The sequence below is a fragment of the Natronococcus sp. JC468 genome (assembly GCF_012163165.1).
Taxonomy (GTDB): Archaea; Halobacteriota; Halobacteria; order Halobacteriales; family Natrialbaceae; genus Natronococcus; species Natronococcus jeotgali.
This window is the reverse complement of the sequence record NZ_JAAVUO010000026.1, coordinates 1-52,860: the sequence shown is the minus strand read 5'-3', so window position 1 is coordinate 52,860 and position 52,860 is coordinate 1. Positions and strand designations below refer to the sequence as shown.

At 68.5% G+C, this 52,860-nt stretch carries 49 protein-coding genes, 1 tRNA gene and 1 pseudogene; 34 read left to right on the top strand and 17 right to left on the bottom strand.

The features are described from left to right. Window positions 1-235 precede the first annotated feature (235 nt). On the top strand, window positions 236-2,032 hold the full coding sequence (gene glmS, locus GWG54_RS14610) for a glutamine--fructose-6-phosphate transaminase (isomerizing) (protein WP_167938471.1): 1,797 nt from the start codon (window positions 236-238) through the stop codon (window positions 2,030-2,032). A 5-nt stretch (window positions 2,033-2,037) separates the two neighbouring features. On the opposite strand, the gene GWG54_RS20905 is transcribed toward glmS, so the two are convergent. The 7 genes from GWG54_RS20905 to GWG54_RS14580 all read right to left on the bottom strand — a co-directional run bounded on the left by GWG54_RS20905 (window position 2,038) and on the right by GWG54_RS14580 (window position 9,540). Then, entirely contained in the window at window positions 2,038-3,147 is a 1,110-nt protein-coding gene (locus GWG54_RS20905) for a hypothetical protein (RefSeq protein ID WP_245242817.1), read from the bottom strand. After that, entirely contained in the window at window positions 3,144-4,052 is a 909-nt protein-coding gene (locus GWG54_RS20900; protein ID WP_245242816.1) for a PQQ-binding-like beta-propeller repeat protein, read from the bottom strand. The genes GWG54_RS20905 and GWG54_RS20900 overlap by 4 nt, the downstream gene beginning before the upstream one ends. A 264-nt stretch (window positions 4,053-4,316) precedes the next feature. Further along, on the bottom strand, window positions 4,317-5,066 hold the full coding sequence (locus tag GWG54_RS14600; RefSeq protein ID WP_167938470.1) for a tRNA-dihydrouridine synthase: 750 nt from the start codon (window positions 5,064-5,066) through the stop codon (window positions 4,317-4,319). A 1-nt stretch (window position 5,067) separates the two neighbouring features. After that, window positions 5,068-6,060, bottom strand: coding sequence for a 2-phospho-L-lactate transferase (cofD, locus tag GWG54_RS14595; RefSeq protein ID WP_167938469.1), 993 nt, complete (start codon window positions 6,058-6,060; stop codon window positions 5,068-5,070). Between the two features lie 418 nt (window positions 6,061-6,478). Then, entirely contained in the window at window positions 6,479-7,279 is an 801-nt protein-coding gene (locus tag GWG54_RS14590; protein WP_167938468.1) for an aldo/keto reductase, read from the bottom strand. 95 nt (window positions 7,280-7,374) lie between these two features. Continuing rightward, window positions 7,375-7,899 carry a DsrE family protein gene (locus GWG54_RS14585; RefSeq protein ID WP_209438459.1) on the bottom strand — a complete coding sequence of 175 codons (525 nt, stop codon included), beginning with the start codon at window positions 7,897-7,899 and terminating at the stop codon, window positions 7,375-7,377. Between the two features lie 78 nt (window positions 7,900-7,977). Continuing rightward, on the bottom strand, window positions 7,978-9,540 hold the full coding sequence (locus tag GWG54_RS14580; RefSeq protein WP_167938467.1) for a hypothetical protein: 1,563 nt from the start codon (window positions 9,538-9,540) through the stop codon (window positions 7,978-7,980). A 108-nt stretch (window positions 9,541-9,648) separates the two neighbouring features. Here GWG54_RS14580 and ligA point away from each other — a divergent pair, with 108 nt between their 5' ends. Beyond that, complete coding sequence (gene ligA / locus GWG54_RS14575; protein ID WP_167938466.1) at window positions 9,649-11,403, top strand: ATP-dependent DNA ligase LigA; 1,755 nt, start codon at window positions 9,649-9,651, stop codon at window positions 11,401-11,403. A gap of 63 nt (window positions 11,404-11,466) precedes the next feature. Here ligA and GWG54_RS14570 read toward each other — a convergent pair whose 3' ends face one another. Together GWG54_RS14570 and GWG54_RS14565 are read right to left on the bottom strand one after the other, a co-directional pair. Then, the gene (locus GWG54_RS14570) at window positions 11,467-12,003 is read right to left on the bottom strand and encodes a DoxX family membrane protein (RefSeq protein WP_167938465.1); all 537 of its coding nucleotides are present in this window, start codon (window positions 12,001-12,003) and stop codon (window positions 11,467-11,469) included. A 347-nt stretch (window positions 12,004-12,350) separates the two neighbouring features. Next, window positions 12,351-13,016, bottom strand: a complete 666-nt coding sequence (locus GWG54_RS14565; RefSeq protein WP_167938464.1) for an FAD-dependent oxidoreductase — start codon at window positions 13,014-13,016, stop codon at window positions 12,351-12,353. 134 nt (window positions 13,017-13,150) lie between these two features. On the opposite strand from GWG54_RS14565, the gene GWG54_RS14560 reads away from it, so the two are divergent. The 5 genes from GWG54_RS14560 to GWG54_RS14540 all read left to right on the top strand — a co-directional run bounded on the left by GWG54_RS14560 (window position 13,151) and on the right by GWG54_RS14540 (window position 20,611). Continuing rightward, window positions 13,151-14,908: a 2-oxoacid:acceptor oxidoreductase subunit alpha gene (locus GWG54_RS14560; RefSeq protein WP_167938463.1), complete on the top strand. Its 1,758-nt coding sequence runs from the start codon at window positions 13,151-13,153 to the stop codon at window positions 14,906-14,908. After that, entirely contained in the window at window positions 14,905-15,771 is an 867-nt protein-coding gene (locus tag GWG54_RS14555) for a 2-oxoacid:ferredoxin oxidoreductase subunit beta (RefSeq protein ID WP_167938462.1), read from the top strand. Before GWG54_RS14560 ends, GWG54_RS14555 begins: the two co-directional genes overlap by 4 nt. 473 nt (window positions 15,772-16,244) lie before the next feature. After that, entirely contained in the window at window positions 16,245-18,032 is a 1,788-nt protein-coding gene (locus tag GWG54_RS14550) for a hypothetical protein (RefSeq protein ID WP_167938461.1), read from the top strand. 95 nt (window positions 18,033-18,127) lie between these two features. Next, window positions 18,128-18,826, top strand: a complete 699-nt coding sequence (locus GWG54_RS14545) for a hypothetical protein (RefSeq protein ID WP_167938460.1) — start codon at window positions 18,128-18,130, stop codon at window positions 18,824-18,826. 102 nt (window positions 18,827-18,928) lie between these two features. Continuing rightward, window positions 18,929-20,611 (top strand): methylmalonyl-CoA mutase, encoded by a 1,683-nt coding sequence (locus GWG54_RS14540; protein ID WP_167938459.1) that lies wholly within the window; start codon window positions 18,929-18,931, stop codon window positions 20,609-20,611. 15 nt (window positions 20,612-20,626) lie between these two features. Here GWG54_RS14540 and GWG54_RS14535 read toward each other — a convergent pair whose 3' ends face one another. Then, complete coding sequence (locus tag GWG54_RS14535) at window positions 20,627-21,070, bottom strand: NUDIX domain-containing protein (protein WP_167938458.1); 444 nt, start codon at window positions 21,068-21,070, stop codon at window positions 20,627-20,629. A gap of 218 nt (window positions 21,071-21,288) precedes the next feature. Here GWG54_RS14535 and GWG54_RS14530 point away from each other — a divergent pair. From GWG54_RS14530 to mce, 3 genes and pseudogenes are all read left to right on the top strand, one after another. Further along, window positions 21,289-22,100, top strand: a pseudogene (locus tag GWG54_RS14530) (aldo/keto reductase). 44 nt (window positions 22,101-22,144) lie between these two features. Continuing rightward, the gene (locus GWG54_RS14525) at window positions 22,145-24,835 is read left to right on the top strand and encodes a PAS domain S-box protein (RefSeq protein ID WP_167938457.1); all 2,691 of its coding nucleotides are present in this window, start codon (window positions 22,145-22,147) and stop codon (window positions 24,833-24,835) included. Window positions 24,836-24,869: 34 nt separating this feature from the next. Further along, window positions 24,870-25,253 carry a methylmalonyl-CoA epimerase gene (mce, locus tag GWG54_RS14520; protein WP_167938456.1) on the top strand — a complete coding sequence of 128 codons (384 nt, stop codon included), beginning with the start codon at window positions 24,870-24,872 and terminating at the stop codon, window positions 25,251-25,253. Window positions 25,254-25,294: 41 nt separating this feature from the next. Here the strand turns inward: mce and GWG54_RS14515 are convergent, their stop codons facing one another. Next, on the bottom strand, window positions 25,295-25,501 hold the full coding sequence (locus tag GWG54_RS14515) for a hypothetical protein (protein ID WP_008419841.1): 207 nt from the start codon (window positions 25,499-25,501) through the stop codon (window positions 25,295-25,297). A gap of 155 nt (window positions 25,502-25,656) precedes the next feature. Here GWG54_RS14515 and GWG54_RS14510 point away from each other — a divergent pair, with 155 nt between their 5' ends. Continuing rightward, the gene (locus tag GWG54_RS14510; protein WP_167938455.1) at window positions 25,657-27,879 is read left to right on the top strand and encodes a glycoside hydrolase family 32 protein; all 2,223 of its coding nucleotides are present in this window, start codon (window positions 25,657-25,659) and stop codon (window positions 27,877-27,879) included. Window positions 27,880-27,909: 30 nt separating this feature from the next. Here GWG54_RS14510 and GWG54_RS14505 read toward each other — a convergent pair whose 3' ends face one another. Then, window positions 27,910-29,244: a glycoside hydrolase family 68 protein gene (locus GWG54_RS14505; protein ID WP_167938454.1), complete on the bottom strand. Its 1,335-nt coding sequence runs from the start codon at window positions 29,242-29,244 to the stop codon at window positions 27,910-27,912. Between the two features lie 57 nt (window positions 29,245-29,301). Beyond that, a complete protein-coding gene (locus GWG54_RS14500) occupies window positions 29,302-30,453 on the bottom strand; it encodes an SPFH domain-containing protein (RefSeq protein WP_167938453.1) in 1,152 nt (383 codons plus the stop codon). 161 nt (window positions 30,454-30,614) lie between these two features. Here GWG54_RS14500 and hisC point away from each other — a divergent pair, with 161 nt between their 5' ends. The 10 genes from hisC to GWG54_RS14445 all read left to right on the top strand — a co-directional run bounded on the left by hisC (window position 30,615) and on the right by GWG54_RS14445 (window position 37,943). After that, the gene (hisC, locus tag GWG54_RS14495) at window positions 30,615-31,742 is read left to right on the top strand and encodes a histidinol-phosphate transaminase (protein ID WP_167938452.1); all 1,128 of its coding nucleotides are present in this window, start codon (window positions 30,615-30,617) and stop codon (window positions 31,740-31,742) included. Continuing rightward, window positions 31,739-32,284 (top strand): adenylate kinase family protein, encoded by a 546-nt coding sequence (locus GWG54_RS14490; protein WP_167938451.1) that lies wholly within the window; start codon window positions 31,739-31,741, stop codon window positions 32,282-32,284. Before hisC ends, GWG54_RS14490 begins: the two co-directional genes overlap by 4 nt. Beyond that, complete coding sequence (locus GWG54_RS14485) at window positions 32,281-32,892, top strand: CDP-alcohol phosphatidyltransferase family protein (protein WP_167938450.1); 612 nt, start codon at window positions 32,281-32,283, stop codon at window positions 32,890-32,892. The genes GWG54_RS14490 and GWG54_RS14485 overlap by 4 nt, the downstream gene beginning before the upstream one ends. A 96-nt stretch (window positions 32,893-32,988) precedes the next feature. Further along, the gene (locus GWG54_RS14480) at window positions 32,989-33,528 is read left to right on the top strand and encodes a multiprotein bridging factor aMBF1 (protein WP_167938449.1); all 540 of its coding nucleotides are present in this window, start codon (window positions 32,989-32,991) and stop codon (window positions 33,526-33,528) included. Between the two features lie 57 nt (window positions 33,529-33,585). Then, on the top strand, window positions 33,586-34,230 hold the full coding sequence (gene tpiA / locus GWG54_RS14475) for a triose-phosphate isomerase (protein WP_167938448.1): 645 nt from the start codon (window positions 33,586-33,588) through the stop codon (window positions 34,228-34,230). A 37-nt stretch (window positions 34,231-34,267) separates the two neighbouring features. Then, entirely contained in the window at window positions 34,268-34,654 is a 387-nt protein-coding gene (locus GWG54_RS14470) for a hypothetical protein (protein WP_167938447.1), read from the top strand. 63 nt (window positions 34,655-34,717) lie between these two features. Further along, window positions 34,718-35,146: a DUF3054 domain-containing protein gene (locus GWG54_RS14465; RefSeq protein WP_167938446.1), complete on the top strand. Its 429-nt coding sequence runs from the start codon at window positions 34,718-34,720 to the stop codon at window positions 35,144-35,146. 354 nt (window positions 35,147-35,500) lie between these two features. Then, window positions 35,501-35,716: a hypothetical protein gene (locus GWG54_RS14455; RefSeq protein WP_167938445.1), complete on the top strand. Its 216-nt coding sequence runs from the start codon at window positions 35,501-35,503 to the stop codon at window positions 35,714-35,716. Window positions 35,717-35,766: 50 nt separating this feature from the next. After that, window positions 35,767-36,765, top strand: coding sequence for an ornithine cyclodeaminase family protein (locus GWG54_RS14450; protein WP_167938444.1), 999 nt, complete (start codon window positions 35,767-35,769; stop codon window positions 36,763-36,765). A gap of 170 nt (window positions 36,766-36,935) precedes the next feature. Beyond that, complete coding sequence (locus GWG54_RS14445) at window positions 36,936-37,943, top strand: bifunctional oligoribonuclease/PAP phosphatase NrnA (protein WP_167938443.1); 1,008 nt, start codon at window positions 36,936-36,938, stop codon at window positions 37,941-37,943. 3 nt (window positions 37,944-37,946) lie between these two features. On the opposite strand, the gene GWG54_RS14440 is transcribed toward GWG54_RS14445, so the two are convergent. Continuing rightward, a complete protein-coding gene (locus GWG54_RS14440) occupies window positions 37,947-38,399 on the bottom strand; it encodes an Hsp20/alpha crystallin family protein (protein ID WP_167938442.1) in 453 nt (150 codons plus the stop codon). Window positions 38,400-38,537: 138 nt separating this feature from the next. Here GWG54_RS14440 and GWG54_RS14435 point away from each other — a divergent pair, with 138 nt between their 5' ends. The 6 genes from GWG54_RS14435 to GWG54_RS14410 all read left to right on the top strand — a co-directional run bounded on the left by GWG54_RS14435 (window position 38,538) and on the right by GWG54_RS14410 (window position 43,105). Continuing rightward, the gene (locus GWG54_RS14435; RefSeq protein ID WP_167938441.1) at window positions 38,538-39,218 is read left to right on the top strand and encodes a type 1 glutamine amidotransferase domain-containing protein; all 681 of its coding nucleotides are present in this window, start codon (window positions 38,538-38,540) and stop codon (window positions 39,216-39,218) included. A gap of 44 nt (window positions 39,219-39,262) precedes the next feature. Beyond that, a complete protein-coding gene (locus tag GWG54_RS14430) occupies window positions 39,263-39,436 on the top strand; it encodes a hypothetical protein (RefSeq protein ID WP_167938440.1) in 174 nt (57 codons plus the stop codon). Between the two features lie 87 nt (window positions 39,437-39,523). Further along, window positions 39,524-39,724, top strand: a complete 201-nt coding sequence (locus GWG54_RS14425) for a hypothetical protein (protein ID WP_008419811.1) — start codon at window positions 39,524-39,526, stop codon at window positions 39,722-39,724. Between the two features lie 55 nt (window positions 39,725-39,779). Further along, window positions 39,780-40,217: an RNA-binding protein gene (locus GWG54_RS14420; RefSeq protein WP_167938439.1), complete on the top strand. Its 438-nt coding sequence runs from the start codon at window positions 39,780-39,782 to the stop codon at window positions 40,215-40,217. A 92-nt stretch (window positions 40,218-40,309) separates the two neighbouring features. Continuing rightward, window positions 40,310-41,155 (top strand): bile acid:sodium symporter family protein, encoded by an 846-nt coding sequence (locus GWG54_RS14415; RefSeq protein WP_167938438.1) that lies wholly within the window; start codon window positions 40,310-40,312, stop codon window positions 41,153-41,155. 216 nt (window positions 41,156-41,371) lie between these two features. Then, on the top strand, window positions 41,372-43,105 hold the full coding sequence (locus GWG54_RS14410; RefSeq protein WP_167938437.1) for a YcaO-like family protein: 1,734 nt from the start codon (window positions 41,372-41,374) through the stop codon (window positions 43,103-43,105). Here the strand turns inward: GWG54_RS14410 and GWG54_RS14405 are convergent. Next, complete coding sequence (locus tag GWG54_RS14405) at window positions 43,096-43,581, bottom strand: hypothetical protein (protein ID WP_312854292.1); 486 nt, start codon at window positions 43,579-43,581, stop codon at window positions 43,096-43,098. The genes GWG54_RS14410 and GWG54_RS14405 overlap by 10 nt on opposite strands. A gap of 336 nt (window positions 43,582-43,917) precedes the next feature. Between GWG54_RS14405 and GWG54_RS14400 the strand changes: the two genes are divergently transcribed. From GWG54_RS14400 to cmk, 4 genes are read left to right on the top strand one after another with little or no spacing between them, the layout of a single operon-like run. Next, window positions 43,918-44,418, top strand: a complete 501-nt coding sequence (locus GWG54_RS14400; RefSeq protein ID WP_167938435.1) for a hypothetical protein — start codon at window positions 43,918-43,920, stop codon at window positions 44,416-44,418. Continuing rightward, window positions 44,411-45,997, top strand: coding sequence for a sodium/proline symporter (locus tag GWG54_RS14395; RefSeq protein WP_167938434.1), 1,587 nt, complete (start codon window positions 44,411-44,413; stop codon window positions 45,995-45,997). Before GWG54_RS14400 ends, GWG54_RS14395 begins: the two co-directional genes overlap by 8 nt. After that, entirely contained in the window at window positions 45,994-46,467 is a 474-nt protein-coding gene (locus tag GWG54_RS14390; protein ID WP_167938433.1) for a hypothetical protein, read from the top strand. The genes GWG54_RS14395 and GWG54_RS14390 overlap by 4 nt, the downstream gene beginning before the upstream one ends. A 59-nt stretch (window positions 46,468-46,526) precedes the next feature. Beyond that, a complete protein-coding gene (gene cmk, locus GWG54_RS14385; RefSeq protein ID WP_167938432.1) occupies window positions 46,527-47,138 on the top strand; it encodes a (d)CMP kinase in 612 nt (203 codons plus the stop codon). 222 nt (window positions 47,139-47,360) lie between these two features. Here cmk and GWG54_RS21190 read toward each other — a convergent pair whose 3' ends face one another. Continuing rightward, entirely contained in the window at window positions 47,361-47,486 is a 126-nt protein-coding gene (locus GWG54_RS21190) for a hypothetical protein (protein WP_280842105.1), read from the bottom strand. 302 nt (window positions 47,487-47,788) lie between these two features. Between GWG54_RS21190 and GWG54_RS14380 the strand changes: the two genes are divergently transcribed. Then, window positions 47,789-49,492, top strand: a complete 1,704-nt coding sequence (locus GWG54_RS14380) for an acyl-CoA synthetase (protein ID WP_167938431.1) — start codon at window positions 47,789-47,791, stop codon at window positions 49,490-49,492. 28 nt (window positions 49,493-49,520) lie between these two features. Here the strand turns inward: GWG54_RS14380 and guaB are convergent, their stop codons facing one another. After that, a complete protein-coding gene (gene guaB, locus GWG54_RS14375; RefSeq protein WP_167938430.1) occupies window positions 49,521-51,020 on the bottom strand; it encodes an IMP dehydrogenase in 1,500 nt (499 codons plus the stop codon). Window positions 51,021-51,466: 446 nt separating this feature from the next. On the opposite strand from guaB, the gene GWG54_RS14370 reads away from it, so the two are divergent. Then, complete coding sequence (locus tag GWG54_RS14370; RefSeq protein WP_167938429.1) at window positions 51,467-52,465, top strand: DUF5794 domain-containing protein; 999 nt, start codon at window positions 51,467-51,469, stop codon at window positions 52,463-52,465. Between the two features lie 62 nt (window positions 52,466-52,527). Then, window positions 52,528-52,702: transfer RNA gene (locus GWG54_RS14365), tRNA-Trp, on the top strand. The last annotated feature ends 158 nt before the right edge of the window (window positions 52,703-52,860 follow it).

Below are 52,860 nucleotides of genomic sequence, written 5' to 3'. Positions count from 1 at the left end.
GATGACCTCATGACCGAGATCGACCATCTCTTCGTTCACTCAACAACCGAGGCTAGCGTGCAAAGCTGAGTCCTCAGTTGGAGTGACGGGAGGGTCGACGGCAACCAAGGTGGTCGTTCTCGAGGGGCCTGGCGATGTCCGAACCCGTCGCGACCCCCGGCGAGGAGACACATCCGCCCGCCCCCGAGCGACGCGGCCGCGGGACGACCCACAAGCGGGCGGAGGCGCGGTCGTAATGTGCGGTATCATCGGATACGCGAGCGCCCGGGACGACCGCCCCGTCCTCGAGGTCCTCTCGAACGGGCTCTCGCGGCTCGAGTACCGCGGCTACGACTCGGCGGGGGTCGCCCTCGCCGCGCCCGAGGTGTCGGTCTACAAGCGCGAGGGCGAAGTCGCAGCCCTCGAGGAACTGCTTCCCGACGCGCCCGTCGACGCGCTGGCGGGGATCGGCCACACCCGCTGGAGCACCCACGGCCCCCCGACCGACGAGAACGCCCACCCCCACACCGACTGCCGCGACCGCGTCGCCGTCGTCCACAACGGGATCGTCGAGAACTACCGGGAACTGCGCGCGGAACTCGAGGCGGCGGGCCACGCCTTCGACAGCGAGACCGACACCGAGGTCATCCCGCACCTGATCGGGGCGGCCCTCGCGGGCGGCGCCGACGCCGACGCCGCGTTCCGCCGGGCGATCGACCGCCTCGAGGGGAGCTACGCCGTGGCCGCGGTGTTTCGGGACCGCGAGGAGGTGTACGCGACGCGACACCGATCCCCGCTCGTGCTCGGCGTCGACGACCGCTGCGCGCTGCTGGCCAGCGACGTCCCCGCGTTCCTCGAGTACACCGACGAGGTCGTCTACCTCGAGGACGGCCAGTTCGCGACGATCGGACCGACCGGGGTCGAGGTGCGGGACCGACGGGGCGCGCCCGTCGACGTCTCGGTCGAGACCGTCGACTGGAACCTCGAGGACGCGGGCAAGAGCGGCTACGAGCACTACACGCTCAAGGAGATCCACGAACAGCCCCGCGCGGTGCGCCAGTGTCTCCGCGGCCGCCCGCAACCGTTCGAGGGGTCGATCTCGATCGAGGACCTCGAGGACGTCCCCCGGCCGACCGAGGTGCAGTTCGCGGCCTGCGGAACGTCGTACCACGCGTCGCTGTACGCCGCCCGGCTGTTCCGCGAGCGCGGCGTTCGCGCGACGGCCTTCCTCGCGAGCGAGTACGACGCCGCGGCGGTGCCGACCGACGAGGGGACGCTCGTCGTCGGCGTCACCCAGAGCGGCGAGACCGCCGACACCCTGCGCGCGCTCCGGACCGCGAACGCGGTCGGCGCGCGGACCCTCGCCGTGACCAACGTCGTCGGAAGTTCGGCGGCCCGCGAGACCGACCGCGTGATGTACGTCCGCGCGGGGCCGGAGATCGGCGTCGCCGCGACGAAGACGTTCACCTCCCAGCAGGTCGCCCTGGCAATGCTCTCGAGCGCGCTCACCGGCGACCGCTCCGGGGAGTTCGTCGCAGCGCTTCGGGCGCTGCCAGACCGGATCCAGTCAATCCTCGACGACTCCCGCGCGAGGGAGATCGCCGCAGAGTACGTCGGCTCGGACGCGTACTTCTTCGTCGGCCGCGGGCTGGCGCACCCGGTGGCGCTCGAGGGCGCGCTGAAGACGAAAGAGCTCACCTACGAGCACGCCGAGGGGTTCGCCGCGGGCGAGCTCAAACACGGGCCGCTGGCGCTCGTGACCCCGGAGACGCCGGTGATCGCGCTGGTGAGCGGGCGGGCGAACACCGAGCGGATGCTCGGAACGATCACGGAGGTCCGAGCTCGCGGGGCGCCGGTCGTCGCCGTCACCGACGACCCCGAGTCGGTCGAACGCCGCGTCGATCGCGTCCTCCGGGTGCCCGAGACCCACTGGCGGTTCTTCCCGATCCTGGCGAACGTCCAGCTCCAGCTGCTCGCCTACTGGGTCGCCAACGGCCTCGGGCGGTCGATCGACAAGCCGCGCAACCTCGCGAAGAGCGTCACCGTCGAGTGATCGGACTACTCCGCGGCGTCCTCGTCGACGCTCGCGTACCGGCGGAGCCACTCGAGGCCCAGCGCGCCGCCGACGACGCCGACGCCCGCCGTGAAGCCGGGCATCCCGTCGGCGTCGGCAGCGGCGGTCTCGGCGTCCTCGCCGCCCTGACCGGTCGCGGAGCTGTTCTCGTCGACGCCCCGCGGGTCGTCGCTCGAGCCGTCGGCCGTCGATCCGTCGCTTCCGTCGTCGGTCCCGCCGGCGCCGTCGTCGGTCGCGTTCGCGTCGTCCCCCGCCTCCTCGCCGGCGTAGCCGTCGTCCGCGCCGTCGACGGTCCCGTCGGTTCCGGGGTTATCGCCGTCGTCCGGTTCGTCCTCGCTCGACCCCTCGGCGTCGGATTCGCCCGTCGCCTCGTCGGCGGCACCGTCGCTCGAGGCGTCGTCGGACGAGTCGGTCCCGTCGGATTCGTTTCCGTCCTCGAGGTCCCCGTCCCCAGCGTCGCCGCTCGCGTTTTCGTCGTCGGTCTCGGCCGCCGTCTCGTCGGGTTCGGAATCGACCTCGTCGCTCCCGATGTCGCTCTCCTCCGGCTCATCCCCGGAGTCGCCGGCATCGTCAGCCTCGGCGTCCGATTCGTTCCCCGCGTCGCCGCTCGACCGCTCCTCGGCGCCGTCGTCGGGATCGTCCTCGGCGTCGTCGGTCGACGTCTCGTCCGCTCCGGACTCGTCGCCGTCCGCGCCCTCCTCGGACTCGTCTCCATCCGCGCCCTCCTCGGACTCGTCTCCGTCGTTCGCGGCGCCGTCGCCCGTCCGAATCGCCATCAGCCGCTCGCTTCCCTCCTCGTCGCTCGCCGAGACGTAGATCGTCTCCTCGCTCGCGGCGTACCGCTCCGACAGGTCGGCGACGTCGACGTCGGCGTGGGTGAACGTCCACCGTTCGGACCCGTCCTCGAGGTCGAACCCGTACAGCGCGTTCACGGTCTCGTCGCCCGGGTAGTAGGGGACGACGACCGTCTCGCCGACGATCACGGGTCGGCGCCAGGCGTCGGTGCCGCCGCGCTCGCGCCACCGCTCGGGCTCCCCGTGGTCGGCGCTCGAGATCCCGTGGCAGTCGGTCGCGACCCGCGTCTCGTCGGTCATCGCCGGGGGGGGAACCTGACCGTGAGCCGCTCGAGTTCCGCGCCCGTCTCGGCGTCGAGCACGGGGTGGGTCTCCCCGTCGCCGATCGAACCCGTGTAGACTCGATCCCCGACCGCCATCACGTAGCCGTGGGGGGCCCACCGCCAGGGCTCCCAGTAGGTCCACCGCGTCTCGCCGGTGGTCGCCTCGAGCGCGGCGAAACCCGCGGTGCCGTCGTACCCGGTTCCCTCGCCGACGGCCGCGTAGACGGCTCCGTTCGCGACCGCGACGGGCAGGGACGCGAACCCGACGTCGGCGTCGTCGACGTCGACGTTCGCGGCCGACCGTTCGAGGGCGACCCGCTCCCGGCGCCAGGCCGTCGAGCCGTCGGCGGCGTCGACCGCGAGCAACTCGCCGTCCGCGACGACGTAGACCACGCCGTCGACGACCGTCGGCGCCGTCGCCGTCCCCTCGAGGGGGATCGTCCATCGCGAGTCGCCGCTGGCGGCCTCGAGCGCCGTGAGCTGCCCGCCGCCGACGTAGACGGTGTCGCCGGCGACGGCCGGGGTTCCGGCGGCGTCGATCCCGTCGACCGTCCACCGCACCGAACCGTCCGCGGCGTCGACGGCGTGGACCTCGTTTCCGGTCCGGAGGTAGACCGCGCCGTCGACGACAGCGAGGTCACCCGTCCGGTCGTAGGTCCAGGCGATCCCCTCTGGTTCCGGGAACGGTCCCTCCGCGGGGACGAACGCGGTGTTGCCCGCGTTTCCGCGGGCGGACGACCACCCGCGTTCCTCCCCCGCGGTCGCTGCCTCGACGTTCGCTGTCGTCGCGTCCGCCCCTGCGGTTCCGACGGAGGCCAGCGTTGCCCCCGTCGCGAGCGCTACACCGGTCGACAGAACGGATCGACGGCGCCAGTGTGCCATGTTCCCTCGTTCCTCGAGAGGGGCATTGCTATCCGGTTGCTATCGGCGAATTTGTTCTATACACAACTGTTATAAACAATTGTATCGTCCAGTATTGACTCAATATATTCTCGACCGTACCGAACCCGGGACTCGGCACCTGCAGCGCCGTCGGTTGGCTTCGGAGATAGTAACCGACGACTAACTGGCCGAAAAAATCGGGGTCCGAGCGCCGATCGGAGTCGCTCGTCGACGCCGGGCTCGCACGGCTCCCGTCGCGAGCGGCTACGCCGTTCGGTTCGGGTCGAGTCGGCGCTCGACCGCCTCGCTGACGCGCTCGAGCACCGCGGGGTCGTCGCTGGGGCGGCCGACGCTGACCGCGTCGGCGCCGTGGGCGGCGTACTCCCGGACCGTCTCGTCGCCGCGGACGCCGTTGTTCGCGATCACGTACAGGTCGGTCGCCGCGGCGACCTCGGCGATCACCGACTCGGTGTCCATCGCGTCGACGTGGACGAACGAGGCGCCCGCGCCCTCGAGGGCGGCCGCGAGGGCGGGCAGGTCGACCCCCTGGACCTCGGCGCGAACCTTGACTCCGACGACGGCGCCCGTCTCAGCCGCGCGGGCGACGTACTCCGCGAGTCGATCGGCGTCGCACAACAGGGTCTCGCCACAGCCGACGGCGCAGAGCTCGTCCTGGCGACAGTGGGCGTTGATCTCGAGGACGGCGCCCCGATCCCGACAGACCCGCGCCGCCTCGACGGCCGGTTCGGGGGTCGCGCTGCGGACGTTGAAGCCCGGGCGGATCGGGACGTCCTCGAGGGCGGCCAGCTGCGCGTCAATGAACGCGAACGGGTCTGCGGGGAGGAACTCGTTGCGATCCCGGTCGCGGACCATCTCCCGGGCGGCGGCCCTCGACTCCGAGTCGAGGGCGATCCCGCCGAGGACGGCGGCGCCCGCGTAGTCGGCGCCGGCGCGGGCCCAGTCGGCGTCGGCCTCGCCGCTGAGACTCGCCAGCGCGAGCGGCGGTTCGAACATCTCAGCGCACCCGCTCGAGGGCGTCCCCGACCGCGCCGAGGACGCGCTCGGCGTCGCTCGGGTCGTCGATTCGGATGTCGGTCCGGATCGTCGGCGCCTCGAGGCTCGTCCCGTCGTCCTCGTCGAGCACGAACGCGTCGGCGAAGGGGTAGGCTTCGGCCAGGCCCGCGGTGCCGGGCTCGTAGCCGACGGCGTCCATCAGCTCCGCGGCGGGCCCCGAGAACGCCTCGTTCCCGAGGAACGGCGAGACGGCGACGACGGTCGTCTCCGCGAGCGCGTCGGCGATTCCCGGGACGGCCAGCATCGGCCCGACGCTGGTGACGGGGTTCGAGGGCCCGACGACGACGGGCTCGGACAGCGCCTCGAGCACGCCGGGGGCGGGGTCGGCGTCCTCGGCGCCGCGGAACTCGACGGTCTCGACGGTCGGCTCGCCGCGCTCGGCGACCCAGTACTCCTGGAAGTGCATCGGCCCGTCGGGGGTGTGGACGACGCTCGCGACGGGATCGTCGCTCATCGGCAGGAGCTCGAACTCGAGGTCGAACGCGTCGGCGAGGGTTTCGGTCGCCTCGCTCAAGCTGTGGCCCCGATCGAGGAGGCTCGTCCGGGTGATATGGACCGCGCGGTCGCGGTCGCCGATCGTCATGAACTCCGCGATCCCCGAAAAGCGCCGCCAGTTCGCGAGCTCTCGGCCCGCGGTCTGTCTCTCGTCGGCGAGGTACTGCGGGCCTGTCGGCAGCGCCGCGGCGTCGGCCAGCGCGAACAGCTCGGCGTTGGTCTCGTGGGTGTCGCCCTCGATTCCCCACCACGTCTTGCGGTCGAGGACGTCCCCGCCCTGGAAGAGGACGGTGTCGACGTCCGGCGAGACGAACAATCCCCCGAGTTCGATGTCGTCGCCCGTGTTAGCGACGACGGTCGTCTCGGCCGGCGTGAACGCGGTCCCGAGGCCGTCGAGCAGCTTCGGCGTCCCGGTGCCGCCGGAGAGAAACGTGACCATACGCGGGAGTCTCGAGCGAGGGCGCCTAATGCGTTGCGACCCCGCGTGGCCAGGGAGATGAGGGTAGCGTCGATCAGCTCACAGACCCTCGCTGCGAGAATGGTACGTACAGGCTATCCACTGACCGCGACGACTACGCCAACAATCATACATAATGCACCCAACCCCCGAAAGAAAATCCGCCCAGCACCGAGCAAAGAATCGTCTTTGAGCATCCCGAGGAACCAAAAACGGAGTGTTTTCTCAGGCCAAAGGAAGCCTGCGAAGCCAACAATAAATAATAGCATCCCAGCGATAGTATTCATGTATAATTTATATTTATATAGATATATAAATCTGTCTTCACTCTATTCGCACTGCAGACTTATCGGCGGCTGTTCCTTACTGACCAACTGAGTCATCGAACTCGAGCGCGTCGCTACCGGTTCCAGGCCGCCTCGTCGGGGTCGACCAGCCGCTCGCCGCGGTCGAGGTCGGCGATGCGCTCGAGCTCGTCGTCGGTCAGCTCGAGCTCGAGGGCCGAATAGTTCTCGCGGATGTGCTCGTCGGTCCCCTTCGGGATCGGGACGACGCCCTCCCGCCCGTAGTGCCAGGCCAGCGCGACCTGTACGGGAGTCGCGTCGTGGGCGTCGGCGATCTCCCGTAGCTCGTCGATCTCGTTGACCTCGGCCTTCGCGATGGGGCAGTACGCGACGGTCGTCATGTTCCGCTCGCGCGCGAACGAAACGAGGTCGTCCTGCTGGAGCCGCGGATGGAGCTCGACCTGGTTGGCCAGCAGGGGCGCCTCGAGGATCCCGATCACCTCCTCGAGCAGGTCGTGCGTGAAATTGCTGACGCCGACGTGGTCGGTCCAGCCGCGGTCGCGAACCTCGTCGAACGCCGGCAGGGTGTCCTCGGGGTCGTAGGCATCGGTCGACCAGTGGACGTACAGCAGGTCGACCGACTCGACGCCCAGGCGCTCGAGGCTCTCCGCGGTCGTCTCGATCACGTCCTCGCGCGCGAGGTTCTTGGGGTGGACCTTCGTCGCGAGAAAGACGTCCTCGCGTGGCACGTCGCTCTCCTCGAGCGCGCGGCCCACGGCTCGCTCGTTGTCGTACATCTGTGCCGTGTCGAGATGGCGGTAGCCGGCCTCGAGTGCGGTCAGGACGGCGTCGGTACAGGCTTCGCCCTCGTGACCCGAGGTACCGAGTCCGGGCTGTGGGATCTCCGTCGGTGGCATGGGGAGTGTTACATCGACCCGCCACTCGGGGATGCGGAAAGCGGCAAGGGGGACTGCCCGATCGTGGCGTCGCGTTCGGGCTACAGAACCGCGGCTCAGGGCACCTTGATGTAGCCGTACCCCTCTGCCTGGCGCTTGGCGATCTCGCCGACCCCGGAGGGGACGACGGTCACCGGCTCGAGGAGTTCGGACTCGTCGATCCCGTACCCCTCGAGGGAGTTCTCGCAGCCGTTGAACTCGACGCCGTCCTCGGCGAGAGCGCGGATGCGATCGGCGTACTCCGTCTCGCCCTCGACGTAGACCCAGATCGCGGCGCTGTTGACGACGAACTGAACCGCGTCGTTGTCGGTCGTCTCGTCGGCCAGCAGGTTCTCCAGGTTGCTCAGCGCCCGGTCGTGATCGGCCTCGTCGCCGCTGGTCAGGTGCAGGATCGTTCGGATCGGCGTCTCCTCGTCACCGTCGGCCGTCTCCTCGCCATCGGTCGTCTCCTGGTCGCTCTCTTCGGCGGTCGATTCGGCGTCGTCCTCGTCGTCGCCGCTCGCGCGCCCGACCGCGTAGCCGCCGGCGGTTCCGACCGCGACCACCGACCCGGTTCCCGCGAGGTAGCGTCGTCGGTTCATACGCGAGAGTACACGTGCGGTGATAAAAGCGTTTCAGGTGAGAGTCATCGAATCGTATAAGTCCGGAGAGGTAACGCCCTACTGATCGACGATCCAGTCGGCGAAACTCCCCTCGAGTAAGGTCTCGGACTGGTTGGCGACGTAGGTCTGCTGCATCGACTCGATCGCCTCGGCGAGGTCGGCGCCGTCCTCGAGTTCGGCGCGAACCCGTTCGCGCTTCCAGCTGGCCGGCGTGGTGTTCTGACGGACGCGCCGACGGAGCGGGTAGAGGTACTTCGCTGCCTCCTCCTCGGTGAGCCCGCGGTTCGTGAGCCCGTCCTCGGCGTGGGCCAGCAGGTCCTCATAGAGTTCGAGGCGGTCGGTCGTCTCCTTGCCGTCGTTGGTGATCCAGGTCAGCTCGGCGTCGAACCCCTCGCGCATCGCGGCGTAGAAGTTCTCGCGGGCGACCTCCCAGTCGAGTTCGACGACCGGGTGCTCGAGTCGGGTCAGGCTCTCGAGCAGGCCGGCGAAGGCCGCGAGGAAGGCGATCGAATCTCTGACCGTGGGCTGGGCGGCGACGGGACGGAACTCGATTCGGGCGTTGGCGGCCGAACGGGTCGGCCCGCCGAAGACGGGGCGGACCCACCGCCAGTAGGTGCCGTGCTTGCGCCGGAAGTGTGAGAAGCCGTCGTCGAAGCGCTCACCGGCCTTGACGGGCATCGGGACGATGGTGTCGTCGGCGGCGACGCGGTCGATCGCCTCGTCGACGCTCGCTAAGTCCTTCGGGAACCGGACCTTCCCCTCTCCCGTCGAGGGATCGTTGAGCACCGTCTCGAAGACGCTGATCCGGTGTTCCATCCAGCCGTCGGCGAGGACCTCCTCGGCCGTCGCCGACTCGTCGTACAGATCCGGCGGGAAAAACGGCGAGTTGACCCCCAGCGCGAGCAGCGGGCCGGCGACGCGCAGCGCGTAGTTGAAGTAGATCGGCAGGTCGGAGGCGTGGGCCACCTGGTAGTGGGGCTGGATCGAGGTGATCAGGCTCTCGGGCATGACGGTGTCCGCCTGCAGGGAGACGTGGGGGGCCTCGATGCGCATCCCCGCGGTGTCGGCCCCGCTGGTGTTGGCCATCGCGTGGTAGCGACCCGAATCGCTCATGTTCGTCGCGACGCGGATCGTTCGCTCGGTGCCGTCGGGATCCGTGATCGTCTGCTCGATGCTGTCGGTGAGGTAGGTCGCCGCGTTCTCGCCTTCCGGCGGTATCGTCCACAGCGAGTCGCTCACCAGTCGCATTCCCTCGGACCGAGTAACCCGCAGCGCGGTCTGCAGCCGCGCCTTGATCTCGGCTTCCTGGGCGACCAGCCCGTACGCGCTCAGGGGCTGGGGGCTGGTCGTCATCTCGGCGTTGTGCAGCCCCAGTTCCTTCTCGAAGCCGATCAGCTCGAGCAGCCGTCGGGGGACCCGCCGCAGCGTGCAGTCGTCGGCCTTGACCGCGTAGAACTCGTACTCGAAGCCGACGATCGCCTGCGGGTTGTCGAACGCGCCCTCCTCGACGGCCTCCTTGATCACCTCGGCGTCGGCCTCGGCTCGGTCGCGAAACTCGTCGGCGTCGACGGACAGCACGTCCGCGACCCGCGCCGCGAGCTCCGCCTCTCCTGATGACATACACCCGTGTCCGCGCCCGACTGTCTTGAAAGCACGCCCTCGAGTCGTGCCGGCGACGCCACGCGGTCTCCGAACCGTTTTACACCCGCCGACGGCTACACTCCCCCGATGGAGTTCGCCACGTTCGCCGACCGCGCCGCCGCGATCGAAGCCGAGCCCGCGGACCTCGAGATCGTCGCCCGCGTCGCGACCCTGCTCGAGGACGCGGCCGACGGGGACGGGGGCCGGACCGTCGCGGTCGTCGCCCGCTACGTCCAGGGGCGGGTCTTCCCCGCCTGGACCTCGAGAACGCTCGATATCGGACCCAGCGCCTGCTACGAGGCGATCGCCCGCGCGGCGGGAACGAACGTCTCTCCCGACGACGTCGAGGACCGCCTCGCCGAGGTCGGCGAGATCGGCGACGTGGCCGCGAGCTACGACTTCGGCGGTCAGCGGGGGCTGGGCGCGTTCGCGGGCGGCGGTAGCGGCGACGCGAACGGGGACGATCTCACGGTCCTGGAGATCGACGACACCTTGCGCGAGCTCGCGGCCGCCGAGGGATCGGGCAGCCAGGACCGCAAAGTCGACCTGCTCTTTGGCCTGTTCAATCGGTGTTCGAGCGACGAGGCGCGGTATCTCGCCCGCCTCGTCCTCTCGGAGATGCGCATCGGCGTCGGCGAGGGGACAGTGCGGGACGCGATCGGCGAGGCGTTCGCGGTCCCCATCGAGGACGTCGAGCGCGCGTTGCAGGTCTCGAACGACTACGGCGAGGTCGCCCGCGTCGCCCTCGAGGACGGAAGCGAGGGCCTCGAGGCGATGACCCTCGAGGTCGGCCGCCCCGTTCAGGCGATGCTCGCCCAGGCCGGCACCGTCGCGGACGCGCTCGAGGACTGGGAGGAGGCCGGCGTCGAATGGAAGTACGACGGTGCCAGGGTGCAACTGCACCACGATCCGGGCGGCGTAGCGGTCGACGACGCAAACGCGACCGTCGCCGACGAGTCCGCGGGCGAAACGCGGGTCTTCTCGAGAAACATGGAGGACGTCACCGACGCGCTCCCGGAGGTCGTCGAGTTCGCCGACGACCACCTCGCCGAACCCGTCATCCTCGACGGCGAGGTCGTCGCGATCGACGACGGCGGCGCCCCGCTGCCGTTCCAGGAGGCGCTCAAGCGCTTCCGGCGCAAACACGACGTCGCGAGGGCCCGCGAGGACGTCGCGGTGCGGCCCGTCTTCTTCGACAGTCTCCACGTCGACGGCGAGGACCTGCTCGAGGAGCCGCTGTCGACCCGCCACGAGCGCCTCGAGGCCGTCCTCCGCGAGGATTCCGAGCGGGAGCCCGACGAGGTCGAGGGGCTGTCCCTGCTGTGGCGCACCGACGATCCCGACGAGATCGAACGGATCGACGCCGAGGCCCTCGAGGCGGGCCACGAGGGGATCATGCTCAAAGACCCCGACTCGACGTACTCGCCGGGCCGTCGCGGGAAACACTGGCGCAAACGCAAGCCGGACGTCGAGACGCTCGATTGCGTCGTGACGGGCGCCGAGTGGGGCGAAGGGCGTCGCGCGACGTTCCTGGGGACGTTCGAACTCTCGGTGCGGGACGGGGACGCGCTCGAGACGGTCGGCAAGGTCGCGACCGGGATCACGGACGAGACGCTCGCGGAGCTGACCGAGCTGCTCGAGCCCCACGTCGCGAGCGAGGACGGAACGTGCGTCGAGCTCGAGCCCGCGGTCGTCTTCGAGGTCGGCTACGAGGAGATCCAGACCTCGCCGACGTACTCGTCGGGCTACGCCCTGCGATTCCCGCGGTTCGTCGGCGTGCGCTCGGACAAGGATCCCGCCGACGCCGACACCGTGGAGCGACTCGAGCGGCTCCAGGAGTGACCTCGGTCCGCGCGCCGGGAGGGCCGCGGACCGCGGCGGGTTCCGGACGGGGCGGCTCCGAGATCACCCGAGAACGGACCGCAGCCAGGGATGGCGCTGGACGACGTCGAGTCGCTCGAGGTACGCGTCCGCTCCGAACACTCGCCCGGCGCTGAACGCGGCGACGCTGAGGACGACGATCAGGTACTCGAACTCTCGAGTGACGACCACGCCGCTGGAGACGGTCCAGTTGCCGAGGTACACCATTCCCATCATGAAGGCACCCCACGCCGCCGCGAGTCGAGTGAACGCGCCGACGAGCAGCCCCAGACCGACGAGCAGTTCCCCCCACGGGATGGCGACGTTCACAAACTCGACCGCCAGCGGCGTCGCGCTCATCCAGTCGAACACACCCGCGGCCGGACTTCCCGCCGATGCAGCCCCCGAGAGGTACCCCCCGGCGTCGAACGGGTCGGCGGCGGTGAGCTTCTCCCAGCCGGCGATGAAGAACACGTATCCAATCAACAACCTGAGAATAACGGCGAACAGCGACCTTATCGTATCTGTACGCAAGTTGATCTCAGAGTCGTCGATCCTACTCCCGAATCGAATTTGGCTCATCGAAGCGCCGTATCCGCCGGATAAACATAAATTCGGCCATTTCGATTCGAGCCGTACGGGAGGGGATATGACTCATTCTATACGGTTTTATTATAGTAATCTATCTAGATATGATATCTAATTTTTGTAAGCCGAGATAACCATTGAATCAGTCGATCGAGGAAAAGATATTCCGCGCTACCGGCGAGCAGGTCGGTGCGCTCGAGCGCCACCGTCGGCGCGCGGACCGCGAATTCGCGGGGCGATCGTCGGCCTCTCGGGGACGTGATCGTCGCTCGAGGCGCCGCGGGGACGCGGCGCTATCGCTCTCGAAGTCGAAGGACGGAAGACGTACGGCGGAAACGCGCTTACCCGAAGTTCTCGATCAGCGCCTCGTCGGAATCCCCGCCCGCGTCGTCGATCGTCTCGGCGACGACCGTGACGAAGTCGTGGAAGCCGAAGGCGTAGAGCTGGCCGTCCTCGAGGTGATCCTCGATCGCCTCGCGCAGCCGTTCGTCGTCGTCCCCGTCGACGAGGACGACGGTCGCGCCCTCGTCCTCGAGGCGCTCGAGGCGGTCGACGTGGGCGGGCTCGTCGTCCTGATAGACGACGACCGCGTCGTGGCCCGCGTCGCGGGCCGCCTCGGCGATCGAGACTGCGGGGCCGACGCCGGGGCCGCCCGCGACGGCGACGATATCGCGGTCGCGCCCGTAGGTGATCTCGCCGAACGGTCCCTCGACGTGGACGGTCGCGCCCGGCTCGAGGTCGGCGAGCCACGGCGAGAGGTCGCCGTCGGGATCGACCCCGACGGTGAGTTCGAAGGTCTCGCCGACCGACGGCGAGGAGAGCGTGTAGTGGCGCGCGACGGCGTCGTCCTCGTCGGCGCCGCGCTGGTCGTCGGTCCCCGGAACCGCCCGGAGCAACACGAACTGTCCCGGTAACGGGTCGAAGTCCTCGGGAGTCTCGAGCTCGAGGGCGACGGTCTCGGGGCCGGCGTCGCGTACCGCGTCGACGGCAACTGGCGTCCCTTCCATGTGCCATCACTCCCGGGGCAGGGTCAAAAGCCGTTCCGTTCGCCCTGATTCCGAGGAGGTACTCGGGCTCGAGTAAGGCTTTAGGGGGGCTTTCAGAAGCCTTTTCATTTACTGGGGGCAAGGGTCTGCACAACATGGCAGAGGACCTCAACTGGGCGATCGGAGGCGAGGCCGGCGACGGCATCGACTCCACGGGTAAGATCTTCGCTCAGGCGCTCTCGCGTGCCGGGCGACACGTATTCACCTCGAAAGACTTCGCGTCTCGGATCCGCGGCGGATACACGGCCTACAAGATCCGAACGTCCGTCGACGAGGTCCAGAGCGTCGTCGACCGCCTCGACATCCTCGTCGCGCTGACCCAGCGCACGATCGACGAGAACCTGGACGAACTCCACGAGGGAAGCGCCATCATCTACGACGGCGAACGCTCCTGGGATGCGGACATCCCCGAGGAGATCAAGGGGATCGACGTCCCGCTGAAGTCGCTGGCCGAGGACGCCGGCGGCGCGATCATGCGCAACATCGTCGCGCTGGGTGCGGCCTGCGAGATCACCGGGTTCGACGTCGAGTTCCTCGACGAGTCCCTCGAGAAGCGCTTCGGCGGCAAGGGGACCCAGATCGTCGAGAACAACAAGGAGGCCGCCCGTCTGGGCCAGGAGTACGTCCAGGAGAACTACGACGTCGCGGACCTCGGCTACGACCTCGAGACCACCGACAACGACTACGTCCTGCTCAACGGCAACGAGGCGATCGGCATGGGTGCGATCGCCGCCGGCTGTCGGTTCTACGCGGGGTATCCGATCACGCCCGCGACCTCGATCATGGAGTATCTGACGGGCCGAATCGAGGACTACGGCGGCCACGTCGTCCAGGCCGAGGACGAGCTCTCGGCGATCAACATGGCGCTCGGCGCGGCCCGGGGCGGCGCGCGGTCGATGACCGCGACCTCCGGCGCCGGGGTCGACCTGATGACCGAGACGTTCGGCCTGATCGCGACCAGCGAGACGCCGCTGGTCATCACCGACGTGATGCGCTCCGGTCCCTCGACGGGGATGCCGACCAAACAGGAGCAGGGCGACCTCAACATGGCCCTCTACGGCGGCCACGGCGAGGTGCCACGCTTCGTCGTCGCCCCGACCTCGATCACCGAGTGTTTCTGGAAGACCATCGAGGCGTTCAACTTAGCCGAGAAGTACAACACGCCGGTCTTCCTCGTCTCCGACCTGGCGATGTCGGTCACCGAGCAGACGTTCCCGCCGGAAGCGTTCGACATGGACGCCGTCGAGATCGACCGCGGCAAGCTCGTCGACGACGAGGAGGTCCAGGAGTGGCTCGACGCCCAGGGTCGCTTCCGCGCCCACGCTGCGACCGAGGACGGGGTCAGCCCGCGATCGATCCCCGGGACGACCGACGGCGCACACATGAGCACGGGCCTCGAGCACGACGAACTCGGTCGCCGGACTGAGGAACAGGAGATCCGCGTCCAGCAGGTCGACAAGCGAAACCGCAAGGTCGAAACCGCGAAAGACGAGGAGACGTGGGACTACCGCGAGTTCGGTGACCCCGATGCTGAGAACCTCGTCATCTCCTGGGGCTCGAACGAGGGTGCGCTCGTCGAAGCCCTCGAGTACCTCGAGGACGAAGGCGTCGACGTCCGCGTCATCTCGGTCCCCTACATCTTCCCGCGGCCCGACCTCACAGACGAGATCGAGGCCGCCGAGGAGACGATCGTTGTCGAGTGTAACGCGACCGGACAGTTCGCGGACGTGCTCGAACACGACGTGCTTACCCGGGTGAAACGCATCAACAAGTACACCGGCGTCCGCTTCAAGGCGGACGAACTCGCCGAAGAGATTACGACCAAACTCGCCGAGGAGGTTCCCGCACAATGAGCTCCGACGTCAGATTCACCGACTTCAAGTCCGACAAGCAGCCCACCTGGTGTCCCGGATGCGGCGACTTCGGGACGATGAACGGCATGATGAAAGCGCTGGCCGAAACCGGCAACGACCCCGACAACACGTTCGTCGTCGCCGGAATCGGCTGTTCCGGCAAGATCGGGACCTACATGCACAGCTACGCCCTTCACGGCGTCCACGGCCGTGCACTCCCCGTCGGACAGGGGGTCAAGATGTCCCGACCCGACATCGAGGTGATGGTCGCCGGCGGGGACGGCGACGGCTACTCGATCGGCGCCGGCCACTTCGTCCACGCCGTCCGCCGGAACGTCGACATGTCCTACGTCGTCATGGACAACCGCATCTACGGCCTGACGAAGGGGCAGGCCTCGCCGACCTCGCGGTCGGACTTCGAGACCTCGACGACCCCCGAAGGACCCAAGCAGCCCCCGGTCAACCCGCTCGCGCTCGCGCTGGCCTCCGGCGCCTCGTTTATCGCCCAGTCCTTTGCCTCCGATGCCCTGCGCCATCAGGAGATCGTCCAGAAGGCGATCGAGCACGACGGGTTTGGCTTCGTCAACGTCTTCAGTCCCTGCGTCACGTTCAACGACGTCGACACCTACGACTACTTCCGGGACTCGCTGGTCGACCTCCAGGAGGACGAGGACCACGATCCCAACGACTACGAGGCCGCGAAGGAAGTCATCCTCGACGGCGAGAAGGAGTACCAGGGCGTGATGTACCAGGACGAAAACTCCGTTCCGTACCACGAACAGCACGGCGTCACCGAGAACATGTCTGAGATTCCCGACGGCGCCCCCGAGGACGCGATGGATCTCGTCCGCGAGTTCTACTGACGCGTCGCCGTCGACCCGTCTTTTCCCCGCCGCGATCGTTTCGAACGTATCGAGAAGCTGTCGCTCCGTGAGCGGCGCCGAATTCGTCCCGTCGATCGACGATCCCCTCGCCGTCGGTCTCGAGTCGGAGTTTCTCGTCGTCGATCGGTTCGTCGACGGCCGTCTGCACGGGTCGTTCTCGAGGCACCCTCCCGTCGAGAGATCGTCGACCACCCCAACGAGCGCGGTATCGGCTCGTCGGGCTGACACATCCGTCTTCCCGTCCCCAGAGCGACGCCGAGACCGCGGCTATCGGCGACGAACTCCCGATCCCGCCCAGATTGTTATGATATCCTGAATATTTATGTTGCTGGAGTAATATTTATCTAAAAAGACTAATTGGCGTCTGAAACCAGAAAATACAGAATAAGATCAAGGGAAGGATAGAAATAAAAATTGCTGAGAGCAGTCAACGGAAGCGAAACAGCGAAACGATGACACAACAAGTATACAACCGAATTACCGGGGACGGGATCGACGGTTCGCGTGAGGGAACGCTCGATCTCGACGACGACGACGAAGCGCAGCACAACCAGCGTAACCGATCGGGGTTCGCGTTCGTCCCGAAGCAAACGCTCGAGGGCGTCGCGTGTCGGATCTCGTCGGAGACCGCGGATCTCACGAGGGCGCAACTCACTGACGACGACGAGGCCGTTCTCGAGGAGGTGTCGATCGCCGACCTCGAGGCCGGCGACGCGTTCACCTTCGAGGCCGACCTCGAGGCCGGCGAGGCCTACCGCGTGCTCGTCGACGCCGACGGCAAGCCCTTCGTTCGCGGGCGGACCGCGGCCGAGTTCCCGTTCGAGGACGACCTGCTCGCGGTCACCAACGGGATCTACGGCGGCTACCTCGAGTCCGACGGCTACCGCTACTGCGTCGATCGGATCACCGCCGAGAGCGCCGGCGTCGGATCGAGCAGCACCGAAATCGAACGCGAGGAGAGCGAGCTGGACCTCGGGAGCGACGAGGAGGCCCAGTCCTGGAGTTCGCTCGAGCGCCCCTCCGGGCTTCGACTCCGAGCCGAGGCGGACGTCGACGCCCTCGAGTGTCGGATCTCGGTGGAGACCGAGGGCCTCACGGCGGCTCGACTCGTCGACGACGGCGGCGAGGTCCTCGAGGCCGGCGAGGCCTACCGCGTGCTCGTCGACGCGGGCGGCGAGAGCTACGTTCGCGGTCGAGCCGCGGCCGAGTTCCCGTTCGAGGACGACCTGCTCGCGGTCACCGACGGCATCTACGGCGGCAGCTACCGCTCCGAGAGCTACCGCTACTGCCTCGACCGGGTCGTCGCCGAACGCGAGTACGAAGTCTCCGTCTACGACGGCGAGAGCGAGGCCGACGGGGGGTCCGACCACGAGGTCGCGACCCTCGAGCTCGGGGCCGACGAGGAGGGCCAGTCCTGGAGCTCGCTGGACGACCCCTCCGGCGTTCGGTTCCGGGCGGAGGCGCCCATTCACACGCTCGAGTGTCGCCTCTCCGCCGAAAGCGGGGGACTCACGAGGGCGCGGCTCACCGACGACGGCGGCGAGGTCCTCGCGGAGCGTTCGATCGCCGACCTCGAGGCCGGCGAGACGGTTACCTTCGAGGCCGACCTCGAGGCCGGCGACACGTTCGTTCTCGCCGGTGATCTATCGGCCGAGACGGCCTATCGTGTCGTCTGCGACGCCAACGGCGAGCCCTTCGTTCGCGGGCGGACCGAGATCGAGTACCCGATCGAAAGCGACGCGCTCGAGGCGACCCACGGCATCTACGGCGGCGATCTCGAGTCCAAGAGCTACCGGTACTGTCTCGACCGGATCGAGCCGACCGAACCGGTAGAGAGCGAGTCCACGACCGAGCCCGTTCCGACGTCGTCCGCGTCGACCCACGGGCTCATGGCCGAGCTAACGACCCGACGACGTGACGACGGTCGACGTGACCGCAGAGCCGTCGATCGACGAGAACGGCAATCTATCGGCCGAGATCCTCGCCTTCCTCGATTCGCGGGACCGTGTCAATCACGAGTTCGTCCTGCCGATGGGGAGCTACACGTGGAACACCGAGTTCGTCGTCTTCGACCCGATCGAGTACCTCGAGATCAGGGGCGAACCTCGAGATCCGCGATCACGGCGTCAGTATCGCGTTCCTGTTCGGTCGGTGGGCGACCGACGACCCGCCGAAACACGTCTCCCTCCGGAACCTCGACGTCGACATCGACGACCGGAGCGAGCGCGACGCCGGGCTGATCAGCGCCCACGTCGGCCGCTGTCTGCTCGACAACGTCGAACTCGTCGGCGAACGCTGGCGACACGGACCGCAGGGCGGCGACCGATACACCTGCATGATCAACACCCGCGATCCGAGTGCGCTCTCACTGATCCGCAACCTGGGGCTGCCCGACGGCGAGGTCGCCGACTCGAGCCAGCCGTCGGTCGGTCACTCGATCGGCTGCAGCGCCGACCCGCCCCATCAAGGGATCAATATCTGGGACCGGTGTTACGTCGAGGACTACGTGGACAACGGCATCTACGTGCGAAACAGCGACGGCGAGAACGTCGTCGAACACAGCATCACGGTCAACTGTGGCAACGGGAACATCCGGCTCGGTGCGGCCGATCAGGCCCGTGACTGCAAGATCCTCCTCGACCGGGGCTCCGACCGGACCTACCCCGGCGCAGGACTCTGGTTCAACGGCGGGAAAGCGATCGCCGAGCGGATCGAGATCGACGGCAGCGACGCCCAGAACGACATCGTCCGAATCAACAGCGACGCCGACGGCGGACACATCAAGGGACTCGACCTGTTCTGCGGTCCGGACGTTCAGGCGCCCGCGATCCGCTGTACGGAGACGAGCACGACGACGAACCTCGGGCTGCTCATCGAGGACTTCGAGGTCGAAGACCTCTCCACCGCCGCCGGCGGGAGCGTTCGAGTCCAGCGGTCCGACGTCACGCTCAAGGACGGCGTCGTCGACGCGTCCTACCGTCCGGCGCTGACCGGCTACGGCAACCCGGACCTCGAGGACGTCGACCTGTCCTGAACCGAGAACGCGTTCCGTACCGCTTCGTTCTCCGCCGCTCCGGCGGCCGTTTCGGGCGCGACTCGAAAAGGTTGAAGCCACCGCCGCCCGACGGTAACGATAATGTTCGATCCCGAGGAACTCGAGGAGATCCGCGAGAGCCGCGAGGAGTGGCACGAGGAGGAGGTCGAGCCGGTGCTCGAGCGCTTCGGCGAGCGCAAGGATCGGTTCACGACCGACACGGGCGGCCAGGAGGTCGACCGACTCTACACGCCCGCGGACGTCGACGACCTCGACTACCAGGACGATCTGGGCAACCCCGGCCAGCCGCCGTACACCCGCGGGGTGTACTCGACGGGCTACCGCGGTCGGCTGTGGACGATGCGCCAGTACGCCGGGTTCTCGACGCCGGAGGACACCAACGAGCGCTACCACTACCTGCTCGATCAGGGGCAGACGGGCCTCTCGATGGCGTTCGACCTGCCGACCCAGATGGGCTACGACTCCGACGACGCGATGGCCGCCGGCGAGGTCGGGAAAGCGGGCGTCGCGATCGACTCGCTGGCCGACATGGAGACCGTCTTCGACGGCATCCCGTTAGACGAGGTCTCGACCTCGATGACGATCAACGCACCCGCGTCCGTCCTGTTGGCGATGTACATCGCGGTCGGCGACCAGCAGGGCGTCGACCGCGGGGAACTGCGGGGGACGATCCAGAACGACCTCCTGAAGGAGTACATCGCACGAAACACCTACATCTACCCGCCCGAGCCGTCGATGCGGATCATCACGGACATCTTCGACTTTTGTGCCTCCGAGACCCCGAAGTTCAACACGATCTCGATCTCGGGGTATCACATCCGCGAGGCCGGCTCCACCGCGGCCCAGGAACTGGCCTTCACGCTGGGCAACGGCATCCAGTACGTCGAGGCCGCGCTCGAGGCCGGGCTGGACGTCGACGATTTCGCTCCGCGCCTTTCCTTTTTCTTCAACGGCCACAACAACATCTTCGAGGAGGTCGCGAAGTTCCGGGCAGCCCGACGGATGTGGCACGACATCATGGAGGAGCGCTTCGACGCGGACGATCCGAAATCGAAGCAGCTGAAGTTCCACACCCAGACCGCGGGCTCGATGCTGACCGCCCAGCAGATCGAGAACAACGTCGTCCGGGTGGCCTACCAGGCGCTCGCGGCCGTCCTCGGGGGTACCCAGTCGCTGCACACCAACGGGAAGGACGAGGCGCTGGCCCTGCCGACCGAGGAGTCGGTTCGAACCGCACTGCGGACCCAGCAGATCCTCGCCCACGAATCCGGCGCCGCCGACACGATCGATCCGCTGGCGGGCAGTTACTACGTCGAGTCCTTGACCGACGAGGTCGAAGAAGACGCCTACGAGATCCTCGAGGAGGTCGACGAGCGCGGCGGGATGCTCGAGGCCGTCGAACAGCAGTGGGTTCAGCGACAGATCCAGGACACCGCCTTCGAGCGCCAGCGCGAGATCGAGGAGAAAGAGCGCGTCATCGTCGGCGTCAACGAGTTCGAGGTCGACGAGGACCCCGAGATGGACGTCGAGGAGGTCACCGAGGAGGACGAGCGCCGACAGGTCGACCACCTCGAGTCGGTCCGCAAGAACCGCGATGGCGAAGCCGTCGACGCCGCCCTCGAGGCGCTTCGGGACGCCGCACAGGGCGAGCAGAACGTTATGCCGTACATCGTCGACGCGGTGAAAGCGTACGCGACGGTCGGCGAGATCTGCAACGTCTTCCGCGAGGAGTTCGGCGAGTACCAGCCCGGCAGCGCCGTGTAGCCGGGATCGGGCGGGCTACTGGCGCGGTACGGTCGGTTCGAGGCGATCGACGTAGTCGTCGAGCGAGAGGGCGAACTCCCGGCTCGCCGGGAGTTCACGCCAGGCGTACTCGAACTCCATCCCCCGTTCCTCGCCCTCGCCGGTGACGACGTGGGTCCAGGCGTCGCGGTCCTCTTCGACGGAGACGTGAAAGAAGTGACGGCGATAGAGCTTCGGCGGCGAGAGCCGACGCACCCAGACGTCCTCGGCCAGATGCGTGATCGACCCCAACTCGGTGAGCCCGCTCTCCTCTCTGATCTCCCGGCGCAGCGCCTCGCGGGGCGATTCGCCGGGCTCGATCGTCCCCTTCGGGACCTGCAGGCCGTCGTGGCCGTCAGCCTCGAACGTGAGCAACTCGCGACCGTTTCTGGTGATGTACGCACAGACCTTTGGGACACACGGCACCTCGGTTCCAACCATACCACGATTCTTTACGACCGTCCATAAAAATCTTTGGAGGGTTGAACCTAAACCACTATATATTCCTAAAGAGCTTCGACCAGTCTATAGTTTCGCCAATAATTCGAATCACGGACATCGAACGTCTCGGAGTCGACACGGTCGAAGGGGCGACGCCCGCGGCCGACCTTGCGGGCGAGCAGTGGAAACTGAAGCCCGTCGACGCCGAACGGGCGACCGTGATCGACAGCTCCACTATCGACGCCGGAAACGCGGCGGTTCCGGCGCTCGGGTTCGGTACCGCGCGAATGACCGGCGAGGAGTGTCGCCGCGCGGTCACGGCTGCGCTCGAGGCCGGCTACCGCCACGTCGACACCGCTCAGCTGTACGACAACGAGGACGCCGTCGGCGACGCGCTCGAGGCGAGCGACGTGCCCCGCGAGGACGTCTTCGTCGTGACCAAACTCGACACCGACAACCTCGCCCGCGAGGACGTCCTCGAGTCGACCCGCCGAAGCTGCGAGCGGCTTGGCCTCGAGACGATCGACCTCCTCCTGATCCACGCGCCCCGCGATCACACCCCCCTCGAGGAGACGCTGGGAGCGATGAACGAACTGCAGGAGGGGGGACGGGTCGACCACGTCGGGGTCAGCAACTCGAGCGCGCCCGGGAGCTATCGGAAACGCCGATCGTCGCCAACCAGGTGAAGTACCACCCCTATCACCGCCAGGACGAGCTGGTGTCGTACTGTGCCGACAACGACGTCTGCCTGACCGCGTACAGCCCGCTGGCGGCGGGCGCCGTCGTCGGCGACGACCGCCTCGCCGAGATCGGCGAGCGCTACGGGAAGTCGGCGTCCCAGGTCGCGCTCCGCTGGCTGCTCCAGCAACCCGCCGTGGCGGTGATCCCGAAGGCCGCGAGCCCCGAGCACGTCGCGGCCAACGCCGACGTCTTCGACTTCGAGCTCTCGCCGACGGAGATGCGGCGGGTGTTCGAGTTGACGGATCCGAGACTCACCGCCCGGATCGCGTCGATACTCGGACTCGACTAGCGATCGGACAAGCACTTATGCGGCTCACCCGTTACTGAACGGCTATGAGCGACGGTCTGGGGGGATCCGGCGACCGAGCCCGGGACGGCGCGTTCAGGGGATCGCTCGAGCAGTATCGAACGGTGATGAACGCGATCGACGACGGGATCTACCGACTCGATGCCGACGGTCGAATCGTCGCGGTCAACGACGCCGTCCTCGAGCAGACGGGATACGACCGCCGGGACCTGCTCGGCGAACACTTCTCGGTCCTCGTCGGCGAGGACGACGTCGCCCGTCTCGAGCGGGAACTGGACGATCGCCTCGAGACGGGCGTCGATCCGGACGCGACGTTCGACCTGGCGATCGAGGCCGCCGACGGCGACCGCGTCCCCTGCGAGGTTCGGTTCAGCGTCCTCGAGGCCGACGGCGAGTTCGACGGCGTCGTTGCCGTCGTCCGGGCCGTCGACGAGGAGAGCGAACGGGACCGACTGGACTCGATCTGGGAGACCTACGAGTCGATCTCCTCGGTCATCGACGAGGCCGACGTCGGCGTGTTCGTCCTCGACGAGTCGTCTGACGTCGTCTGGGCCGACGAGACCGTCGAAACGTACTTCGGCGTGGATCGCCGCGACGTTATCGGCCGAGACAAACGGGCCGTCGTCGAGGAGACGATTCGCGACCGTCTCGCGGATCCCGAGGGGTTCGCGGAGACCGTACTGGCGACCGACGACGACGCGCCCGTCGAACAGTTCGAGTTTCGGGTCGCGGACGGCCCCGACCGGGAGGCACGCTGGCTCGAGCACCGGAGCAAGCCGATCGAGTCCGGGCGGTACGCCGGCGGCCGCGTCGAGCTGTACTACGACGTCACCGACCGAAAGCGGTCCGAACAGGCACACCAGGAGAGCGAACAGCGGTTCCGGTCGCTCGTCGACGCGGTCGACGAGTACGCGATCTTCAGGCTCGACGCCGACGGGCGCGTCGTCAGCTGGAACGAGGGGGCGAAACGGATCAAGGGGTACGAGTCGTCGGCGATCGTCGGCGAGCACTTCTCGACGTTCTACACCGACGGCGACAGGGCCGACGGCGTCCCCGAGCGAAACCTCGAGCGGGCGAGAACCGAGGGAACCGCCGAGGACGAGGGGTGGCGCGTCCGCGCGGACGGCTCGCGGTTCTGGGCGAACGTGACGATCACGGCGATCAGGGAGGACGGCGAGCTCCAGGGGTACGCGAAGGTGACCCGCGACATGACCGAGCGCCGGGAGCGCGAACAGCAGCTCCAACGCGAGCGGGACCTGACCGAACGGATCCTCGAGACGAGTCCGGTCGGGATCGCGGTCGTCGACCCCGACGGGGTGACCAGCCGGGCCAACGAACGGATGACGGCCCTGCTCGGCGTCTCGCCGGACGAGTCCTCGGGATACGCCACGAGCCAGCGCGACATGTACGACGCCGAGGGGCGACCGCTCCCGGTCGAGGAGCGGCCGGCAGCCCGAGTCTTCGAGACCGGCGAGCCCGTCTACGACCGGGAGATCCGTCTGGATCGGGCCGATGGATCGCGGCGGTGGCTGTCGATAAACGCCGCGCCGATCGGCGCCGACGGGAAACCGGTCGAGCAGGTCGTCGTCACCGCGACGGAGATCACCGACCTGAAGGAGCTTGCCAAGCGCCGCAAACAGGAACTCGAGGATCGGGAGAGCGAGCTGGCGGCCGTCCGGCTCGCGACGAACCTGCTCGAGACCGGCGACCGCCCGGTCGACGAGCTGCTCGCGGAGTTCGTCTCGGAGCTGCCCCGGGCGTTTCGGTACGCCGACCGAGTCGCGACGCAAGTCTCGGTCGGCGATCACGAGGCGGTCACGGACGGCCGCGGCTCCTTCGAGCGACGGATCACCACCCGCACCAGCACGGCGAGCGGAACGCCGATTCGGATCGACGTCGGCTTCGTCGAACCCCCGCCGGAGGACGAGCCGGAGCCGTTCATCGACGAGGAGCGGGACCTGATCGACACGCTCGCGACGCTGATGAAGTTTCACTTCGAGCGACGGGAGTACATCGACGAGCTCCAGGCGGAGACCCGACGCCTCGAGCAGTTCGCGTACGCGGCCTCCCACGACCTCCAGGAGCCCCTGCGGATGGTCTCGAGTTACCTCCAGCTCGTCGATCGGCGCTACGCCGACGCGCTCGACGACGACGGTCGGGAGTTCCTCGGGTTCGCCCTCGAGGGCGCCGAACGCATGCGTGAGATGATCGACGGGCTGCTCGCCTACGCCAGGGTCAAGACGCGGGGCGATCCGCTGGAACGGGTCGACCTCGAGGCCGTCTTCGAGGACGTCTGCTCGGACCTCGAGATGCGCATCGCGGCCACGAACGCCGACGTCTCCGCGGAGCCGCTGCCGGCGGTCGCGGGCGACGAGAGCCAGCTCCGGCAGGTGTTCCAGAACCTGCTCGAGAACGCGATCGAGTACAGCGACGACACCCCACGGATCCGCGTCTCGGCCGAGCGACGCGAGTCGGAGTGGATCGTTTCGGTCAGCGACGACGGGATCGGGATCGAGTCCGAGGAGCGCGACCAGATCTTCGAGATGTTCCAGCGGCTCCACAGCCGCGAGGATCACGACGGCGCCGGGATCGGGCTCGCGCTCTGTGAGCGGATCGTCGAGCGCTACGGCGGCGAGATCTGGGTCGACTCCGCGCCCGGCGAGGGGTCGACGTTCTCGTTTACGCTGCCGGCGGTCGACGCCTCGCCGGAAGGGTAACACTCTCCGTCCGGCGGGCCGAACCCCCCGCTCGATGCACATCGACCACGCAGGGATCGCGACCGACGACGCCGCGGAGCTGGCGGCGCTGTACGGCGAGCTGTTCGGCCTCGAGATCGCCCACGAGGAGGAGTTCGACGGAATGACCGTCGTCTTTCTCGACTGCGGGAACTGCTACCTCGAGCTGCTCGAGCCCCTCGAGGACGGCACGATCGCCCGGTATCTCGAGGACGACGGCGCGGGGATCCACCACCTCGCGCTCGCGACCGACGACATCGACGCCGCGCTCGAGACCGCCCGCGAGCACGACGTCGCCCTCGTCGACGAGGAGCCTCGACCCGGTGCGTGGGGACACTCGGTCGCCTTCCTCCACCCGAAGGACACGGGCGGGATCCTGATCGAGTTCGTCGAGCACTGAGGCGACGGCGTTTGGTTCGACGCGGACGCAAGCGACCCGGCCTACCGGAGTCGCCGGACCACGCGCAATAGAAGCGACGTCGCGGTTCCGATCCCGGGGACGCGCGTCGACAGCGCCGCAGCGGCGAGCAACAGCAGTCCGCTCTTTGGTCGCCCGCGGGCGAACGCCAGCCCCGCGTCGATCACCGTCGAGACGATACTGAGCTTATTCGCCGACGAGCCGCCGGATCCTGCGTTGGTAGTCGACATCGTGTCCGTCCTACGCGAGCCGCGAGGAAATACTACACCCTTGCCGCCCGGCCGGAACTCGAGGCGCGGGTCGTCGACGCGACCGCGTTCGTCGATCGACGCCGATCGGGTCCACGTCGGCAGTCCTATTACGATCCGACGACGCGTTTCGGGGGATGAGCGAATCAGCGGAGACCGTGGGGTTCCTGGTCGCCGGCGAGCCCTCCCCGGAGCAGCGTGTCGCCCTCGAGCGGTGCGAGGCGGCCGGAATCGACGTCGAGACGCTCGCGCTCGCCGCCGTCGACGACGCCCGGCTCTCGGCGTACGACGTCCTCTGGTGGCACCGCGCGGAGCCGCTCAAGGCGGTCGGGGGCGGGACGATCGAGGACGTCCGCGCCCCGCTCGAGACGCACCTCGCGGACGGCGGCGGCCTGTTGCTCTCGCTGCGGGCGCTCGAGGCCGTTCCGGCCCTCGGGATCGACCCCGTCGAGCCCGACGTCACGACCCTCGAGGAGGAGCCCCCCGCCGGGCTGCTGTGCAGGTCGGCGTTCGCCGACCGCCCGGTCTTCGACGGGTTCGATGAGCTGCGGGTCGCGACCCGGGCGCCCGAGGGCGAGCAGCCCTGCGCGCGCTACGAGCGCGTCCTGCCCGAGCGGGGCGCCGTCCTCGCGAGCACGCTCCGCGCCGACCGCGAGGCGCCCGCCGAGCCCGCCCTGTTCGGCTGGCGGGTCGGCGACGGCGACGTCGCCGGGCTCGGAACCGGAATCCAGTTCGACGGTCCCGCACCCGAGACGGCCGCACGCAATCGGGGGCGACTCCTCGAGAACCTGCTCGGGGTTCTGGCCGCGGACGACGAGCGCCTGCTCGAGCACGAACCGAAGAGCGCGGCCGCGCTGTCGGCCGCCCGCGAGCGACTGGCGGACGACCACCACCGGCCCCGGTACCACATTTCGCCGCCCGAGAACTGGCTCAACGACCCGAACGGGCTGCTCGAGTGGAACGGGACCTACCACGTCTTCTACCAGTACAACCCCGCGGGACCCCACCACGGGACGATCCACTGGGGCCACGCGGTCAGCGACGACCTGGTGACCTGGGAGGACCGCCCGATCGCGCTGACGCCCTCGCCCGACGGCCCCGATCGGGACGGCTGCTGGTCGGGCTGTGCGGTCGGCGTCGACGGCACCGCGAAGATCGTGTACACGGGCGGAGACGGAGACGTCCAGTTGCCGTGTCTGGCGACCGCGACCGACGACGACCTCGTCGACTGGGAGAAGTACCCCGAGAACCCGGTCATCAGGTCGGTCCCCGTCGACCCGCCGCTGCGCTCGACCGAGCACTGGCGGGCCGAGTTCCGCGATCACAACGTCTGGCGCGAGGACGGCACCTGGCACCACCTCATCGGCTCCGGGATCGAGGACGGGGGAGGGACGGCGCTGTTGTACACCAGCGAGGGCGACGAGATGATCGACTGGACCTACCGGGGGCCGATCCTGACCGGCGAGCCCGACCGCGACGGCGCCATGTGGGAGTGTCCGGAGCTGCTCGACCTCGGCGAGAAGCGGCTGCTGCACGTCTCGAACTACGAGGAGGTGCGGTACTACCTCGGCGAGTACGCCGACCGATCGTTCGACGTCGAGCGGGACGGGCTCCTCGACCACGGCGCGTTCTACGCCCCGCAGTCGCTGCGTGACGACGGCGACGACCGGTGGCTCACCTGGGGCTGGATCAAACCCGACCGCAGTCCGGCGGCCCAGTGGGACGCCGGCTGGGCCGGCACCCTGTCGCTCCCGAGACGGATCGACCTCGACGACGAGGGGCGGCTCCGACAGCGCCCCGCCGCCGAGCTGACGGCGCTTCGCGAGGACCGGGCGTACGCGGACTCGCCGACCCTCGCGGACGAACGCCGGGAGCTGCCGTTCGCCGGGCACTCGTTCGAGCTCCGGGCCGAGATCCGCCTCGAGGATGCCGCGGAATGTGGCCTGGCGGTTCGGCGCTCGCCCGACGGCGAGGAGGAGACGCTGCTGCGGTACACCCGCGAGAGCGACCTCGTCGTCGACCGCGCGGCGTCGACGACCGATCACCGCGCCTCGAGCGACCCGGTCTCGATGCCCGTCACCCCGGTCGACGAGAGCCTGTCCCTGCGCCTGTTCGTCGACGGCTCCGTCCTCGAGGTCTTCGCGAACGAGCGCCACTGCCTGTCGACCCGGATCTTCCCGACGCGAGCCGACAGCGACGGCGTCTCGCTGTACGCCGCCGACGGGCGAGCCGTCTTCGAGGGCCTCGAGGTGTGGACGATGGGGTCGGCCTGGCCTGCGGTGGGCGATACCGAGCGCGGGACCGACGCGGCTCCCGGTAGCGACCGTCCCCGAGCGCGGGACCGACGCGGCTCCCGGTAGCGATCGACGGCTCCGCCCGACCGGGCCGGGTCAGTACTCTCCGCGGTCGTCGTTCTCCGCCCGATACGACGACAGCAGCGCGGGCAGTTCCTCGTCGGGCAGCGGCAGGTGGCCGTGCTCGAGCGCGCCAAGCACCCGCGTCGCAGCGCCGTCGACGTCCAGCCGGACCGTCGGCGCGAGCGTCCCGCCGAACCGGCGCTGCTGTTCGTCGGCGGGGAGGTCGGCCACGTCGTCGAGCGAGAGCCCGCGCAGGTCGTAGTAGTTGAAGAAGCTGGTGACCAGCACCTCCTCGTCGTGGGGATAGGCCAGCCACGAGTAGGTCTGAAACGGCGCGCTCTCGGGATTCGTCAGCACGAGCCCCGATTCGTTCAGCGGGACGTACTCGCCCCGCAGCGAGTCCGCGACGAAGCCATAGAGCGCGTCGTACCCCTCGAGCCCCGAGGCGAACGTGTGCTCGTGGCTCGAGAGGAAGAGGTAGTACCGGCCGTCCCGGACGACGACGTGGGGCCGTTCGAGCTCCTGGTTCGTGCCGACGCCCTCGAGGATCGGCGATTCGAGCTCCCAGTCGGTCGGGTCGCCCGACGGCGAGACGGCCAGTCCGACGCTGCCGTTGAACTCGAGGTGTTCGGGGTCGCCCTCGAAGCGCTCCTCGCGTTCGGGGTCGGGGATCGGCGTGTTGGCCTCGAACAGCAGGCAGGTCTCGCCCGTCGCCGGATCCTCGAAGAACCAGGGGTCGCGGAAGGTGTAGATCATCCCCCGGGACTGCGACTCGCGCTCGTACTCGGCGCCGTCGGGCTCGAGCAACACCTCGTGGTCGAACGGACCGGAGATCTCGAGGCCGTCGCCGCCGGTCTCGACGGTGCCGCCGGCGCCGACCGCGATCCGCTGGGTGTAGGTCAACTCCGTCTCGCCGCGGGCGCCCGAGGCGGTGTAGTAGAGGTAGAGCCGACCGTCCTCGCCGTCGCCCGACGCGTCACCGCGGCGGTCGTAGAGCGCCGAGCCGGCCCACTGGCGCGAGCCGAACGCCGCGCCCTCCTCGAAGACCCTGCCGCCGCAGGTCCACTCGCGACCGTCCCGGGAGTAGAAGTACCGGATCGTCGCCACGTCGTGGCGTTTGCCCGGCAGCAACTCGGCGGGGGCCGTCAGCGAGAGGATGACGCGGTAGCCGTCGATCTCGGCGATCGAGCCGTCCCGATCGCGGAGGAACCACGTGTCCCAGACGTGGAGGTCCGGATCGACGTCCTCCGCGGGCGGGTAGACGACCGGCGCCACCGCCCCCTCGCCGCGCCGGATCGCGGCCGCCTGCGAGCGCGTCCACCGCGAGATCGATCGCCCCGGTCGATCGTTTCCTGGATCGTCGTGCATGCGGTAGCGTCCGCAACTGCACGAGAAAAGCGGTTCGGCTTCGGAGCCGGGTCGCGGTCAGTCCCCGCCCGAGCCCTCGTCGGGGGCGACGTCGAGTTCGGGGCCGGCCTCCCCGGCGCCGTCGGCCGGCGGTCCCACGTCCTCGCCCTCCTTGATCGCCTGGGCCTCCCGTTCCATCGCCTCGACGTCCACGTCGGCTTCGGCGTCGATCTCGCCGATGATCTCGGCGATGTCGTCGAGGCCGATCAGTTCTCGCGTCTCGTCGTCGAACTCGAGGCTCTCGAGTCGGTCGCCGTCCGCGGCGACGTCGCTGCCCGAGAGGTGCTTGCCGTAGCGCCCGACCATCGAGGTGAGCTCCTGGGGGAGGACGAAGGTAGTCGACTCGCTCTGCCCGATGTTCTCGAGGGCGTCCATCCCCTTGTCGATCACGGCACGCTCGCCCATCGATTCGGCCGAACGGGCGCGCAGAACCGTCGAGATCGCGTCACCCTGGGCCTCGAGGATCTGGCTCTGCTTTTCACCCTGGGCGCGGATGATGTTCGACTGCTTCTGGCCCTCGGCCTTCTCGACGGCGCTGCGGCGTTCACCCTGGGCCTCGAGGATCATCGCGCGCCGTTTGCGCTCGGCGGAGGTCTGCTGTTCCATCGCGCCCTTGACGTCCCGCGAGGGGGTGACCTCGCGGACCTCGACGCTCTCGACGCGGATGCCCCACTCGTCGGTGGGTTCGTCCAGTTCCTTGCGGATCCGCTCGTTGATCATCTCGCGGCGGCTGAGGGTGTCGTCCAGTTCCATGTCGCCAAGCACCGCCCGCAGGGTCGTCTGGGCGAGGTTCGAGACCGCCGTCTTGTAGTCGTCGACCTCGAGGAAGGCCCGCTTGGCGTCCATCACACGGATGTAGACGACGGCGTCGGCCGTGACGGGGGAGTTGTCCCGCGTGATCGCCTCCTGGGTCGGCACGTCGATCGTCTGGGTTCGCATGTCGAACGTGTAGACCCGCGAGACGTACGGCGGGACGACGTTCAGCCCCGGCTGGAGCAGCTTGCGGTACTCCCCGAAGACCGTCAGCGCACCCCGGTTGTAGGCGTCGACGATCTCGACCATCTGCCAGACCGTGACGATCGCGACCGCCAGTACCAGCGCCCCGATGTACAACAGCGGATCGATCCCCGGGCCCTCGAGTTGCGAGAGTGTCGCCACCAGCGCGTTCATACCCGATTCAGGGGTCCCGGCCGAATAACTCTTCGTTCAAGAATGTGTGAGTGTGTGTCGGGCACGGTTCCGACTCCCGAGACGCGGGGAACGGCTGGCCGAGGACGTTGCGGCGAGCGGAGGTAAGCACCCTTAAGAGCCGCCGGAAACAGGGTTCGCGTATGCAACCGCGCGACCTGTCCGACCACGTCGCCTACGAGGCGGGTCGAGGCATCGAGGAGGTCGCCCGCGAACTCGGGCGCGACCCCTCGGAGTTCGTCAAGCTCGCCTCGAACGAGAACCCCCACGGCCCCTCCCCCGCGGCCGCCGACGCCGTCCGGGAGGCCGCGGGGAGCGTCAGCTCCTACCCGAAGTCTGCACACACCGACCTCACCGACGCCGTCGCCGACCGTTGGTCGGTCGATTCCGCGCAGGTGTGGCTCGCCAACGGCGGCGACGGCGCGATCGACTACCTCTCCCGGGCGACGCTCGAGCCCGGCGACGACGTCCTCGTCCCCTCGCCGGGGTTTGCCTACTACGGGATGAGCGCCCGCTTTCACCACGGCGGGGTTCGGGAGTACGACCTCGAGCGCGACGCGGACTTCGCCCAGACGCCCGAGACGGTGCTGTCGGCCTACGACGGCGAACGGATCGTCTACCTCACGAGCCCGCACAACCCCTCGGGGTCGACGATCGAGCTCGCGGACGTCGAACGGATCGCCGCGGAAACCGACGCGGAGACGCTGGTCGTCGTCGACGAGGCCTACGGCGAGTTCGCCGACGTCGACAGCGCCGTTTCCCTGCTCGAGGGTCGGGACGGCTTCGAGGCCCGCGACGATATCGCCGTCCTGCGGACGTTCTCGAAGGCCTACGGTCTCGCGGGCGTTCGCCTGGGCTATGCGATCGTCCCCGGCGAGTGGGCCGACGCCTACGCCCGCGTGAACACCCCCTTCGCCGCCAGCGAGATCGCCTGCCGGGCCGGACTCGCGGCCATCGACGACGACGAGCACGTCGAGCGAACCGTCGAAACCGCGCGCGACTCCCGAGAGTACATGCGCGAGCGCATCGACGCGCGGGTCTGGCCCAGCGAGGGCAACTTCGTGCTCGCGGCGGTCGGGGACGCAACGGCCGTCGCCGAGGCGTGCCAGGAACGGGGCGTCATCGTCCGGGACTGCTCGAGCTTCGGCCTGCCGGGCTGTATCCGGATCACCTGCGGCACCGAGAGCGAGACCGAACGCGCCGTCGAGACGGTAAATGCCGTCCTCGAGGAGCTGGCCCCCGAACGGGAGCGGGAGGTGACCGACGCGTGAGGATCGCCGTCACCGGCACGCCGGGAACGGGCAAGACCACCGCGACGAAACTGCTCGAGGACCGGCTCGCGGACGGCGAGTCGCCGCTCAAGGGCGACGCCCTCGAGGTGATCCACCTCAACGAGGTCCTCGAGGACGAGGAGCTGTACACCGCGATCGACCCCGATCGAGAGAGCAAGATCGCCGACCTCGACGCGCTGACCGACCGCCTCGCCGACTACGAGCGCGCGGTGATCGAGTCCCACCTGGCACACCACTTCGAGGCGGATCGCGTCGTCGTTCTGCGCTGCGAGCCCGCACAGCTCGAGGGGCGGCTGCTCGAGCGCGGCGAGAGCGAGGCCAAGGCCCGGGAGAACGCCGAGAGCGAGGCCCTCGACGTCGTGCTCGCCGAGGCGGTCGAAGAACACGGCCTCGAGTCGGTCTACGAGATCGACACGACCGACCGCGACCCCGGGGCGGTCGCCGACGCGCTCGCAGCCGTGATCGCCGGCGATCGGGAGCCAAGCGCCGGCGAGGTCGACTTCGTGGGGTATCTCGAATGACCCTCGATCAGCTCCGCCCGTACGTCTCGGGCCTTCTGGATCCGTTCGTCAGCGGGTTCGACCGACTCGGGATGACGCCCAACGGCGTCAGCCTGCTGGCGTTCGGGGTGGCGGTGCTGGCGGCGGGCGCCTTCCTGCTCGGGGGGCGGGGGGCTCCGGTCTGGTTCGCCGCGGCCGCCGTCCTGGTCTTCCTGAACGGCTGGCTCGACGTGATCGACGGCGCGCTCGCCCGCGAGCAAAACGTCGCCTCCACCGGCGGGGACCTGCTCGATCACGTCCTGGACCGTTACGCCGACATCGTCATCATCGCCGGGCTGGCCGCCGGGATCGAGCACTACCTCCTCGGGTTCCTGGCGGTGACGGGCGTGGTGATGACCTCCTACCTGGGCACGCAGGCCCAGGCGGTCGGTCTCGAGCGGGTCTACGGCGGGCTCATCGGCCGCGCGGACCGGCTGGTGATCATCGGTCTCGTCGGTTTCCTGGCGTACCCGCTCTCGGGGGCGTACGGCGGGCTGACGCTGATCGGATGGCTGCTGGTCTTTCTGGCTGTCGTCGGCCACGTCACCGCGCTCCAGCGGTTCTACTACGCCTGGGCCGCCCTCGAGTGACCGCGCGGACGCCCTCGGACGGGCTCGCTCCCCGCGGTTTCGCGGCTCTGGGACCGCGCCGCATGGTTTATGGCGTCCCGGGATATAGGTTCGCCCATGGTCCAATGCGAGATGTGTGGCACCGAGACGTCGTCTCCGAAGACGATCAAGGTGGAGGGTGCGAAGTTAGACGTGTGCTCGAACTGCACGGAGTTCGGGACCGAGGTAAAACAGACGGGGAGCTCGAGCTCGTCGACGAAGTACTCGACCGGGTCGAGCGCCTCGAGCTCGAGCTCGAGTTCGGGCGGTTCGACGTCCTCGGGTTCGAGCTCGAGTTCGGGTGGCTCGCGCCGTCAGGACATGTTCGACGACATGGACGAGCTGGCGACCGACTACGACGACCGCGTCCGTAACGCCCGCGAGGAGAAGGGACTGAGCCAGTCCGAACTGGCAAACGAGTTAAACGAGAAGGCGAGTCTCATCCGGAAGATCGAACGGGGCGATACGCTTCCCAGCGACCGGGTGCAGTCGAAACTCGAGAGCTTCCTCGGGATCGAGCTGAGCGCCGAGGGCGGCTCCGCCGAGGACTCGGAGTGGTCGGGCGGCTCGGCGACGGGCAGCTATACGCTCGGCGACGTCGTCAAGCGCAAGGACTGAGCGAGCGCCACGCCCCGACTCGCAAGCTATTTCTTTCCCGGGACGGGCGTCTCTCGTATGTTCGTTCTCGTCAACCTCAAGACCTACCCGTGCGATCCGATCGAGGTCGCGGAGGCCGTCAGCGACGTCGACGACCGGACCGACGCCCGCCTGGCGGTTGCCCCCCAGGCCGCCCACCTCGAGCGCGTCGCCGAGACCGGCGTCGAGACCTGGGCCCAGCACGTCGATCCGATCGAGCACGGCAGCAACACCGGCCACGCGCTCGCGGAGTCGGTCGCCGACGCGGGCGCCGACGGCACGCTGATCAACCACTCCGAGCGACGCCTGAAGCTCGCCGATATCGACGGCGCGGTTCGCGCGGCCGAGCGGGCGGACCTCGAGACCGTCGTCTGCGCGAACAATCCGGCCCAGATCGGCGCCGCGGCGGCGCTGGGTCCCGACGCCGTCGCCGTCGAGCCGCCGGAACTCATCGGCACCGGCACGCCCGTCAGCCAGGCCGACCCCGACGTCGTCGAGGACGCCGTCGACGCCGCCGCGGGCGTCGACGAGGACGTCTCGGTCCTCTGTGGCGCGGGCATCAGCACCGGCGACGACGTCGTCGCCGCGGGCGAACTCGGCGCCGAGGGCGTGTTACTGGCAAGCGGCGTCGCGAAGGCCGACGACCCGGCCGCCGCGCTCGAGGACCTGGTCGACCCGCTCTGAGCTAACCGTTTTCCCGGTGCCGACCCAACTCGTGGGTATGGGTTCGGACCACGCCGTCGAGACCGCACTCGAGAACCGCCTGATGAGCAACGGCATCTACGTCACCGACGTCTCCTGGCCCGGCGGCGACGAGGCCCCCGCCGACGGCGCGGCGATCGACCTCGAGTACGAGACCGTCGCCGAGGCGCCGGTCGTGACGACCGACGAGGTCAGCGCCGTCGTCCGCATGCTGCTGGCGGTCGCCGAGGAACGGGGGTGGACGCCGGGCCGGCTCGAGGCCACCTCGCTGTCGACCGACGGCGAGCTCCGGGGGGACTGGCACGTCGAGGCCGACTGGTTCGCCGGCCTCGGCGTGGAGCTCTCGGAGGTGGAGTTCTCTCAGCGGGTCCTCGAGACGGTGTCCCGACCCTCGGAGGTCGAGTAGCACCCGCATCCTCGAGGCGGCGAAACCGGGACACCGATATGGGCGCGGTCGCCAACGTCGAGTATGGACGCTCCAGTCCGCTCGTCGGAGTCCGCGGGAGCGCTCGGCGGGAGGGACCTCGCGCTCGGCGCGATCGATCTCGCCCTGCTCGCCGCGATCATCACCGCCGGCCAGCTGAGCCACGGCGTCGACCCCCTCGCGGAGCCGCTGGCCGCCCTCGAGACGATCGCCCCGTTCGCCGTCGGCTGGCTCGTCATGGCGCCGCTTGCCGGCCTCTACGCGCCCGGCGTCGGGAGGTCGCTCGCCCGCGCGGTTCGCGCGACGACGGTGGCGTGGGTCGCGGCGGCGAACGTCGGGTTGATCCTGCGGGCGTCGCCGCTGTTCGACGGCACCGCGACCTGGCCGTTCCCGCTCGTGATAACCGGGTTCGGCCTCCTGGCGCTTATCGGCTGGCGCGGCGTCTACGCGGCGTACGCCCGCTCCCGACGGTAGCGTTTCCGCGGCCGCCCGCGGGACCTCGGCTGAACTCCTCTCGATCCCGACGGGACGGTCCCGGCGACACATCGGTGAATGAATATAACGGTCAAAAGTTATTGTATTGTCGAGCGAGAACTCGCTCGAGGGACGCCGCCCTCGTGCGATTTTCGTCCGAGCACCGGTTCGTTTCGGCCGCGCTACGTTTATAAACCTCTCCCGCTCCGTCTCGGCCGACGGAGGGTACAATTTACAAAACCGCTCTATAAGTTATGGGTATTCAACCCCTCCAATACGCGTTAGAAACGGGTTCGCTATCGGCCTATTATGGGAAACACTTATACCGTTATTCCGCATAGTATAGAATACATTATGGCTGGATATTACGACATTGTTCTTGGCCTCATCCCGGTCGCACTGCTCGGCATCACCGCCGCACTGACGTTCGTCGGCCTGTCAGTGACGACGGCGATACCGGCGGGCGCGTTCGTCGCGATGGCGCTTATCGGCCACGCAATGTTCGTCAACGCTCCGGTCGATTCGGCCGAGGACGTCCAGTCGACCCACCAGCCGCTCAACGCGGACTGATCGACGCCTCGACCGGTATTCCTTTCTCATCTCCCGACGTCTTTTCGCCCGTGACCGATACCCTATTTCTGACCAGCGACGACGTCGACGGGCTCGCGACGCCGGCCGAGTACGTCGACGCCGTCCGCGAAGGGTACCGACAGCGCGGGACGGGCGCTCCGGCCCAGCCCCGCTCGAAACTCGTCCGCGAGGATCCGGCGGGGATGCTCACGGGGTACGCCGCGATCCTCCCCGACGACGGGGTCATGGGCGCGTACACGTACACCGCGGGGTTCGGCGCCGAGGACGCCTGGTTCGTGCTGTCGCTGTTCGACGCCGACAGCGGTGAGCCGCTGGCGCTGTTCGACGGCGCGAGCCTGAACCCGTTCAAAACCGGCGCGGCCGGCGCTGTCGGCGTCGACGCGCTGGCCCGCGAGGACGCGACGACCCTGGGAATCGTCGGCAGCGGCGCCCAGGCCCGTGGCCAGCTGCGCGCGACCGCGACCGTCCGCGACCTGACCGACGTCCGGGTCTACTCGCCGACCGCCGAGAACCGCGAGGCGTTCGCCGGCGACTTCGACACCGAGCTCGAGGCCGACGTCCGGGCGGTCGCCTCGAGCGCCGACGCGGTCGCCGGCGCCGATATCGTGATCACGGCGACGCGGGCGAGCGAGCCGGTGTTCGACGGCGACGAGCTCGAGCCCGGAACCCACGTGACGGCGATGGGCCAGTACGGCACCGACGGCCGCGAGCTGGATACGACGACGATCGAGCGGGCGACGTACGTGCCCGACCTGCGAGAGCGGGCGACCCACGACGCCGGCGCCTTCCTCGCGGCGCTCGAGGACGGCGTCGTCGACGAGGACCACGTCCGCGCCGAGCTCGGCGAGGTCGTCGCCGGGGTCGAACCCGGCCGAACGAGCGACGGAGAGATCACCGTCTTCGACAGCGGCGGCACCGGGATCGAGACCGTCGCCGCGGCGGGGATGCTCTACGAGCGGGCCCGCGAGGCGGGACTCGGGACCGAACTCCCGTTCGCGCCGGCGAGCGAGGCGCTGACGGGCGACTGACCGTCCGTCGCCGAGGCTCCGAAGCCGTCGGATAGCGGCGGATTACGAATCCATCGCCGACGGCAACCGCACGATACGGCGTCGGTACGCCGAACTAACGTTTAATTTCCGGTGTAATTCCTTCGAAAACGTAGGGGCGTTCAAACCCTTCGGCACCCTACCTCCGATCCATGTCCCGCGCGGCCGACCTCGTCGCGGCCCTCGAGGACCGCGACTCGCTGGCGATCGTCTGCCACGACAACCCCGATCCCGACTGTCTGGCCAGCGCGCTCGCGCTCGAGGCCATCGCCCGCGAGGCCGGCGTCGACGAGGTGGCGATCGCCTACGGCGGCGAGATCTCCCATCAGCAGAACCGGGCGTTCGTCGCCCTGCTGGAGGTATCATTGCGGGCGCTCGCGGAGATCGACGTCGACGACTACGACGCGATCGCGTTCGTCGACCACTCCCGACCCGGCGCCAACACCGAGCTTCCGGCGACAGTTCGACCCGAGATCGTGGTCGACCACCACCCCGGCGACTCCGTCGAGGGCGAGTTCGCCGACGTCCGCGTCGACTACGGTGCGACCGCGACGATCTTCGTCGACTACCTCGAGGAACTCGGGCTCGAGCCGACCTCGCGGCTGGCCTCGGCGCTACTCTTTGCCCTGCACCGCGAACGCCTCGACTTCGTTCGCAACCCGAGCGCCCGCGAGTACGAGGCGGCCCTCGACGTCTTCCCGAACGCCGACCTCGAGGTCCTCAACCAGCTGTACGGCAGCGCCTTCTCCGCGGCGACGCTGGACGCGATCGGGCGGGCGATCGCGACCCGACAGCGGCGGGAGTCCTCGATGGTCGCGACCGTCGGCCGAACCCCCGAGACCGACGCCCTGCCCCAGGCCGCGGACTACCTGCTCAACCTCGAGGGGGTGGACACGGTGCTGGTCTACGGCGTCGTCGGCGACGCCATCCGGCTGAGCGCCCGCTCGATCGATCCCGCGATCCACATCGGCGAGGCGCTGGCCGACGGGTTCGACGACCTCGGCTCGGCGGGCGGCCACCACGACATGGCCGGCGGTCGGATCGAGCTGTCGACGATCGCCCCCGACGTCGCCCCGGACGCCAGGGACCTGCTGACGGTCGTCGGCAGTCGGCTGCCCGAGCGGTTCTTCGCCGCGCTCGAGCCCGAAGACGAGGAGTAACCGTCACTCGATGTCGATCGCGCGCGAGCCCTCGCCGGGCTCGAGCTTGGGAAGCCGGATCGTCAACACGCCGTTGTTGACCGTCGCCTCGATCCCGTCGGCGTCGACGGGGCCGGGAAGGGTCACCCGCCGGCTGAACGACTCGAGTTCGCGCTCGCGCCGGAGGTAGTCGTCTCGCTCGTCGGTCGCCTCCCGCTCACGTTCGCCGTTGACGAACAGGGTCTCCCCCGAGAGCCTGCTCTCGAGGTCCGCGGACTCGTAGCCGGGGACGTCGACGGTGACGACGAACTCGTCGTCGCGATCGGCTAGGTCGAGGTTGGTCGCTCCGGCGCCCGGCCCGAACCGTTCGCCGGGCCCGGTCTCGCCCTCCCAGCTCCGGGCGGCTTCCTCGAACTGGCGGTTCAGTCGGTCGAACAGCTCCTCGAGGTGGTCGAAGGGGTTTCGTCGACTGGCCATTGCGGTTCGGGTCTACGCCGTCCCGCTCGAAAAAGCCATCTCCAAGCGTCGGGACTGTCACCGGCGCGGACGTGTCGGACCGCGAACGCGGCAGCGTCCAGCCCGCCCGTTTTCCGTCTTCCGACCCTACCGTCGAGTATGACGAAAGCGCTGTTCGTCGTCAGTGAGGAAGGGTACTGGGGAGAGGAGTGCATCGAGCCCCTCGAGACGCTCTCGGAGGCGGGCGTCGAGATCACCGTCGCGACGCCGTCGGGCGGGCCGCCCGAGCTCGACGAGACCTCGGCCGACCCCGACGAGGTCGGCGAAGAGACCGCCGAGCACGTTCGGGAGGTCCACGAGAGCGACGAGCGACTGAACGATCCGATCCCGACCGCGCGGGCCGACGCCGAGGCCTACGACGCCGTCGTCTTCCCGGGCGGACACGGCACCGAGTGGGACGTCAACCAGGACAGCGACGCCCGTCGACTCCTGCGAGAGGCCGTCGAGGGCGAGGACGGGAAGGCGCTCGTGGTCTGTCACGCCGTCGGGATGCTCGGGTTCGCCCGCGACAGCCAGGGCGCCTTTATCGTCAACGGCCGCCAGGTCACGGGCTTCCCCAACGAGTGGGAAGAAGAGATCGTCGACGAGAACGACGTGATGCCCGACGGCCGCAAGCTCCCCTACTGGGTCGCCGACGAGGTCGAGGCCGCCGGCGGCGAGTTCGACCCGGAGCTCGACGCCGAGACGAGCGTCACCGTCGACGGCGACCTGCTCACCGCGCGGGGGCCGGAGTCCTCGAGCGCCGCCGCCGACCGGCTGTGCGAGGAGCTCGACCTGTAGCGCGGAACCGGGCCAGTTATCCCTCCGGGTTGCCGAGTTCCGGTGTGACCGCCGACCCGTCCCCGCCCGAGCGAACCGTCGATCTCCAGAGCCGGAGCTACCGGATAACCGTCGACGACGGCCGGGAATCGTTCTTCGCGCTGAGTATCGAAGACGCCGCGAACGACGACGCCTGGCTGATGTCCGACACCGTCCGCGCGCTCGAGTCGATGCGCTAGCTCCGGCCGTTCGAACCGCGAGCGAGCGACGCCGTCGGTTCCGCGGGGAATCAGTCCCTTTTTACCTCGCGCCAGGGAACGCCAACTATGAGCTTCGAGGAAGACGACCGCGTCGTCCTGCACGACGAGCACAGCGAGTTCGACGGCGAGACCGGCACTGTCACCCAGACGATGGAGTCGATGTTCGGCGACGTCACCTACACGATCAGCTTCGAGGACGGCCAGGAGACCGGCGTCCCCGAGGACGCCCTCGAGGAAGCCGACGACGCCGACGTCGACGAGGAGTAATCCGACCGAGCGGTCCGGATACCGGACCCACCCGCCACCGGCACTGTACCCGAAGATGCCACAGATTCCGCTTCACTACGTCGACCTGCGGGCGTTTTGCTACGCCACCGAGGACGAGAAACGCGTCGAGCAGGCGCTTCGAACCTTCCTCCCCGAGGAGTTCGAGATCGACCGCGCCGAGAGCGAAGGCCACTACGGCGACCGCATCCTGGTGCTGTCGGCCCGCGTCGAGAACGCCGACGACGTGCGCCACGTCCTCTCGCGGCTCGCCGACCTCGAGGACCTCGACGGCCTCCTCGGCGAGCTCGACGACCGCGTCACCGAGAACACCGAACTCTTCTTGCGGCTGGACAAGCAGGCCGCCTTCGGCGAGGAGGTCCGCCTCGGCGAGGGGATCACGTTCCGCGCGAAGGTCGAGGCCTACCCCGCCAAGAAAGAGCAGGCCGTCGCGAACGCCGAGGAGATCCTCGAGCGCCTGCGCGACGAGGACTGATCGAGCGCAGCGTTCCGTCCGCCCGCCGAACGCGAAACAGGGGCGCCCGTACTGTAGCGCTTCGAACCCACCGATCAAACCGTGAGCACGACATGGTAGCTGTGTCAGTTGAGACGGTCGTCGAGGTCGCGACGACGGTCTTCGTCCTCTCGACGATGTTCGCTATCGGGATGGAACTGTCACTCGATCAATTACTGGCCGCGCTCCGCAAGCGGCGATTGATGGCGAAATCGTTACTGGTCAATCTCGTTGCGATCCCGGTACTCGCGTATCTGCTCGTCCGTCCCCTCCCCGTGGAAGCGGGATACGCGGCAGGGATCGTGCTGATCGCTGTGGCTCCCGGGGCTCCTTTCGGTCCGAAGTTCGCGGAAATATCTAGAGGGAACATCGAGTTTGCCAGCGGTCTGATGTCCGTTCTCGGGATCATCTCAGTCGTAACGATACCGGTGAGTCTAGCACTGCTTCTGCCCGGGAACGTTACCGTCGACCCGCTCGCAATCGGGTGGACGATCTTCGGTATTCAGCTGCTCCCGCTACTGGCGGGAATGGGGCTCGATTTTCAGTACTCCGCCGTGACGAACTGGCTGTATCCACCGGTACAACGGCTCTCCGATCTCTCGTTTCTCCTCTTGATCGGCCTCCTGTTAGCTGCCTACAGTACCGAGATGCTCACGCTCGTCGGCACGGGAACGCTGTTGGTTTCGGTCGTCGTTATTGCCGCGTCGCTAGGACTCGGATACGTCCTCGGTGGACCGGGACGGAACACACGAGAAGTGCTGGCGACGACGACCGCTGCTCGAAACGCTGCGATTGCGCTCTTCGTCGCTACGACCAGTTTTTCCGATCCGAACGTTCTGATGGTCGTCCTCGCGTTTTCGTTTATCAGCGTCGTGCTCTCGGGACTACTCGCCGGGGCGTGGAGACGACTAGCTACGTGATGCCGGACCGTCGTGGGTCCGCCTTTCGAGTCCGGGTCGGGATACGGCCCCTGTCACGTTCACCCGTCTCTGTAACGAATCGGCCGGTTCAGATCCACGGCTCGAACCGAATACGGAACGCGTGTGACTATCCACTGGTTCCCGTGTCCCGAAGGCCGGGCGTCGTCCCGCGGTCGCTCCGGAAAGGACTTACAGCAGACCGTCCGACGGTCCGGTATGCACGTTTCCGTCGTCGGTGAGGATCCCGTCCGCGACGCCGTCGAGACCGCGCTCGCGGACGTCGACGTCTCGATTCGCTCGGCCGATCCGGCCGACCTCGAGGACGCCCGCTTCGCCGTGGTCAGCGACGTCGCCGGCGCGGCGACGTTCGAGCGAGCGAACGAGGCGGCCCTGGCGGGGGGGACCCCCTGGATCGCCGTCGAGATCGGCGGGGTCGGAGGCCGTCCGCTCGCCGACCTCGACGCCGCGGTCTCGGGCTTCGCCCCCGCTACCGGCTGCTTCGAGTGCCTGCGGGCTCGCGTCGACTCCCACCTCGAGTCGGCCACCGACGAGCCCCGCGCCGACGCGAGCGCGGCCCGCTTCGCCGGCGCGCTCGCGGGTCGGGAGTGCGTGCGGGTGCTGTCGGGCGAGGAGCGGTCGGTCCTCGGCCACGTCCTCGAGGTTCCCCACCGCCGACGGCGGTTCCTGCCCGTTCCGGGCTGTGACTGTGGCGGCGGGCGCGACCGGAGCCTCGACCGGGACGACGACGACCTCGGGCTCGAGGCGGCCGTCGAGCACGCCGAGGGGGCGATCGACGACCGGGTCGGGATCGTCGAGTCGATCGGGGAGGTCGAGTCGTTCCCGGCGCCGTACTACCTCGCGACGACGGCCGACACGAGCGGGTTCAGCGACGCCAGCGCGGCCAACCAGGCCGCGGGCGTCGACCCCGACTGGAACGCCGCGCTGATGAAGGCCGTCGGCGAGGGCCTCGAGCGCTACTGCGCGGGCGTCTACCGCGACGCCGATTTCGTCCGCGCGAGCGAGGACGACCTCGAGCGAGCGGTCTCGCCGACCGACCTCGTCCGCCCCGACGACGCGCCCGACTACGACCCCGGGGAGAAACGCCGCTGGGTCGCGGGCGAGACCCTCCGGAGCGGCGAGGGGATCCACCTGCCGGCCGCGGCCGTCCAGTTCCCCCAGCCCGGCGAGGCGCTCGTGCCCGCGATCACGACGGGACTCGGCCTGGGCTCGTCGACGGTCGACGCCCTGCTGTCGGGGCTGACGGAGGTCCTCGAACGGGACGCGACGATGCTTTCCTGGTACTCGACGTTCGAGCCCCTCGGGCTCGCCGTCGAGAGCGAGACGTTCGCCGCCCTCGAGCGTCGCGCGGCCAGCGAGGGACTGGACGTGACGGCGCTGCTGGTGACCCAGGACGTCGACGTCCCCGTCGTCGCGGTGGCGGTTCACCGCGGATCCGAGGGCGGCGAGGCGGAGTGGCCCGCGTTCGCCGCGGGCTCGGCGGCCGGCCTCGACGCCACCGAGGCGGCGACGGCGGCGCTGGCGGAGGCGCTACAGAACTGGATGGAGCTGCGGGGGCTCGGCCCCGACGAGGCCGAATCGGCCTCGGCTGCCATCGGAGAGTACGCCTCGTTCCCCGAGCCGGCCCGCGCGTTCGTCGACGTCGAGCGAACGGTGCCGGCGGCCAGCGTCGGTCCCGATCCGGCGCCGACCGGGCGCGACGCGCTCGAGGCGATCCTCGAACGGACGACTGACACCGGACTGGAGCCCCACGCGGCGCGGCTGACGACCCGCGACGTCGAGAGACTGGGCTTCGAGGCGGTGCGGGTCGTCGTCCCCGGCGCCCAGCCGCTGTTCACCCGCGAGCCCTTCTTCGGCGAGCGCGCCCGGGAGGTGCCGGCCGAGCTCGGGTTCGAGCCCGCGCTCGAGGGGCCGTTCCACCCCTATCCCTGAGTCGCGTTGTCGCCGGCGCTTCCGTTGGTCTCGTTGGAGTCCCCTTCGACCGCCTCTCGCTCTCGTTCGGCCTCCTCATCGTCCTCGATGATCTCGAGGTCGACCGCGTCGTCGGTGATCGTGATCAACACGAGGCTCGTCTCTTCGGTGATCGTGCCCGTCTCGACGAGGTTCTCGATCTCGTCGCCGTCGCCGTGGCGGATGACGCGGAACTGCTGTTCCGACCCGTTGATGTGGGGCGGCGCGACGCGCTCGCCCGGCGTTATCGTGTAGCTCTCCTCGTAGGTCTGGCGGTCCTGGCCCCGGGCGGTGGCGTCGAGGCTGATGTTGTACGACCGCTCGCCCTCGTTGGTGATCTCGACGGGAACCGGGCTCTCGAGGCCCCCCGTGAAGTGTTCCTCGACGGCGTCGACACAGCCCGCGAGGCTCGCGACCGCGACGACGCCCGCGGACCGGAGTACCGTACGGCGGTTCACGATCGGCTCTCGGGCCCGAGCGACCGTCAGTATTGCCATTCCGACCCGCAGGTCCGGTCCCAGCTCGAGGCGCGCTCGACGGCCGGGACGATCCGCTCGAGACCGTCGAGCCCGGCCGCGTTCGCGGCCCCGAGACGGCGACGGCTCGACGGCCCGACGGCGGACGTTGATATGTTAACGGGTACCTTCTCGGCCACCTACTGTGTGTAATAGGACGATGATTCGTGATAGAACGCCGCGAGTCGGCCACGCACGGCCGACCTCGAGGGCGATCGGCGGGGGAGCGCGGCCGACGGGAACGGGGACCGAACGGCGACTGTGGGGGGTGAGCGATCGGTGACCCGAAACGCGACGATGGCCGCGGTTGGCGTCCTCTCGGTGCTCGCGCTCGTCACCGCCGCGCTGGGATTGTATCGGACGTTTTCGTTCGTCGCCGCGGCGACCATCCTGTCCGTGTTCGCCGTCGCGACGATCGAGCGAAGCGAGAGCGAGTTCGACCTCGCGCCGTACGCCGGACTGATCGGGCTCCTCGGCGCGTTCTTCCTCGCCGGGCTCGCCGGCATCTGGCTGACGTGGGCGCCCGGCGCCGCCGACTACAGCTACGTGCTGGGGCTGCCGATCCCGACGCTGCTTTACTTCGGGTTCATCTGGTTGCTCCCGCTCACCGCCGCGATCTACTACGCGTTCCTCTTCGATCGCGTCGCGGGCGAAGAGATCGTCGAGAGCGTCCTCGAGGACGCCCGCGAGGCCCAGCGGCGCGAGTCGTTCCCGCTGGCGCCCGATCGGTCCGAACGCCCCCTCGAGGCGACCGACGGAGGTGAGCGGGCGGATGAGTAGCGCCGTCGGCCTCGCCGTCGCCCCGCTCCAGCAGGGCGGGATCCCCGTCGCCGACGATCCGATTATTCTCGGGTTCGGCGCGGCGTACCTGCTGATCGTCCTGCTAATCGGCGTCTGGGGCTGGATGCGAACGGACACGACCAGTGACTTCCTGATCACGGGCAAGAGCATCGGCACGTGGGTGCTCGCGATGACGGCCTTCTCGGTGATCCAGTCGGGCTTCGGGTTCGTCGGGGGGCCCGAACTCGTCTACGAGTTCGGGACAACGGCGCTGTGGATCTTCTTTACGGCGCCGCTTGGCTTCCTGCTAACCTGGGTCGTCCTCGCGAAACGGCTGCGCCTGCTCGCCGACATCAGGAGCGTCCTCACGCTCGCGGATGCGACCTACGTGCGCTACGAGAGCGATTGGGTCCGGGGCCTGACGGGCGTGGCCGTCGCGCTCGGCGTCGTCGCCTACCTGGCAGTCAACCTGGCCGCGCTGCAGTTCGTCATGCGGGCGATCTTCGGCATCCCCGTGCTGTGGGGGCTGTTCGGCGGCGCGCTGATCCTGCTGTTGTACAGCATGCTCGGCGGGATGATCGCCGGCGTCTGGACCGACTTCCTGCAGGCGATCACCATGATCGTCGGCGCCGTGTTCGTCTTCGCCTACGCGGTCTCGTTCGGCGGCGGCATGGAGACCATCTCGCGGAACCTGGCGAGCGCGGACCCGAACCTGATCTCGCCGTTCGGCGCGATGGGCGGCGCGACCACCGCCATCTTCGTCGGGGTCGCCTGGTGGATCCTCTTCTCGGTCGGCGCGGCCGGTCAGCCCCACCTGATCACGAAGTTCTACATGAGCCGCAACATGACGATCCTCAAGTGGGGCGCGCCGATCGCCGCGATATCCTACGCGATCTCGAGTCTGATCGCGTTCTCCGCGGGGCTGTCGATGCGCGCGATGGTCGAGGCGGGCGAGCGCGCGGAGACGTTCTCGGCCTCGGAGGTCGGTCCGGTCTTCGTGCTCGATCACACCGGCAGCGTCGTCGCCGGGCTGATCCTCGCGGCGCTGCTCGCGGCGATCATGTCCACGAGCGACTCGTTCCTGAACATCGGTGCCGCCGCGATCTCGCGGGACGTTCCACGCGCGCTCGGTCGCCCGATCACGGACACGACGACCGAGCTTCGGGTCACCCAGGGCGCCCTGGCCGGCCTGACGGTCCTCTCGACGGGGGTCGTCTACTACTCCGACGCGCTGGTCGGCATCCTCGGGGCGATCAGCTGGGGCTTTTTCGCCGCCGCGTTCGTCCCCGTCGTCGTCTTCGGACTGAACTGGAAGGGCGCGACGAAGGAGGGAGCGATCGCCGCGCTCGTCGTCGGGATGGGCTTCAACGTCGTCTACAACGTCGTCCCGCAGGCGGCGGCCGTCACCGGTACCGAGTGGCTCAACGAGGCCGTCATGGCGATCTACCCGTACCCGCCCGAGGTGCCGGCAGAGGCGATCTCGCTGCTCGTGACGATGGCCGTCTTCGTCTTCGTCTCGATCGCCACCCAGCGCGGTCAGAAACTCCCGGCCGACCTCCACCCCCTCTTCGAACGATGATGACCACGGCCGAAGAACCGATCGCCCGCCTCATGCGCTGGATCCGCCAGCGACCGAACTCGATCGAGTTCTGGGAGCTGGTGATCACCGACGAACGACTGCTCTGTTGTTTCGTCGGCGAGTCCTACCGCTCGATGCTGCTTCGGGCCGACACGGGCGAGCGCGACCGGGCGCTCGTCGACGACAGCGCGCTGGGGGAACTCGAGACCCTCGACGAGCGGAACGTCTCGGTTCCCCTCGAGGCACTCGAGTCGATCCGCCTCGTCGACGGGACGCGACTCAGGCGGGCCGCACTCGAGATCGAGTGGACCGACGACCCCGAGGGAGGCTCACGCCCCGAGGGCGGTCTGGAGCTGTACGCCGCCCGCGGCGCCGACCCCCAGCGCGAGCGCGTCGCCGCCCTCGCCGACGAGCCCGCGCTCGAGGGCATCGATGTCGCGGTCGAGTCGCGGCGCCTGCCGTTTCTCTGAATTCTCGACGGCCGGGTCGACGCGGACGATTTTTCACGGTGAAGAATGAGGGATCAGCTATGCCCACGGGAGCGACCACGACCGTCGAGATCGACACCACGCTGTTCATCACCGTCTCCGGACCGCCGGGCTGTGGCGCGACGACGCTGTGCGAGCGACTCGCCGACGCCATCGGCTGCCCGTACGTCTCGGGCGGGGACATCTTCCGGGAACTCGCCGAGGACCGCGACCTGAGTCTCAACCAGCTGACGGCCGAGGCCGAGGCCTCCGACGAGATCGACCGCGCCCTCGATCGGCGGCTGCAGTCGATCGCCGAGAAGTGGGGCACCGCGAACAAACCCTTCATCCTCGAGTCCCGGCTGGCGGGCTGGATCGCCGGCGATCGCGCAGACCTGCGGATCTGGCTCGACGCCCCCGAGGACGTCCGCCTCGAGCGCATCGCGGATCGCGTCGAGACCGAAGCCGAGATGCGGGTCCGGGAGGTCAGCGAGGCCGGCCGGTACGAATCGTACTACGAGATCGACATCGACGAGCGGGAGTTCTACGACCTCCAGCTCAACACCGCCCGCTGGGGGAAGGAGGGCGTGTTCCAGGTCGTCCGGGCCGCCCTCGAGGAGTACGATCCCGACGCGGATACGGGGGCGTTCCCGACGCCGGCGCTGGATCCGTAATCGCTCCTTCGACCCCGTCGAAACTACGCCGAGGGGACGGACAGTCGGACCGATAGCGCCGAGATCGATCGCATCGTCGATCGACGAACGCGGTCGCGATTCTCGTAGCCGAGAGTTTCGCGGAGGATTCTCGAGGGATTTCCTGACGAAGCGTTCGGACGCGGACGATCTCTCCGAGCAAAAAAGGCGACTGCGGGCGCGAGTGGAAAAGCCGACGACCGCTCATCCCGGCGTGGGTGCGCCGGGACCGGTCGGCTTTTCGTTATCGTTGCGGTCGTCGCGGTGAAGGATCGCATCGCGGACGCGGTCGAACGCCGATCGATCCGTGCGGACGACGGGAGTGTACATGGTCCACATCGGTGTTACCGTTTGACATACTTGGGTCTGACGGGAGCGATCGCCAGGCGATCGAAGGCCGAGGCACTCTCCGCAGCGACTCCTCGAGGACGGAGCACCCGTCGACGCCGGACGTCCCGGCCTCCCGAGCCGACTCGGTCACCGACGGGTTCCCGGACCGTTTCTCCTCGCTCACCGGTAGCGCGATCCGAATCGTCGCCGCTCGGCCGTCCTCGCGGGAGCGCGTCGGCGTCGACCCGACGGGTCGCGTCCGCCGGTAGTTCTTTCATGATATCTGTTCTCGTACACCATTGATGACGTACTTCGTTACGCTCGAGGGGGAGACCGACGAGGAGGGCCGCGAGTCGTTCTCGTGGGAGGTCCCCGACGGGTTCAACGCGGCCGTCGATCTGGTGGGCAAACACGACGACGGCGAACGGACCGCTCTCCACCAGGCCTACCCCGACGGACGGCGCGAGCGCTACAGTTTCGACGACCTCGATCGGCGCTCGAGCGCCGTCGCGAACGCTCTCGAGTCGCTGGGGCTGGGGTTCGGCGACCGGGTCGCGGTCGTCGTTCCCCAGAAGCCCGCGAACGTGCTGACTCATCTCGCCTGCTGGAAGCTCGGTGCGGTCTCGCTGCCGCTGTCGGTACTCTTTGGCACCGACGCGCTCCGCTACCGGCTGACCGACAGCGAGGCCCGGATCGCGGTCGTCGACGCCTCCCAGTGGGAGACGGTCCGGGAGGTCGCGCCCGACTGTCCCGACCTCGAGGACGTACTGGTGGTCGACGGCGAGCCCGAGATCGAAGGCGGGACCGTCGGCGACGCGTCGGTCTCGCGGTTCGAGACGGCGATCGACTGGACGGACGACGACTACGACGTCGCCGAGACGGACGACGACACGCCCGCGATCGTCATGTACACGAGCGGGAGCACTGGGAAGCCCAAGGGCGTGCTCCACACCCACGGCGTCTGGCTGGGCCACTGTCCCGCCTTTTCGATGTACTTCGAGCGCGACCTCGAGGGCGTGTACTGGACGCCCGCCGACTGGGCCTGGATCGGCGCGCTTGGCGATCTGGTCTTCCCGGCCTGGCACTACGGCCAGCCCGTCGTCGGCTACCCGATGGGGTCGTTCGACCCCGAAACCGCGTTCGAACTGCTTTCGGAGTTCGACGTCACCGGTTCCTTCCTCCCCCCGACGGCGATCCGAATGCTGATGGACGTCGACGATCCCAGCGACCGCTACGACCTCTCCCTGCGGGCGATCTGCTCCGGGGGCGAGCCGCTCACGCCGGAGATCCTCGAGTGGGCCGAGGCCGAACTCGAGGGAACGGTCGTCAACGAACTGTACGGCCAGACGGAGGCGAACCTTCTGGTGACGAACTGCCGGGAGTGGTTCCCCGCGCGTGCGGGCAGTATGGGGAAACCGGTCCCCGGTCACGAGGTCGCGGTGCTCGACCCCGAGACAGGTGAGCGGGTCGAGACTGGCGAGATCGGCGAGATCGCGGTTCGACGCGGCGAGGATCCGGTCGTCTTCGATCGGTACTGGAACGAACCCGAGAAGACCGAGCGCGCGACCCTCGAGAGAGGCGGCAAGCGAAGCGGTGCAGTACGCTCCGCCTCTGACGTCGCGGGAGACGGCGAGAGCTGGCACCTGACCGGGGACCTCGCCGAGCGCGACGCCGAGGGCTACCTGTGGTTCAAATCGCGGGGCGACGACCTCATCATCACCAGCGGCTACCGCGTCGGTCCCCGGGAGGTCGAGGAGGCGATCCTCGAGCACCCGTCGGTCGCCCAGGTCGGTGTCGTCGGGGTACCCGACGACCGTCGCGGCGAGATCATCAAGGCCGTCGTCCAGCCCGCGGCGGGGACGGACGGGTCCGAGGAGTTACGCGAGGAGATCCGTGCGCGGGTCCGGAATCGACTGGCCGAGTACGAGTACCCCCGCGAGATCGAGTTCCGCGAGGAGTTACCGCGGACGACGACGGGAAAGATTCGACGGTCCGAACTCGAGTAAGCAGGGTCGTCGCGCCCGGCTCGAACGGTTACTCGTCGGGCGAGTAGTTCGGCGCCTCGTCGGTGATGACGACGTCGTGGGCGTGGCTCTCGGCCTGGCCGGCCGAGGAGACCCGGACGAACTCGCTGCGCTCTTTGAACTCGGGGATCGTCGGGGCGCCGACGTAGCCCATGCCGGACTGCATCCCGCCCGCGAGCTGGTGGAGTTCGGACTTGAGCGTGCCCTTGTACGGCGTCGCGGCCTCGACGCCTTCCGGGACGTAGTCGTCCTCCTCCTCGGGCTCTTCCTTGAGGTAGCGGTCGCTGTCGCCGGATTTCATCGCGCCGACCGATCCCATGCCGCGGTACTGCTTGTACTTCTTGCCGTTCATCGTGACGACGCGGCCGGGGGCCTCGTCGGTGCCGGCGAAGTAGGAGCCGAGCATCACGGCGTCGGCGCCGGCGGCGATCGCCTTGATCGCGTCGCCGGAGTAGCGAATGCCGCCGTCGGCGATGACGGGCACGCCGTGCTCGCTCGCGATGTCGGCGACCTGTGCGACCGCGGTGATCTGGGGCATGCCCGCGCCGGAGACCACGCGCGTGGTACAGATCGAGCCGGGGCCGATGCCGACCTTGATCCCGTCGGCGAACTCGACCAGTTCCGCGGCGGCCTCGCGGGTGCCGACGTTACCGACGACGACGTCGGCGTCGACGGATTCGCTGATCTCGCGGGCGCCCTCGATGACGTTGCGGTTGTGCGCGTGTGCGGTGTCGATAAAGAGGATGTCGGCGCCGGCCTCGGCGGCGGCCTCGGCGCGCTCGCGCTCGAAGGGACTGACGGCGACGCCACAGCGCAGCCGACCGTCCTCGTCGCGGACCGCCTCCTTGTACTCGCGCCGTTGGAGGATGCCCTGCATCGTGACGAGTCCCACGAGGAGGTTCTCGTCGTCGACGACCGGGACGCGCTCGATCTTGTGCTCGTACATCAGGTCGAACGCCTCGCGGGGGTCGACGTCCTCGTGGACCGTGATGACCTCGTCGGTCATCGCCTCGGTGACGGGGTCGTCCTCGTTGACCTCGAGGTGGGGCCGGATGTCGGTGCTCGAGATGATCCCCAGCACCTCGCCGCGCGTGTTGACAACGGGGGCGCCGCCGACGCCCTCGCGGGCCATCCGCTCGTCGATCTCGCGGACGCTCATCTCGGGGTCGGCCGTGACGACGTCCTCGTAGGGGATGACGAGTTCGTCGGCGCGTTTGACGCGACCGACCTCCTCGACCATCTCGTCGACGTTCATGTTCCGGTGGATGACGCCGAGCCCGCCGTGGCGGGCCATCGCGACGGCCATGTCGCTCTCGGTGACGGTGTCCATCGCGGCCGAGAGGATCGGGATCGAGAGCTCGACCGAGCGGGAGACGTGCGAGGAGAGGTCCGCGTCGTCGGGTTCGACGCGGCTCTCCTTCGGTCGGAGGAGGACGTCGTCGAACGTTAGCGCTTCCGGTACCTGCAGTTTCGAAGAGTAGGGCTCGTGCTCGGGAGCGTCGTTCGCCATGTCAACCGTCCGGAAGCGCCAGCAAAAAGCGTTGCGAGACGGGCGGAGGTTGCGAATCGGTCTCGGGGACGATCGCGGCGGATCACCGAGCGCGACCCGACCATAACGGATAATCAGGATGGTACGGGAACGTTCACCGCAGTTCCAGATGAGTGCATCTTTGTCAGCATCTGGCCGTTATGGGCTGAGATACACCGAGTTGTGTAACCGCTTCTCACGCAACGTTTATTGATGGGCCAGTAGACCGTACGTGTATGAACGCTGTGAGTTTCAGCGACTCCCGAACTGCCGGCCAGACGAGCGCTGCCGCCGTCGCTGCCACTATTTTCGGGAAATTTACATTCAAACTCACAGCGCGGGGCCTTCCGTCCGAGTGGCTCGCGGCGTGGCGTTCCCACTCGTCCCATCACCCATCGGCCTCGGGTCACGGCCATCGTCCCTGAGCGATGAGCACGTCCCAGCACCCGGTCGCCCTCCGGCTCGAGAGCCTGGTAGGCGGCGACACTAGGCTGTTGGCGCTCGTGATGATGCTTCCGCTGATCGACGGGATCTTCCCGGCGCTGATCCTGGCGGGAGCCCTGAACGATCCGCTGAGCGCCGTCCAGGTCGGTCTGCTGATCTTCGGGGGGAGCGCCACCGTCGCGGTTATCCTCGCCGAGATGAACGGCACGCCCCGTGAGCAGATCAAAGTGGTCCTGCTCGTCGGCGTGCCGCTGATCGCGCTCGCGGCCGTCCAGGCGGCGCTCGCCCCCGCGATCGATACCGTGCTCAACAAGGCGATCTTCGAGCGGTTTGCGGCGATCGTCATCCTCGCGATCGCGGCCAAGACCGCCAGCGCGACGATCGGCGAGTACCTGCCAAGCCCCGCCGTCATCGTCGGACTGGGCCTGCTGGCCAGCCTCGAGCCCTCGGGCGCGGCGTTGGTCGTGATGGACGACCCCGCGCTGGTCGCGAACGCGACGCTGGCGGCGGTCGTCGGCGTCGCCTTCGCGCTCTCGATCGCCATCAGCGGTCCGTACCTGCGCGAGTACATGGACATCGACCGGTTCCGGTTCGGCAGCGCCGTCGCGCTGGGCCTACTGCCGCTGTCGCTGGTGGGGATGGCCTTCGGCCAGGCCCCGCTGGCGGCCCTGCTGGTCGCGGCCGTCTTCGCCGTCGATATCCCCCTCGAGCGCGGCGAGGACGAGGACGTCTCCGCGCGGTCGCAGTCGACCGAGCGCTCGCCGCGGTTCTCGACGCCGTCCCCGTCGCCCTCGTCGTCGACGGAGTCGGCGCCCGCGGTCGGCACGGGCCCGCTGTTCGACCCCGGCGGCTCGCGTCCGAGCTCGAGTTCGTCGGCGTCGACCGACGGCGGGCAGGACGAACTCGAGGACGACGCCGACGCGGAGGACTCGAGCGACGAGGCCCTCGGCGAGGACGAAGAGGAACGCGCCCCCTGGCTGTGAATCGCGGGACGGAGCGTCCGAATCGAAACCACTTTAGGGCGGATCCCCCAACGTAGACTCGAGGGGTCGTGGCCAAGCCAGGCATGGCGACTGACTCCAGAGGCACCGCGCCCGGGACGACACTCCAGACTGATATACTGATCGGGCACCTGATCAGTGTCCGTGTGATGACCCTCTGGAGTTCCGAGGCGCACCGGAGATATCAGTCGATCGGGGGTTCAAATCCCTCCGACCCCATACCTCTGCGCCGAACAAACTCGTGAGGCGCAGGTATGTAATTCGGAGGGATTTGAATCAGGGAGCAGCGTGAGTGATCAGCGCAACCTTTGAACATCTGGAAGGAACGTCTCAATCCAATCGCTAGCGAAACTCAGCCGATGGCTCAAGCGAAGAAA

What these genes read in the sequence shown, in the direction of transcription:
- GWG54_RS14550 (WP_167938461.1), top strand. Translation starts at nt 16,245, where the DNA reads ATGACACAACAAGTATACAACCGAATTACCGGGGACGGGATCGACGGT.
- GWG54_RS14395 (WP_167938434.1), top strand. Translation starts at nt 44,411, where the DNA reads ATGAGTAGCGCCGTCGGCCTCGCCGTCGCCCCGCTCCAGCAGGGCGGG.
- guaB (WP_167938430.1), bottom strand. Translation starts at nt 51,020, where the DNA reads ATGGCGAACGACGCTCCCGAGCACGAGCCCTACTCTTCGAAACTGCAG.
- GWG54_RS14410 (WP_167938437.1), top strand. Translation starts at nt 41,372, where the DNA reads ATGCACGTTTCCGTCGTCGGTGAGGATCCCGTCCGCGACGCCGTCGAG.
- GWG54_RS14525 (WP_167938457.1), top strand. Translation starts at nt 22,145, where the DNA reads ATGAGCGACGGTCTGGGGGGATCCGGCGACCGAGCCCGGGACGGCGCG.
- GWG54_RS14535 (WP_167938458.1), bottom strand. Translation starts at nt 21,070, where the DNA reads ATGGTTGGAACCGAGGTGCCGTGTGTCCCAAAGGTCTGTGCGTACATC.
- GWG54_RS14480 (WP_167938449.1), top strand. Translation starts at nt 32,989, where the DNA reads ATGGTCCAATGCGAGATGTGTGGCACCGAGACGTCGTCTCCGAAGACG.
- GWG54_RS14380 (WP_167938431.1), top strand. Translation starts at nt 47,789, where the DNA reads ATGACGTACTTCGTTACGCTCGAGGGGGAGACCGACGAGGAGGGCCGC.
- GWG54_RS20900 (WP_245242816.1), bottom strand. Translation starts at nt 4,052, where the DNA reads ATGGCACACTGGCGCCGTCGATCCGTTCTGTCGACCGGTGTAGCGCTC.
- GWG54_RS14590 (WP_167938468.1), bottom strand. Translation starts at nt 7,279, where the DNA reads ATGCCACCGACGGAGATCCCACAGCCCGGACTCGGTACCTCGGGTCAC.
- GWG54_RS21190 (WP_280842105.1), bottom strand. Translation starts at nt 47,486, where the DNA reads ATGTACACTCCCGTCGTCCGCACGGATCGATCGGCGTTCGACCGCGTC.
- GWG54_RS14445 (WP_167938443.1), top strand. Translation starts at nt 36,936, where the DNA reads ATGTCCCGCGCGGCCGACCTCGTCGCGGCCCTCGAGGACCGCGACTCG.
- GWG54_RS14515 (WP_008419841.1), bottom strand. Translation starts at nt 25,501, where the DNA reads ATGTCGACTACCAACGCAGGATCCGGCGGCTCGTCGGCGAATAAGCTC.
- GWG54_RS14500 (WP_167938453.1), bottom strand. Translation starts at nt 30,453, where the DNA reads ATGAACGCGCTGGTGGCGACACTCTCGCAACTCGAGGGCCCGGGGATC.
- cmk (WP_167938432.1), top strand. Translation starts at nt 46,527, where the DNA reads ATGCCCACGGGAGCGACCACGACCGTCGAGATCGACACCACGCTGTTC.
- GWG54_RS20905 (WP_245242817.1), bottom strand. Translation starts at nt 3,147, where the DNA reads ATGACCGACGAGACGCGGGTCGCGACCGACTGCCACGGGATCTCGAGC.
- GWG54_RS14370 (WP_167938429.1), top strand. Translation starts at nt 51,467, where the DNA reads ATGAGCACGTCCCAGCACCCGGTCGCCCTCCGGCTCGAGAGCCTGGTA.
- GWG54_RS14505 (WP_167938454.1), bottom strand. Translation starts at nt 29,244, where the DNA reads ATGCACGACGATCCAGGAAACGATCGACCGGGGCGATCGATCTCGCGG.
- tpiA (WP_167938448.1), top strand. Translation starts at nt 33,586, where the DNA reads ATGTTCGTTCTCGTCAACCTCAAGACCTACCCGTGCGATCCGATCGAG.
- GWG54_RS14390 (WP_167938433.1), top strand. Translation starts at nt 45,994, where the DNA reads ATGATGACCACGGCCGAAGAACCGATCGCCCGCCTCATGCGCTGGATC.
- glmS (WP_167938471.1), top strand. Translation starts at nt 236, where the DNA reads ATGTGCGGTATCATCGGATACGCGAGCGCCCGGGACGACCGCCCCGTC.
- ligA (WP_167938466.1), top strand. Translation starts at nt 9,649, where the DNA reads ATGGAGTTCGCCACGTTCGCCGACCGCGCCGCCGCGATCGAAGCCGAG.
- GWG54_RS14580 (WP_167938467.1), bottom strand. Translation starts at nt 9,540, where the DNA reads ATGTCATCAGGAGAGGCGGAGCTCGCGGCGCGGGTCGCGGACGTGCTG.
- GWG54_RS14600 (WP_167938470.1), bottom strand. Translation starts at nt 5,066, where the DNA reads ATGTTCGAACCGCCGCTCGCGCTGGCGAGTCTCAGCGGCGAGGCCGAC.
- GWG54_RS14540 (WP_167938459.1), top strand. Translation starts at nt 18,929, where the DNA reads ATGTTCGATCCCGAGGAACTCGAGGAGATCCGCGAGAGCCGCGAGGAG.
- GWG54_RS14425 (WP_008419811.1), top strand. Translation starts at nt 39,524, where the DNA reads ATGAGCTTCGAGGAAGACGACCGCGTCGTCCTGCACGACGAGCACAGC.
- GWG54_RS14465 (WP_167938446.1), top strand. Translation starts at nt 34,718, where the DNA reads ATGGACGCTCCAGTCCGCTCGTCGGAGTCCGCGGGAGCGCTCGGCGGG.
- hisC (WP_167938452.1), top strand. Translation starts at nt 30,615, where the DNA reads ATGCAACCGCGCGACCTGTCCGACCACGTCGCCTACGAGGCGGGTCGA.
- GWG54_RS14510 (WP_167938455.1), top strand. Translation starts at nt 25,657, where the DNA reads ATGAGCGAATCAGCGGAGACCGTGGGGTTCCTGGTCGCCGGCGAGCCC.
- GWG54_RS14415 (WP_167938438.1), top strand. Translation starts at nt 40,310, where the DNA reads ATGGTAGCTGTGTCAGTTGAGACGGTCGTCGAGGTCGCGACGACGGTC.
- GWG54_RS14455 (WP_167938445.1), top strand. Translation starts at nt 35,501, where the DNA reads ATGGCTGGATATTACGACATTGTTCTTGGCCTCATCCCGGTCGCACTG.
- GWG54_RS14440 (WP_167938442.1), bottom strand. Translation starts at nt 38,399, where the DNA reads ATGGCCAGTCGACGAAACCCCTTCGACCACCTCGAGGAGCTGTTCGAC.
- mce (WP_167938456.1), top strand. Translation starts at nt 24,870, where the DNA reads ATGCACATCGACCACGCAGGGATCGCGACCGACGACGCCGCGGAGCTG.
- GWG54_RS14470 (WP_167938447.1), top strand. Translation starts at nt 34,268, where the DNA reads ATGGGTTCGGACCACGCCGTCGAGACCGCACTCGAGAACCGCCTGATG.
- GWG54_RS14560 (WP_167938463.1), top strand. Translation starts at nt 13,151, where the DNA reads ATGGCAGAGGACCTCAACTGGGCGATCGGAGGCGAGGCCGGCGACGGC.
- GWG54_RS14545 (WP_167938460.1), top strand. Translation starts at nt 18,128, where the DNA reads ATGATCAACACCCGCGATCCGAGTGCGCTCTCACTGATCCGCAACCTG.
- GWG54_RS14555 (WP_167938462.1), top strand. Translation starts at nt 14,905, where the DNA reads ATGAGCTCCGACGTCAGATTCACCGACTTCAAGTCCGACAAGCAGCCC.
- GWG54_RS14570 (WP_167938465.1), bottom strand. Translation starts at nt 12,003, where the DNA reads ATGAGCCAAATTCGATTCGGGAGTAGGATCGACGACTCTGAGATCAAC.
- GWG54_RS14585 (WP_209438459.1), bottom strand. Translation starts at nt 7,899, where the DNA reads ATGAACCGACGACGCTACCTCGCGGGAACCGGGTCGGTGGTCGCGGTC.
- GWG54_RS14565 (WP_167938464.1), bottom strand. Translation starts at nt 13,016, where the DNA reads ATGGAAGGGACGCCAGTTGCCGTCGACGCGGTACGCGACGCCGGCCCC.
- GWG54_RS14485 (WP_167938450.1), top strand. Translation starts at nt 32,281, where the DNA reads ATGACCCTCGATCAGCTCCGCCCGTACGTCTCGGGCCTTCTGGATCCG.
- GWG54_RS14420 (WP_167938439.1), top strand. Translation starts at nt 39,780, where the DNA reads ATGCCACAGATTCCGCTTCACTACGTCGACCTGCGGGCGTTTTGCTAC.
- GWG54_RS14435 (WP_167938441.1), top strand. Translation starts at nt 38,538, where the DNA reads ATGACGAAAGCGCTGTTCGTCGTCAGTGAGGAAGGGTACTGGGGAGAG.
- cofD (WP_167938469.1), bottom strand. Translation starts at nt 6,060, where the DNA reads ATGGTCACGTTTCTCTCCGGCGGCACCGGGACGCCGAAGCTGCTCGAC.